This window comes from Nocardia sp. NPDC050713, from assembly GCF_040654315.1.
GTDB lineage: Bacteria > Actinomycetota > Actinomycetes > Mycobacteriales > Mycobacteriaceae > Nocardia.
Window position 1 is genome coordinate 210,662 of sequence record NZ_JBFAHS010000012.1, and the last position, 56,167, is coordinate 266,828.

Annotated in this window: 50 protein-coding genes and 2 pseudogenes (1 of these 52 only partly in view); 21 read left to right on the forward strand and 31 right to left on the reverse strand. The window is 65.0% G+C overall.

Features of this window, described 5'->3' with window-relative positions; all coding sequences use genetic code 11:
• The 3 genes from AB0H49_RS22675 to AB0H49_RS22685 form a co-directional block, all read right to left on the reverse strand.
• Positions 1–73: the 5' portion of a hypothetical protein gene (locus AB0H49_RS22675; protein ID WP_357254116.1), read on the reverse strand. Its footprint begins 110 nt before the window's first position; only the first 73 of its 183 coding nucleotides appear in the window; its start codon is at positions 71–73; its stop codon lies off the left edge, out of view.
• A gap of 434 nt (positions 74–507) precedes the next feature.
• Positions 508–1,104, reverse strand: coding sequence for a TetR/AcrR family transcriptional regulator (locus AB0H49_RS22680; RefSeq protein WP_357254118.1), 597 nt, complete (start codon positions 1,102–1,104; stop codon positions 508–510).
• Between the two features lie 201 nt (positions 1,105–1,305).
• On the reverse strand, positions 1,306–2,565 hold the full coding sequence (locus tag AB0H49_RS22685) for a helix-turn-helix domain-containing protein (RefSeq protein ID WP_357254120.1): 1,260 nt from the start codon (positions 2,563–2,565) through the stop codon (positions 1,306–1,308).
• Positions 2,566–2,681: 116 nt separating this feature from the next.
• On the opposite strand from AB0H49_RS22685, the gene AB0H49_RS22690 reads away from it, so the two are divergent.
• A complete protein-coding gene (locus tag AB0H49_RS22690; protein WP_357254122.1) occupies positions 2,682–3,644 on the forward strand; it encodes an AraC family transcriptional regulator in 963 nt (320 codons plus the stop codon).
• On the opposite strand, the gene AB0H49_RS22695 is transcribed toward AB0H49_RS22690, so the two are convergent.
• The 4 genes from AB0H49_RS22695 to AB0H49_RS22710 form a co-directional block, all read right to left on the reverse strand.
• Complete coding sequence (locus tag AB0H49_RS22695; protein WP_357254124.1) at positions 3,625–5,349, reverse strand: AMP-binding protein; 1,725 nt, start codon at positions 5,347–5,349, stop codon at positions 3,625–3,627. The two genes, AB0H49_RS22690 and AB0H49_RS22695, sit on opposite strands and share 20 nt — an antisense overlap.
• Before the next feature lie 86 nt (positions 5,350–5,435).
• Positions 5,436–6,935 carry an aldehyde dehydrogenase family protein gene (locus AB0H49_RS22700; RefSeq protein ID WP_357254126.1) on the reverse strand — a complete coding sequence of 500 codons (1,500 nt, stop codon included), beginning with the start codon at positions 6,933–6,935 and terminating at the stop codon, positions 5,436–5,438.
• Positions 6,936–7,007: 72 nt separating this feature from the next.
• Positions 7,008–8,717, reverse strand: a complete 1,710-nt coding sequence (locus AB0H49_RS22705; RefSeq protein ID WP_357254128.1) for an NAD(P)/FAD-dependent oxidoreductase — start codon at positions 8,715–8,717, stop codon at positions 7,008–7,010.
• A gap of 83 nt (positions 8,718–8,800) precedes the next feature.
• Entirely contained in the window at positions 8,801–9,148 is a 348-nt protein-coding gene (locus tag AB0H49_RS22710) for a hypothetical protein (protein ID WP_357254130.1), read from the reverse strand.
• A gap of 222 nt (positions 9,149–9,370) precedes the next feature.
• Here AB0H49_RS22710 and AB0H49_RS22715 point away from each other — a divergent pair, with 222 nt between their 5' ends.
• Together AB0H49_RS22715 and AB0H49_RS22720 are read left to right on the forward strand one after the other, a co-directional pair.
• Positions 9,371–10,312, forward strand: a complete 942-nt coding sequence (locus tag AB0H49_RS22715) for an alpha/beta hydrolase (RefSeq protein WP_357254132.1) — start codon at positions 9,371–9,373, stop codon at positions 10,310–10,312.
• 96 nt (positions 10,313–10,408) lie between these two features.
• Positions 10,409–10,897: pseudogene (locus AB0H49_RS22720) on the forward strand (acetyl-coenzyme A synthetase N-terminal domain-containing protein); the annotation flags it as partial.
• Between the two features lie 133 nt (positions 10,898–11,030).
• On the opposite strand, the gene AB0H49_RS22725 reads toward AB0H49_RS22720, so the two are convergent.
• The 6 genes from AB0H49_RS22725 to AB0H49_RS22750 all read right to left on the reverse strand — a co-directional run bounded on the left by AB0H49_RS22725 (position 11,031) and on the right by AB0H49_RS22750 (position 17,977).
• Complete coding sequence (locus AB0H49_RS22725; RefSeq protein ID WP_357254134.1) at positions 11,031–12,614, reverse strand: long-chain fatty acid--CoA ligase; 1,584 nt, start codon at positions 12,612–12,614, stop codon at positions 11,031–11,033.
• A 278-nt stretch (positions 12,615–12,892) separates the two neighbouring features.
• A complete protein-coding gene (gene dmpG / locus AB0H49_RS22730; protein WP_357254136.1) occupies positions 12,893–13,921 on the reverse strand; it encodes a 4-hydroxy-2-oxovalerate aldolase in 1,029 nt (342 codons plus the stop codon).
• Positions 13,918–14,907 carry an acetaldehyde dehydrogenase (acetylating) gene (locus AB0H49_RS22735; protein ID WP_357254138.1) on the reverse strand — a complete coding sequence of 330 codons (990 nt, stop codon included), beginning with the start codon at positions 14,905–14,907 and terminating at the stop codon, positions 13,918–13,920. The genes dmpG and AB0H49_RS22735 overlap by 4 nt, the downstream gene beginning before the upstream one ends.
• Entirely contained in the window at positions 14,904–15,716 is an 813-nt protein-coding gene (locus tag AB0H49_RS22740) for a fumarylacetoacetate hydrolase family protein (RefSeq protein WP_357254140.1), read from the reverse strand. Before AB0H49_RS22740 ends, AB0H49_RS22735 begins: the two co-directional genes overlap by 4 nt.
• A 303-nt stretch (positions 15,717–16,019) precedes the next feature.
• Positions 16,020–16,958 carry a 3-carboxyethylcatechol 2,3-dioxygenase gene (locus tag AB0H49_RS22745; protein ID WP_357254142.1) on the reverse strand — a complete coding sequence of 313 codons (939 nt, stop codon included), beginning with the start codon at positions 16,956–16,958 and terminating at the stop codon, positions 16,020–16,022.
• A complete protein-coding gene (locus AB0H49_RS22750) occupies positions 16,955–17,977 on the reverse strand; it encodes a zinc-binding dehydrogenase (RefSeq protein ID WP_357254144.1) in 1,023 nt (340 codons plus the stop codon). Before AB0H49_RS22750 ends, AB0H49_RS22745 begins: the two co-directional genes overlap by 4 nt.
• A 358-nt stretch (positions 17,978–18,335) precedes the next feature.
• Here AB0H49_RS22750 and AB0H49_RS22755 point away from each other — a divergent pair, with 358 nt between their 5' ends.
• From AB0H49_RS22755 to AB0H49_RS22790, 8 genes and pseudogenes are all read left to right on the forward strand, one after another.
• On the forward strand, positions 18,336–19,508 hold the full coding sequence (locus AB0H49_RS22755; protein ID WP_357254217.1) for an SRPBCC family protein: 1,173 nt from the start codon (positions 18,336–18,338) through the stop codon (positions 19,506–19,508).
• A complete protein-coding gene (locus AB0H49_RS22760; RefSeq protein WP_357254146.1) occupies positions 19,505–19,843 on the forward strand; it encodes a non-heme iron oxygenase ferredoxin subunit in 339 nt (112 codons plus the stop codon). Before AB0H49_RS22755 ends, AB0H49_RS22760 begins: the two co-directional genes overlap by 4 nt.
• A pseudogene (locus AB0H49_RS22765) lies at positions 19,840–20,676 on the forward strand (NAD(P)/FAD-dependent oxidoreductase); the annotation flags it as partial. The gene AB0H49_RS22760 and the pseudogene AB0H49_RS22765, both read left to right, overlap by 4 nt.
• On the forward strand, positions 20,594–21,055 hold the full coding sequence (locus AB0H49_RS22770) for an oxidoreductase C-terminal domain-containing protein (RefSeq protein WP_357254219.1): 462 nt from the start codon (positions 20,594–20,596) through the stop codon (positions 21,053–21,055). The pseudogene AB0H49_RS22765 and the gene AB0H49_RS22770, both read left to right, overlap by 83 nt.
• Before the next feature lie 60 nt (positions 21,056–21,115).
• Positions 21,116–21,694 (forward strand): 3-phenylpropionate/cinnamic acid dioxygenase subunit beta, encoded by a 579-nt coding sequence (locus tag AB0H49_RS22775; RefSeq protein ID WP_357254148.1) that lies wholly within the window; start codon positions 21,116–21,118, stop codon positions 21,692–21,694.
• 79 nt (positions 21,695–21,773) lie between these two features.
• Complete coding sequence (locus tag AB0H49_RS22780) at positions 21,774–22,601, forward strand: alpha/beta fold hydrolase (RefSeq protein WP_357254221.1); 828 nt, start codon at positions 21,774–21,776, stop codon at positions 22,599–22,601.
• Positions 22,598–23,431, forward strand: coding sequence for an SDR family NAD(P)-dependent oxidoreductase (locus AB0H49_RS22785; RefSeq protein ID WP_357254150.1), 834 nt, complete (start codon positions 22,598–22,600; stop codon positions 23,429–23,431). Before AB0H49_RS22780 ends, AB0H49_RS22785 begins: the two co-directional genes overlap by 4 nt.
• A 211-nt stretch (positions 23,432–23,642) precedes the next feature.
• On the forward strand, positions 23,643–24,101 hold the full coding sequence (locus AB0H49_RS22790) for a hypothetical protein (RefSeq protein ID WP_357254152.1): 459 nt from the start codon (positions 23,643–23,645) through the stop codon (positions 24,099–24,101).
• A gap of 4 nt (positions 24,102–24,105) precedes the next feature.
• On the opposite strand, the gene AB0H49_RS22795 is transcribed toward AB0H49_RS22790, so the two are convergent.
• Positions 24,106–24,735: an XRE family transcriptional regulator gene (locus tag AB0H49_RS22795; RefSeq protein WP_357254154.1), complete on the reverse strand. Its 630-nt coding sequence runs from the start codon at positions 24,733–24,735 to the stop codon at positions 24,106–24,108.
• Positions 24,736–24,894: 159 nt separating this feature from the next.
• On the opposite strand from AB0H49_RS22795, the gene AB0H49_RS22800 reads away from it, so the two are divergent.
• Entirely contained in the window at positions 24,895–25,674 is a 780-nt protein-coding gene (locus AB0H49_RS22800) for an IclR family transcriptional regulator (protein ID WP_357254156.1), read from the forward strand.
• A gap of 164 nt (positions 25,675–25,838) precedes the next feature.
• Here AB0H49_RS22800 and AB0H49_RS22805 read toward each other — a convergent pair whose 3' ends face one another.
• The 4 genes from AB0H49_RS22805 to AB0H49_RS22820 form a co-directional block, all read right to left on the reverse strand.
• On the reverse strand, positions 25,839–27,083 hold the full coding sequence (locus AB0H49_RS22805) for an FAD-dependent oxidoreductase (RefSeq protein ID WP_357254158.1): 1,245 nt from the start codon (positions 27,081–27,083) through the stop codon (positions 25,839–25,841).
• A gap of 54 nt (positions 27,084–27,137) precedes the next feature.
• A complete protein-coding gene (locus tag AB0H49_RS22810; RefSeq protein WP_068062048.1) occupies positions 27,138–27,458 on the reverse strand; it encodes a 2Fe-2S iron-sulfur cluster-binding protein in 321 nt (106 codons plus the stop codon).
• Positions 27,459–27,500: 42 nt separating this feature from the next.
• Complete coding sequence (locus tag AB0H49_RS22815; protein ID WP_357254223.1) at positions 27,501–28,400, reverse strand: SDR family oxidoreductase; 900 nt, start codon at positions 28,398–28,400, stop codon at positions 27,501–27,503.
• Positions 28,401–28,541: 141 nt separating this feature from the next.
• Complete coding sequence (locus AB0H49_RS22820; RefSeq protein WP_357254225.1) at positions 28,542–29,996, reverse strand: aldehyde dehydrogenase; 1,455 nt, start codon at positions 29,994–29,996, stop codon at positions 28,542–28,544.
• A 604-nt stretch (positions 29,997–30,600) separates the two neighbouring features.
• Between AB0H49_RS22820 and AB0H49_RS22825 the strand changes: the two genes are divergently transcribed.
• From AB0H49_RS22825 to AB0H49_RS22835, 3 genes are all read left to right on the forward strand, one after another.
• Entirely contained in the window at positions 30,601–31,887 is a 1,287-nt protein-coding gene (locus tag AB0H49_RS22825; RefSeq protein ID WP_357254160.1) for an alpha/beta hydrolase, read from the forward strand.
• 43 nt (positions 31,888–31,930) lie between these two features.
• Positions 31,931–33,367 carry an aldehyde dehydrogenase family protein gene (locus AB0H49_RS22830; protein ID WP_357254162.1) on the forward strand — a complete coding sequence of 479 codons (1,437 nt, stop codon included), beginning with the start codon at positions 31,931–31,933 and terminating at the stop codon, positions 33,365–33,367.
• Positions 33,368–33,466: 99 nt separating this feature from the next.
• Positions 33,467–33,976 (forward strand): nuclear transport factor 2 family protein, encoded by a 510-nt coding sequence (locus AB0H49_RS22835; RefSeq protein ID WP_357254164.1) that lies wholly within the window; start codon positions 33,467–33,469, stop codon positions 33,974–33,976.
• Between the two features lie 104 nt (positions 33,977–34,080).
• On the opposite strand, the gene AB0H49_RS22840 is transcribed toward AB0H49_RS22835, so the two are convergent.
• A complete protein-coding gene (locus AB0H49_RS22840) occupies positions 34,081–35,454 on the reverse strand; it encodes an MFS transporter (RefSeq protein ID WP_357254166.1) in 1,374 nt (457 codons plus the stop codon).
• Between the two features lie 385 nt (positions 35,455–35,839).
• Here AB0H49_RS22840 and AB0H49_RS22845 point away from each other — a divergent pair, with 385 nt between their 5' ends.
• Positions 35,840–36,634 (forward strand): enoyl-CoA hydratase-related protein, encoded by a 795-nt coding sequence (locus AB0H49_RS22845; protein WP_357254168.1) that lies wholly within the window; start codon positions 35,840–35,842, stop codon positions 36,632–36,634.
• 598 nt (positions 36,635–37,232) lie between these two features.
• Here the strand turns inward: AB0H49_RS22845 and AB0H49_RS22850 are convergent.
• Complete coding sequence (locus AB0H49_RS22850; RefSeq protein ID WP_357254170.1) at positions 37,233–38,489, reverse strand: acyl-CoA dehydrogenase family protein; 1,257 nt, start codon at positions 38,487–38,489, stop codon at positions 37,233–37,235.
• Positions 38,490–38,623: 134 nt separating this feature from the next.
• On the reverse strand, positions 38,624–39,871 hold the full coding sequence (locus AB0H49_RS22855) for a cytochrome P450 (RefSeq protein WP_357254172.1): 1,248 nt from the start codon (positions 39,869–39,871) through the stop codon (positions 38,624–38,626).
• A gap of 185 nt (positions 39,872–40,056) precedes the next feature.
• On the opposite strand from AB0H49_RS22855, the gene AB0H49_RS22860 reads away from it, so the two are divergent.
• On the forward strand, positions 40,057–40,980 hold the full coding sequence (locus AB0H49_RS22860; RefSeq protein WP_357254174.1) for an enoyl-CoA hydratase-related protein: 924 nt from the start codon (positions 40,057–40,059) through the stop codon (positions 40,978–40,980).
• Positions 40,981–41,471: 491 nt separating this feature from the next.
• On the opposite strand, the gene AB0H49_RS22865 is transcribed toward AB0H49_RS22860, so the two are convergent.
• From AB0H49_RS22865 to AB0H49_RS22900, 8 genes are all read right to left on the reverse strand, one after another.
• Complete coding sequence (locus tag AB0H49_RS22865; protein WP_357254176.1) at positions 41,472–42,665, reverse strand: acyl-CoA dehydrogenase family protein; 1,194 nt, start codon at positions 42,663–42,665, stop codon at positions 41,472–41,474.
• 196 nt (positions 42,666–42,861) lie between these two features.
• Positions 42,862–43,680, reverse strand: a complete 819-nt coding sequence (locus tag AB0H49_RS22870) for an SDR family oxidoreductase (RefSeq protein ID WP_357254178.1) — start codon at positions 43,678–43,680, stop codon at positions 42,862–42,864.
• A gap of 55 nt (positions 43,681–43,735) precedes the next feature.
• Positions 43,736–44,953: an iron-containing alcohol dehydrogenase gene (locus tag AB0H49_RS22875; protein ID WP_357254180.1), complete on the reverse strand. Its 1,218-nt coding sequence runs from the start codon at positions 44,951–44,953 to the stop codon at positions 43,736–43,738.
• Positions 44,954–45,167: 214 nt separating this feature from the next.
• Positions 45,168–45,965 carry an enoyl-CoA hydratase/isomerase family protein gene (locus tag AB0H49_RS22880; RefSeq protein ID WP_357254182.1) on the reverse strand — a complete coding sequence of 266 codons (798 nt, stop codon included), beginning with the start codon at positions 45,963–45,965 and terminating at the stop codon, positions 45,168–45,170.
• An 8-nt stretch (positions 45,966–45,973) separates the two neighbouring features.
• Positions 45,974–46,777, reverse strand: coding sequence for an SDR family NAD(P)-dependent oxidoreductase (locus AB0H49_RS22885; RefSeq protein ID WP_357254184.1), 804 nt, complete (start codon positions 46,775–46,777; stop codon positions 45,974–45,976).
• A gap of 41 nt (positions 46,778–46,818) precedes the next feature.
• Positions 46,819–47,430 carry an SDR family oxidoreductase gene (locus tag AB0H49_RS22890; RefSeq protein ID WP_357254186.1) on the reverse strand — a complete coding sequence of 204 codons (612 nt, stop codon included), beginning with the start codon at positions 47,428–47,430 and terminating at the stop codon, positions 46,819–46,821.
• Between the two features lie 381 nt (positions 47,431–47,811).
• Entirely contained in the window at positions 47,812–48,948 is a 1,137-nt protein-coding gene (locus AB0H49_RS22895; protein ID WP_357254188.1) for a thiolase family protein, read from the reverse strand.
• 37 nt (positions 48,949–48,985) lie between these two features.
• Entirely contained in the window at positions 48,986–49,282 is a 297-nt protein-coding gene (locus AB0H49_RS22900; RefSeq protein ID WP_068062102.1) for an OB-fold domain-containing protein, read from the reverse strand.
• A 544-nt stretch (positions 49,283–49,826) separates the two neighbouring features.
• Between AB0H49_RS22900 and AB0H49_RS22905 the strand changes: the two genes are divergently transcribed.
• Entirely contained in the window at positions 49,827–50,924 is a 1,098-nt protein-coding gene (locus AB0H49_RS22905) for a CaiB/BaiF CoA-transferase family protein (RefSeq protein WP_357254191.1), read from the forward strand.
• A 92-nt stretch (positions 50,925–51,016) separates the two neighbouring features.
• Entirely contained in the window at positions 51,017–52,852 is a 1,836-nt protein-coding gene (locus AB0H49_RS22910) for an acyl-CoA dehydrogenase (protein WP_357254193.1), read from the forward strand.
• A 140-nt stretch (positions 52,853–52,992) separates the two neighbouring features.
• Here the strand turns inward: AB0H49_RS22910 and AB0H49_RS22915 are convergent, their stop codons facing one another.
• Together AB0H49_RS22915 and AB0H49_RS22920 are read right to left on the reverse strand one after the other, a co-directional pair.
• The gene (locus AB0H49_RS22915) at positions 52,993–53,808 is read right to left on the reverse strand and encodes an SDR family oxidoreductase (RefSeq protein ID WP_357254195.1); all 816 of its coding nucleotides are present in this window, start codon (positions 53,806–53,808) and stop codon (positions 52,993–52,995) included.
• A gap of 47 nt (positions 53,809–53,855) precedes the next feature.
• On the reverse strand, positions 53,856–54,533 hold the full coding sequence (locus AB0H49_RS22920; protein ID WP_357254227.1) for a TetR/AcrR family transcriptional regulator: 678 nt from the start codon (positions 54,531–54,533) through the stop codon (positions 53,856–53,858).
• Between the two features lie 252 nt (positions 54,534–54,785).
• On the opposite strand from AB0H49_RS22920, the gene AB0H49_RS22925 reads away from it, so the two are divergent.
• Both AB0H49_RS22925 and AB0H49_RS22930 read left to right on the forward strand, forming a co-directional pair.
• Positions 54,786–55,916, forward strand: coding sequence for a Re/Si-specific NAD(P)(+) transhydrogenase subunit alpha (locus AB0H49_RS22925; protein WP_357254197.1), 1,131 nt, complete (start codon positions 54,786–54,788; stop codon positions 55,914–55,916).
• On the forward strand, positions 55,916–56,167 hold a 252-nt coding region (locus AB0H49_RS22930), incomplete at its 3' end, for an NAD(P) transhydrogenase subunit alpha (protein WP_357251034.1). The genes AB0H49_RS22925 and AB0H49_RS22930, both read left to right, overlap by 1 nt.

The window sequence follows — 56,167 nt, forward strand, 5'->3', positions numbered from 1 at the left end:
GTGCACTGATGCTTACCGTTTCTGCGAATTGGTTCAGGCGCTTGTCGGTCAACGGCGTCGTCATCGCCGTCACGATTCCGAAGAGTATCAGACAGCATGCGCTTCCGGAAGCGCTTGATTTCCGAATTGCGCCCCTATGTGACTCCCGACACGGCATGTTCGAGTGACGCCATCTCGTCGATGCACCGCACGACCGCCGCGATAGCGTCGATCCCCTCGAAGACGCGCGGCCGTCGGCGCCGCGAGCCTGTGGGTACCGTCACAATCGGCCAGCGGCGACATCGCCACGATTGCGCCGGGCGGTAGCAGGCAATGCGCTCGTTTGCGCATGACCGCGGCGCCACGAACGTTCACACCTCCGGCGGAAGAACGTCTTCTCGACGCCGCGCTGGAACAGTTCGTGCAGGTCGGCGTGAAGAAGACGACCACCGAAGCAACTGCGCGACTATGCGAACCGCTATCTGGTTCCGATAGTCGGCCGCTGATCAGAACCCGCCACCGCCGACTTCAGCGGCCGGCGCCGATTCCGATGCCGACCAACTGCTTGGCGACCTCGGTGGCGTGGTCGACGAACGCGTCGCGGTCGGCGCCGAGGTTTCCCTCGGTCCATTCGACGAACAGTGAGATCTGCGCGCCGAGAAGCGCGGAATACCGCATACGGACCAGCGGGTCGTCCTCCGTACCGCCGACGAAGTCGCCCAGTGCGCCTCTAACGATTCCCGGCGCGGATTCCCTGACGTAGCGCCGCAGATCCGCATCAGCGAAGGGCTCGATCAGCAGAATGCGGCACAGCCGCGGGTCCGACTGCATCAAGCGCGCGGCGGCGTCGAAGCCGCCACGCACGTCGCCGGCCGAAATCGATGGTGCGACCGCGTCTTCCATTTTCGACAAGGCGGCCTGATACACCGCGTGCACGAGAGCCTCGAGATTCGGAAAGCTCTCGTAGAAGAACTTCTGGCTCAGCCCGGCCTCACGGCACACCAAGCGCATCCCCAACGCGGCGACCCCGCCGCGCCCGACCACGTCTATACCCACGTCGATGAGGCGCTGTCGCCGTTCGGCGGCGCGATCCTCGGCCGGCCGTCCACCGTAGGTCCTTGACATACGGCCACATTAGCAGCGCCGATCGAAGTTGGGAATCGCATGCTTCCCGATTAGTGGAGATGTCGAATACCAACCGAACAGGTGCCTGTGCCGCCACTCCACGCCATCATCACCTCGCCTCCATCCCGCCACGACCCCGCCCCCTGCGGCCGGCCAATCGCCGAGAACATCAAGAGAAAGGCTTTGACGCGATGTTCGACTTCACCGGGCCACTCCGTTGGGCGATCCACCGTGCGGGTTCTCGAGATACGTCGGTCTCTTCGTGCCAGAGACCGACGCTGACACGGTTCCCGCTTCGATCGCCCACCAAAGTTCCGCGACGGTCCGAGGATCGGTCAGGTCCTGACCTATCAATTGCTCGATCTTCGACAGGCGATGTTTGAGCGTGTTCAGGTGGACGCCGAGAATTCGGGCCGTTCTCTTGAGCTCGCCATGCGAGCGGAGAAATTCGCAGAGGGTAATCTCCAGCACCTCACCGAACCTGCCATTGATCCGCAGAGGCGTAAGATATCGGCGGATCAGGAGCTCGCTCACGTCAGGATTCGACGCGATCGCCAAGCGCAGACCGAGATCGCCGCAATTCACGAACCCGGTCAGTCCGAACTGAGTCGCGGTCATCAAAGCGCGGCTTGCGTTCCGGTAGCTCGACGCGGCGTCCGAGACAGGCCCACCGTCTCCGACACCGACGACCCCGTCCATGCCGCGGTCCATTCCGGCTACCGAACCGAGAGGGACGAGGCCGATGACTTCGTCGTCGATCACGGCCAGAACACCGGTTCGGCCGTCTCTATCCCATGTGCGGCTTTGGATCTCTGAACGCAGGCGGTCCGAGTCCCCGGTTGTCGTGCGTGCCCGGATGGCGTACCACGTGGCTTCGGGGCGCAGGCCGTAGGCGGCGGCTTCCCGCGGGATCATCGAGCCGTCGAGTCGGCCGTGCAGGAGATCGCATATGAACTGCTCACGGAGAGAATCGCGCCCCTTGCGTTGGAGTTCGATCTCGCGGCGCGTGTGCAGCAGCCTCGACGCCCCCTCGTCAGCAGAGTCCGAGAGCAGAGTCAGAGCCCTGACGACGGCGTCCGAAGGCGTTCTTAGGGAGGTCGCGATGTCGAGGAAACGATCTCGAATGGTGCGGTGTTTGCGCCGATAGCCGTCGAGCATGTCCTCGGTCGGGACTCCCTGTTCGATGCGCTCCCGGGCGATCCATGTCTCGTCGGCCAGGTCCGAAACCGGGACGGCGGAGGTCCACAAGGTGTGCACCGCCCGATGGAGGTTGCGTCTCGCCGCGCCCTCGATCGACTGCATCGGCACCGCGAGTGTGTTGTAAACGCGCAGCTCATCCCATACGGTCGTGACCTGGCGATCGACGAGATAGTCTTCCTGCGCGGAAAGGACGCTCGCGAGTTCCCGGAACGTCCGATCGACATCCCCGTCACTGCGTGGGCGGGCAACTTCGGAATGCATATGATCCTCACTAACGCCAATATGTGATTGCCATCACTATGACGCCAGTGGCGGCACTCGGTCTTGAACGTTGTGCGGACAGCCCTTGGACGATATTGCTGAGATCTGGTGAACCGATGTCATACGACAACCGACGCGCGACCCTCGACGATGTGATGTCGAGTTCACCCCCGCACAGCCCAGCGTCGCGCGCATCGCAGCTGATAACGCCGGATGACTACCCCGACTGGGTGCCGGGCGTCTTGTTTCTCGGCGACAACGTCCACTCCGGAGACGGCGTGACTGTGCGGGGGTTCAGATACGGTGAGCATGACGTCGTGCTGCCGCCGGTGCGCGACTATTTGGTGGTCGCATACCAGCAGGGCACTGCGAACATGCGCCGCCGATTCGACGGTCGGTGGTCTCACGAGACGCTAGGTCGCGGAGACGTCACCTTGCTGACCCGCGCGGCCGAGTCCCGCTGGACCTGGCGCGAGGAGATCGACGTCGTCCATGTGCACCTCACGCAGGATCTCATGCGTTCGGTGTGTCGTCAGATGTACGAACGGGAGATCGAGGAGGTCAGCCTCCGGGACGAGTTGAGGGCCGACGACCCGGTGGTGTTCCGAGCCGCGATGATGCTGGCGGCGGAGACCGCTCACGCCGAGGCGGGCAGTGAGCTGGTGGTCGAATCGCTGGGGTGTCAACTCGCGGTTCACCTTCTGCGTCGGCACACCGAATTGAAGTTCCGGGAGGTCTATCCTCAGCACGGCATGCAGGACAGGCTGCTGTGGCTGGTCTCGGAATACGTCGACGCACACCTGCGGGAGTCGATCTCGTTGCAGGACTTGGCTGGTGTTGTGAACCTGAGCCGGTATCACTTCGCGCGGCGGTTCCGGGAAGCCACCGGACAAACTCCGCACGAGTTCGTGACCCGACGCCGGGTGGAGCGCGCCCAGCGGCTCCTGGCGCGCAGTCGATGGATGACGCTGTCGGAGATCGCGGGGGCCTGCGGTTTCAGCGACCAGAGTCATATGACACGCGTGTTCAGGAAGCGCTTGGCGGTCACCCCCGGGCAGTTCAGGGCCGAGAACCGCTGACATCGGGTCGGAGGTGTCCGGTGCGTTTCGGAGCCTTGGCATTTCGGAGCACGGGGAACTGGTCGTCACGATACTCGTTGCCGCGAGCGGCGCCGGCCTGCTCTCGCTCCCGGAGCTCGACCCGTCGTATCTTGCCGCTGATGGTCTTCGGAAGGTCAAGGAATTCGAGCCGACGCACGCGCTGATAGGGCGCCAGCCGTTCGCGCGCGAACCGGAGAATCTCGAACGCCGTCTCCTCGCTTGCGGTGTAGCCGGGCGCGAGTGCGACGTACGCCTTCGGGATGGCCAGCCGAATCGGATCAGGGACGGGGACGACGGCCGCCTCGAGGACGGCGGGATGTTCGATCAGCGCCGATTCCAGTTCGAAGGGGCTGATTTTGTAGTCGCTGGACTTGAACACATCATCGGAGCGGCCGATGTAGGTGAGGTAACCGTCCGCGTCGACGGAGGCGATATCACCGGTATGGTAGTAGGCACCGGACATGGCCTCGGCGTTGCGCTCTTCGTCGCCGCGGTAGCCCGTCATCAGCGACAGAGGACGCCGCGTGAGGTCCAGGCATATCTCGCCCTCGCGATCGGAAGGACTGCCGGTGATGGGATCGACCAGGAGGACCGGCATGCCCGGGAGCGGACGACCCATCGATCCGGGTTTCAGTCTGGCGTTTCGGGTGTTGCCGACCTGGGCACTGGTTTCCGTTTGGCCGAATCCGTCGCGAATCGTCAGCCCCCACTCGCGCCGGATGTGTTCGATGACTTCCGGATTGAGCGGTTCGCCGGCTCCGATGAGTTCGCGCAGCGTGCCGGAGCCGCGGGACAGGTCGGCGTTGATGATCATGCGCCAGACGGTCGGAGGGGCGCACATGGTCGTGACGCGGTGGTCTGCCAGAACCCGGAGGAACTCGGCCGCGTCGAAGCGTTCGTAGTTGTAGACGACGATCGCGGCCTCTGCGAGCCAGGGCGCGAAGAATGAGGACCAGGCGTGCTTCGCCCACCCCGGTGAGGAGATGTTGAGGTGAAGGTCGCCGGGCTGCAGGCCGAGCCAGTACATGGTCGACAGATGTCCGACGGGATACGAAACCTGGTTGTGCTCGACGAGTTTGGGCTTGCTGGTCGTTCCGGAAGTGAAGTACAGAAGCAAAGGGTCGCGGGGACCGGTCAGCGGATGGTCGAGCGGGTTCGGGGCGTACCGATCGGCGTCGGCGAAATCGTCCGTGGAGATGATCACGCAGTCCCCGGGAACCTCGGCCAGCTTGTGGCGATCGGCGGCATCACAGACGACGAACCGTGCCGCCCCTCGCTCGATTCGGTCCGCGAGCTCTATCGATCCCACGGCCCGGGTCGTCGGCATGATGACGGCGCCGAGCTTCATGACCGCGAGCATGGTCTGCCACAACTCGACTCGATTGCCCAGCATGACGATCACCGCATCGCCCTTGGCGACCCCCTGATCGGCCAGCCAGCGGGCGACCTGATCGGACGTCCGGGCGAGCTGATCGAAGGTATAGGTCGCCGAACTGCCGTCGGACTCGACGATCACCAAGCCGGCGGACTCGTTGCCTCTGGCGAAGGCTTCGAACCAGTCGTGGGCCCAGTTGAACGTCTCGCCCACGTCGGGCCATCTGAACTCGGCTGCCGCTCGCTCATAGTCGTCTCGGAGGGCAATGAGGTGATCGCGTGCTGTGCGTAGCGCGACGGTGGCGTTCATAGTGTTCTTTCGGTCGGCGGGGAGAATCCCCGGAGAAGGTTCCGCGTGCCCGGCGCCTCGACGAGGCGCCGGGCACGCGCGGACATCTACAGGCAGACGTTGATGGACTTGGTCTGGGTGTAGAGGTCGATGGCCCCCGCACCCAGTTCGCGGCCCCAACCGGACTGCTTGTAGCCGCCGAACGGCAGGGCGGCATCGAATGCGTTGTGGCAGTTCACCCATACCGTTCCCGCCTTGATCTGGCGGGCGGTCCGGTGCGCCTTGCCGATATCGCGGGTCCACACGCTGGCGGCCAGGCCGTAGGGGGTGTCGTTCGCGGCCGCTCCGACTCCTCGGTCGGCGTTGAACGGCGTCGCGACGGCCACCGGGCCGAAGATCTCCTCCCGATAGACGCTGAAGGAGGAGTGGACGTCGACGAGCAGGGTCGGCTCGACATAGAAGCCGCGGTCACCGTGACGTCTCCCGCCCGCGAGCGCCGTCGCGCCGTCGGCCAGTCCCTGCTCGATATAGCCGGTCACCGTTTTCAGTTGCTCATCGGACACCAACGGCCCGATTTCGGTGGCCGGATCAAGCCCCGGACCGATCTTGCTGTTGCGAGCGATCTCCGCCACGCCCTGGGTGAATTCGTCGAAGATGCGATCCTCGATCAGCAGTCGCGTTCCAGCCGTGCAGGTTTGGCCGTGGTTGAACAGGAAGCCGCTGGCAGTGCCCGAGATCGCGGATTCCAGATCGGCGTCCGCGTACACCACCTGCGGGCTCTTCCCGCCGAGTTCGAGCGAGACCTTCTTCAGATTGCCCTTGGCGGAATCGACGATCAGCTTGCCGACCTCGGTCGAACCGGTGAACGCGATCTTGTCGACATCGTCGTGTGCGGCGAGCGCCGCACCGGTATCGCCGTAGCCGGTCAGCACGTTGAACACGCCAGCCGGCAGCCCCGCTTCGGCCATCAACTCCGCCAAGCGCAGGGCGGTCAGCGGCGTCTGCTCGGCCGGTTTGAGAATGACGGTGTTGCCGCACGCCAGCGCGGCCGGGACCTTGAACGCCGCCATGAGCAGCGGGAAATTCCACGGGATGATGGCGCCGCACACGCCTACGGGTTCACGAAGCGTATACGCATGCCACTGTGCGCCGGGAGCCCACGGAACCGACACCGGGATCGTGCGGCCTTCGATCTTGGTGGCCCACCCCGCGTAATACTCGAAAAGCTCTGCGGTCCAGACCATGTCGACCGCTCGGGCCACCGTGGCCGGCTTTCCGTTGTCGAGCGCTTCCAGCTGTGCGAGCTCGTCGGCGTGGTCGTAGATCATCTCTCCGATGCGGAACAGCAGGCGCTGCCGCTGGGCGGCCGTCCACAGCGACCACTCGCCCTCGAATGCCTTGCGGGCGGCCCGAACCGCGCGGTCGACGTCGGCGGCGCGCGCCCGCGCAACCGTGGTCAGGACTTGACCGGTCGCGGGGTCCATCGTCTCGAAGCGTTCTCCCCCGGCGGCGTCGACCCAGTCTCCGCCGATGAATAATTGTTTGGGTCGCTCGAGGAAGCTTCGAACCGATGGGAGCAGTGCGGTGCCGGTTGTTTCGATGGTCATCTCTTTTGCCTGATTCTCTGAGACGTGGTTACGTGTTATCGGCCTGGGAAGTGTGCCGCGCGCGCTGTGGGTTCACAGTGCCGCCGCCGCAGGGGTTTCGGTCGCGACGGTGGTCAGAACGAAGCCCTCGAAGTTGTTGTCGCGGGACGCTTCCCATGCCTGGCGGTAGGCCGCGCCGCCGCCGAAGTAGAACAGGATCTTGCGGGGCTTGCCCGGGATGTTGGCCCCGAGGTACCAACTGCCGACCTTCGCACCGTCGGTGAGCAGGGTGGCGCGGAAGACGTCGTCGAGGTGTGCCGACCACGCGTCGCTGGCCTCCTTGGTGACCTCCACCCGGTTCAGACCGCGTTCACGCATGCCCCGGAGCAGTTCGCCGAACCATTCGACGTTCATCTCCGACACCATCGGAAAGTTCGCGTACAGGGTCTGCGGTCCCGAGACCATCAGCAGGTTCGGAAAGCCCGGAGTACCCACTCCCAGATAGGTGTTCGCTCCTTCGGACCACGCGTCGACGAGTGGGAGACCCTCGCCATTGCGAATGTCTATGCGCTCGAAAGGCCCTGTGACAGCATCGAACCCGGTGGCGAACACGACGACGTCCGCATCGAATTCCTGTCCGTCGGCGAGCCGCAACCCCTTCTCGGTTATCTCGGTCAGCCGGTTCTGGCTGACATCGACGAGGCGGACATTCTCGCGGTTGAACGCCTCGTAGTACCCGTGTTCGAGCGGCGGGCGTTTGCCGACGTAGGGATAACCCTTCGGGCACAAGAGTTCCGCTGTGTCCGGGTCGTTCACGATCGAGCGGATCTTGTTCCGGATGAACTCCGCGGCAGCATCATTGGAACGCTGGTCGAGGACGATGTCATCGAAGGTTTCGAACAGAAACTCCCAGCCGCCCCGCTGCCAGTTTTCCTCGAAGATGCGTTCACGTTCTTCATCGGTGACGTCGTCGTAGACTCGTCCGGCGGGGTCGAGTGGGAAGCCGAAGACGTGGTCGCGGGCCTTGCTCCAGATGCTGTCGTAGTTTCGCCGGATCTCGGCTCGCTTCGCGTCGTCGAGCGGATAGTTCTGGGCGGGCACCGCGAAGTTCGGGGTGCGCTGGAACACGGTGACCCGATCACACTGCTCGGCGACCACCGGGACGAGCTGGATTCCGGTGGCCCCGGTGCCGATGACCGCCACCCGCTTCCCGCGGAGGTCGACGCCCGCTTCGGGCCAATCGGCCGTCAGCAGGATGTCGCCTTCGAACCGGTCGCGGCCCGCGATCTCAGGGACCACGGGCAGGGACAGGATTCCCAGCCCGGTGATGAGGTACGTGCAGGTGAATTGCTCACCCGCGCTTGTGGTCACGGTCCAGGAGTTGGTCTCGTCGTCGAACCGAGCGGACACGACGCGGGTGTCGAACTGGATATCGCGTCGCAGGTCGAATCGATCGGCGACATGGCGAAGGTAGGCGTTGACCTCCTCCCACTGCGGATACCGCTCCTTCCAGTCCCAGTCGCCCATCAGCTCTTTGGAGAACGACAGGCAGTAGACCCAGCTCTCGCTGTCGGTGCGCGCACCCGGATACCGATTCCAATGCCAGGTGCCGCCGACATCGCTGCCGGCGTCGAGGACACGGCCCGACAGGCCGAGTTTGCGGAGTTCAAGAAGCATCCGCACGCCCGAGAAACCGGCGCCGATAACGACCGCGTCGAAAGTGCGCTCGTCTGCTGTCTTGATCGGTGTGGCGACAATATTGCCGCCGGGATCGACGGCAGACATTTTCAGCGAGTCCGACATGAGATTCGACTCCTTGGATATATCGAGCCTTCAAGAATGGCCCTGGGTGAAGAAGAGCGGGATGAATCGAGGGTTTGCGCTTTTCAGAAAGCGGATTCGTAGTAGTGCAGCAATGGGCCGCCGGACTCGCTCATGTCGACCGCGGCGGACATGTCGAGAGTGCCGTCGGCGAGTGCTTCGCCCAAACGGTCGGCAGAGCCCTGCAGATCGTCGGTTTCGATGTCGTAGACAGTCATGTACCGCCGCACTGGAAGGGCCTCCGCCGGGAGCAACTGCTCCTTGGACAAGCGGTAGCGACGTGCTCGCACCACCCCGGGGACGTGCTCGATGACCTGGGGGATGTGGATCTCGTCGTACCAGCGGTTGAACTCGCCTTCCACGTCGGCGGAGGCCGGGTTGATGAGCACTACGAGGGTCGTCGATCGCGACATCGGGATCACTCCTATCCTGATTGACAGCCCCGTTCCTACACGGGGCGTCTCAACCGAGTTGTTCGATGGATTCAGACTGCCCCACGAACATGTCGTCGGAGTTGGCGAAATCGCCAATGTCGTAGCGCGGACGATGTCGAAAGAGCCAACGGGCAAAGTGCCGAATTGTCCTACCGTCGAAAAGGAAACGAGGCCATCTCAAACTCGCGGAGGACGATCGATATGTCTCTTCATCCTGAAGCCGTAGCATTGCTGGACGTCTTGGCAGCCGCCGGGCTGCCGCCGTTCGAGCACATGACAGTTCCGCAAGCACGCTCTGCGGCACAGGGTTTCATCCCGCTGCAGGGCTCACCAGAAAAGGTCGAGAGCATCCGCGAACAGTCGGTACCCGGACCTGGCGGCGATATTCCGATTCGTATCTACACCCCCGCGGGAGCCGGACCACACCCCGTCATCACGTATTTCCATGGCGGCGGCTGGGTAATCGGCGACCTCGACATCGTCGACACGCCTTTGCGCGCCTTGGCCAACAGGACCGGTGCTGTGGTCGTCTCGGTTTCCTACCGCCGAGCCCCCGAGCATCATTGCCCTGCCGCGCTCGATGACGCGATCGCGGCGACCGAGTGGGTCAGCCGAAACGTCGAACAGTTGAATGCGGACCCGGCCCGCCTGACAGTGGCCGGGGACAGCGCCGGGGCGACCCTCGCCGCAGGTGTGACGCTGGCGGCTCGCGAGTTCGGCGGTCCGGCCATCGCCGCTCAAATACTTATCTACCCCGTCACGGATTTCGACTTCACCCGCCTTTCGTACCAGGAGAACGCCGAGGGGAAGCTCCTCACCCCGGCGTCGATGCAATGGTTCTGGGCTCACTATCTCGGTGCATCGGACCTGCCGGACTTTCCGTACGCCCTGCCGAACCGGGTAGCGGACCTGTCTGACCTCCCCCCGGCGTTCGTCGCCACCGCTGAGTGCGATGTGCTTCGGGATGAGGGCGAGGCGTACGCCGCCAACCTCGCCAGTGCCGGCGTGCGCACGGACGCCGAGCGTTACGACGGGCTCATCCACGGGTTCTTCTGGGCGCTCGGTGCCCTCCCGAGCGGCACACGAATCCTCGACGACATCGCGAGCTTCCTCGCCACCATCAGCGCGGAACAGCCTGCCTGACTCGGCGAGGAGGAGGCCGGGCCGTGGGTTCAGCGAGGCCCGGCCCCATTACTCGACTACGACACTGCCGAATCACATCTGAGCGAAGCGATAGAGATGACCACGGATACATCTGCCGACCACGGAGGCGTTCCCGCCCAGCGCTGAGTTCGCGGCTGCCGCCAATGGCGATGCCTCTCTCTACGATCGGGCCGCGGCCGTCCGGGAGGGGTTCTGGGCAGAACAGGCGAAGCGCCTGCACTGGCAGCAGCCCTTCACCCAAGTATTGGACTTGGACGATGCACCCTTCGCCAAGTGGTTCGCCGACGGCAAACTGAACGTCGCCTACAACTGCGTCGACCGGCACGTGCTCGCTGGGCGCGGCGACCAGGTCGCCATCCACTGGGAGGGCGAGCCCGGCAATTCGCGCGCCCTCACCTACAGCGATCTGCTGGCCGAGGGTGATTCGACCATCGAGCACGTCCTCCTGGTGCGCCGCACCGGTATGGACACCCTGATGGTCGAGGGCCGCGACATCTAATGGGACGAGACCGTCGCGCTGGCCTCCCCGAGCACGAAGCGCAGGCATTCGACGCCGAGCACCCGTTTGGGTCGCTGTCCGTAGAACTTCCGGCACCTCAATGTACGTGATCCCGCCGTCGTACCCGACTCGTGGCGGCGGGTCAGCTCGGCGACCGGAGGTAGAGGGGTGAGGACGGCGATCGGCCGGCGTCACATTTCAGCACCCTTCGTCGAGCAAGCGCCGGATGGCCGCCTTGTCGAGTTTCCCGGAGGCGTTTCGCGGCACCACATCGACCACTCGCAAACGTGTGGGGAGCTTGTAACGGGCAATCCTCGACGCCGCGTGGTCCCGGATATCGTCGAGGGTGGCAGAGGCATTGGCGACGAAACTGACTACGGCAACGACTGTTTCGCCCCATCGGTCATCCGGGCGACCGACGACGGCGATATCGGCGAGGCCGGGGAAGTCGGCGAGTGCGCGTTCGACCTCGGCCGGATAGACATTCTCGCCGCCGCTGATGATCATGTCTTTGAGTCGGTCTATAACGTAGAGATAGCCGTCGGCGTCGAAGTAACCGATATCGCCGGTGTGGAACCAACCATCGGCGTTGAACGCAGACTCTGTGATCTTGGGGTCGTTCCAGTACCCGGGGGTGACATTCGGCCCTCGGACGACGATTTCGCCGCTCACGCCCGCCGTCGCCGGACAGTCGGATGCCGGGTCGACGACGCGGACCTCGGTGTGCGGCATCGGAATTCCCGCCGAGCCGAGTTTGGTGAGGGTGAGCTCAGCGGGCAGATGTGTTGCGAACGGCGCGGTTTCGGTCAAGCCCCAGGCCTGCTGAAGCATGATTCCGTGGGACGCATATCGTTCGATGAGGGTGGGCGGGACGGGTGCGCCGGCTACAACGACCGTGCGGAGGTGTGGGAGTGCGTTATCGAACAGATCTGGTACCCGCGCCAGCGCGGTGAGCATCGCGGGAACCGCGAAGAAGGAGTTCACCTGGTACTCGACGAGGTCGCGAAGAAATGCCTCGGGTTCGAAGCCACGCCGCACAACCGCGGTCCCTCCGCGCACCAAGGTGCGTAGCGCGAGCGCGTTGAGCCCGCCGATGTGGAACATGGGTGCGGCAGCGTGTGTGACGTCCCCGCGGCGCGTGTCCAGGCGGGCGTCGACATTGACGCCGTTCCACCAGAGGTTGCCGTGCGTCAGGATCACACCCTTCGGCCGGCCAGTCGTTCCGGAGGTGAACATCAGTACCGCCGGTTCGTCGAACTGGCGCGGCGAGGGAGCAACGGTCCAGTCGGCATCGAGCTGACTCCATGGCTCCCATCGTCCCGAAACCGGATGTCTTACGGCGGCTTCGGGATCGTCATCGACAAGCAGGAAGTGGCGCAGCTCCGAATCGTCGGCGAGGTCGTCGATGAGTAGGCGATGACCGTCCTCACAAACGATGGCGGTCGCGCCACTACTTTGTAGAATGGCGCCGAGCTCCGGCCCGGCGAGCCGGAAGTTGATCGGAACGAAGATCGCGCCCAGTCGGAACGCGGCGAACATCGTGATCAGAAAAGAAGGGCTGTTCAGCCCGAGATACGCCACTCTGTCCGATTCTCCGATACCTCGGTCGCTGAGGACTGACGCCAATCGACTCGCTCGACTGTCCATTTCGGCCCAGGTGAGATCTCCGCCAGCGTAGCGGATCGCAATCCGGCCAGGCTGGAACTCAGCATTCGCGTGGATCGCGGACGCTGGGTTGACGGACACTGTGGCACCGGAATTCGCGGGGTGCGCCGTGGTCATCGAGATCTCCTTCATGTTCGTCGCCGCTGACATACAGATGGGGTCGTCGTCGAGCAGTCCGCTTCGAGGAGGTCGAACTGCTCACTCTCGAAATGAGTGACGTGGTCGGCCCGTTGTCCGGTGACCGACCGTGCTGTCGCGGTGCTCACGGTGCTATTCCATCCCTTCTGCGGGAGATCGCCGAAGCGGCTGTGCCGCAGGGCGGCACACTAGGCGCGCAACGGCGTTCGAAGGTCGGTTGCCGGGAGGCAGGCCGATCGGCGATCGCCGGTTCGGGGTCAGACCGCGGGCACGGTAGTCTTCCCACCGACGATGTCCAGGGCGATGTCGACGATCATGTCCTCCTGGCCGCCGACCAAGCGGCGGCGGCCGACCTCCAACAGGAGCGTGCGGGCGTCGACGCCGTACCGCTCGGCGGCGATTTCGGCGTGCCGAAGGAATGAGGAGTAGACACCGCCGTAACCGAGGGTCAGGGTTTCCCGATCGACCTGCACCGGCCGGTCACGCAGCGGGCGCACCAGGTCCTCGGCAGCGTCCTCCAGGGCGTACAGGTCGCAATTGTGTTTCCAGCCGAGCAGATTGGCGACCGCGATGAATGGCTCGATCGGGCAGTTGCCTGCGCCGGCACCCTGCCCGGCCAGCGAAGCGTCGACGCGGGTGACGCCCTCCTCGACTGCGACCACGCTGTTGGCAACCGACAGGGAAAGATTCTCATGGGCATGGACGCCGACCTGCGTCGCCGGATCAAGCACGTCCCGGTAGGCGCGGACGCGATCGCGCACGCCGTTCATGGTCAGCCTGCCACCGGAGTCGGTGATGTACACGCAGTGCGCGCCATACGATTCCATCAGTTTGGCCTGCGCGGCGAGTTGTCCGGGTTCGGCCATGTGGCTCATCATCAGGAATCCGGACACGTCCATGCCGAGTTCGCGGGCGGTGGCGATGTGCTGAGCGGAGATGTCGGCCTCGGTGCAGTGCGTTGCGATCCGCACCGACCGGACGCCCAGGTCGTACGCCCGTTTCAGTTCCACGATCGTGCCGATCCCTGGCAGCAGCAGCGTGGTCAGCACCGCGGAGCTGATGTTGGCGGCGGCGGCTTCGATCCATTCCCAGTCGGTGTGGCTGCCAGGACCGTAGTTCACCGAACTGCCTGCCAGACCATCACCGTGGGCGACTTCGATGGCATCGACACCTGCCGCGTCGAGGGCAGCGGCAATGCGGCCGACGTCGACCGGATCGATGCGATGGCGGATGGCGTGCATGCCGTCACGCAGGGTGACGTCCTGGATGTAGAGCTGGGAGTTCATCGGGCAGCCTTCGCGATGGTCCGCGAATCCGCGGCAGAAGTTTTCCGGTGCGCGATCGACTCGGCAACACGCAATGCCGCCGAGGTCATGATGTCGAGGTTGCCGGCATAAGCGGGCAGGTAGTGGGCAGCGCCCTCCACCTCGAGGAACACTGACACTCGAGTGGTCACCGGCCCCGCACGCTCGGACACCAGCGTGTGGACCGGCTCTCCAGCTGCGATCGGTGTGAACTGGACATCCTGCTTGAGCCGGTAGCCTGGGACGTACTGGGCGACGCGCTCGGCCATTTGCGCGATCGAAGCGCGAATGGCCTCGTGGTCGGCCTCGCCGATCAGGCAGAACACGGTGTCACGCATGATCAGCGGCGGCTCGGCCGGGTTCAGGATGATGATCGCCTTACCCCGCGCTGCTCCACCGACGGATTCGATGGCGTGCGAAGTGGTTTCGGTGAACTCGTCGATATTCGCCCGGGTTCCCGGACCTGCGGACTTGGACGCGATCGATGCGATGATCTCCGCGTAATGCACCGGTGTCACCGCCGACACCGCGGCGACCATCGGGATGGTCGCCTGCCCACCACAGGTCACCATGTTGACATTGTCTATACCGGCATCCAGATGCTCATCGAGATTGACCGGTGGCACCACGAACGGTCCGATCGCGGCCGGGGTCAAATCGATCAACGTCTTGCCGTGCGGTGCGAGTTTTTTCGCGTTCGCGATGTGCGCCTTGGCGGATGTGGCATCGAAGACGATGTCGATCTCATCGAAGTTCGGCAACCCGATCAGCCCGTCGGCACCTTCGTGGGTGGCCGGAATCTCCAACCGTCTGGCACGCGCCAGCCCGTCGGAGGCCGGATCGATGCCGACCATCGCCCCCACTTCCAGATTCTCGGACAGGCGCAGCACCTTGAACATCAGGTCGGTGCCGATATTGCCGGACCCGATGATGGCGACTTTCGTCTTCCTTGCGGCCGGTGTGCTCATTTCCCCTCCTTCGGGGAGAAGTTGGCGAGAACCGATCCCAGCGGACCGATCTCGGCGCGAATGCGGGTACCGGGCGGCGTGGGCGCCATCGGGCCCAGTGCCCCGGACAAAACGATCTGACCGGCCCGCAGCGGATTTCCGAATTCTCTGGCCGTGCGCGCTAGCCAGGCCAGCGCGTTGAGCGGGTCGCCGAGGCAGGCCGCGCCTTTTCCGTCGGAAACCAGCACGTCGTCGGCATACATCCGCATGGTCACGTCGGCGGGTTCGAACTCCGCCACGGTCAGCTGCCGTTCTGCCAGGACGAACAGCCCGCTGGAGGCGTTGTCGGCCACGGTGTCGGTGATGGTGATATCCCAGTCGGCGATGCGGGAGTCGACGATCTCCAGAGCGGCCACGGCGTAGTCGACCGCGGCACGGATCTGTCCGTCATCGAGGTCCCCTTCGGCCAGATCGTGCTTCAGGACAAACGCGATTTCGGCCTCAGCTTTGGGTTGCAACAACCGCCGCGATGGCACCTCGGCCACACCGGAGACGTCCATGTCGGCGAACAGGACGCCGAAGTCGGGCTGGTCGACACCGAGTTGCCGCTGTACCGCGGGCGAGGTGAGGCCGATCTTGCGGCCGACCACCACCGCGCCGGCAGCGAGGCGGCGGCGGGTCAGTTCCTCCTGTACGGCGTAGGCGAGTGCGATACCACCGCCGCCGAGCAGGGTGCGAACCGGCTCGACCGGTTCCCCGGTGCGCAGCGCGTCGGTGATTCGATCGGCGGCTATCGCCACAATCGTCGCGTCGATGTCGGCTGTGCTCACTGCATTCCCATCCTCTCCTCGACTGCCGTCAGAATCATGACCCGGTACCCGCGGAGGGCCCAGATGGTCGTGCCGCTGGACGGAACGGCGCCGGTCGTTCTCGGCGGCGATCCTCGAGATGGGTCGCGATCAATGTGTTGATCGCAGTGCCACCGCGGCCGGGCAGGTCGACGGCGATGGCTCGGCAGCCAGTCCGAGTCGCACGGAGCTGGGGATCCCACATCGCCAAGGTCGTACCCAGCGATCCGATGAACACCACCGTCGCGGTGCCCGGCTGCCCATGGTCGGTGTAGTTCGGAAACCTCATCGACGACGCGCCGTCGTCACGGCGAACCCCGCGATCCAAGCCGGAATCGCCTCGTAGAACCGGTAATCCATGCGGTAGTCGCCGCCCGCCGCCAATGCCGCGTAGGCGGCGATCCAGGTCCGAACCTCGTGGGCGGAGCCACCGCCGTCCCGCGCCATCGCCTCGACTGTCCAGTTGTCGAATTCGGCCAGGTCGCCTTTGCCCAACAGGTCCAGCAGCTGGTTGTCCCAATCCGGGTTGATGGGAGTCATCGCGGACGTGCCGGCGACATAGTCGCGGCCCGCTTGCACGACACGCTCCTCACCCTTGGCCCGCTGTTCCGGCGTCGGCGGGCGTCCCTCGATCAATGCGTCCGCGACCCGGGGCGGGGCCCCCTGCAGCACCGGCACTGGAGGGTCGTGCGACAGTCCACCGGAGGCCAGGTACAGCACACGCAGATCCAGTTCGCCTGCGGCTTGGCCGATGGCGGCGCCCAGTGCCCTGATTCGGCTCACCGGGCCCAGTGGCGTCGCGACGCCGTTGACGAAGACCGGCACCACCGGCACCTTGTCGATACCGCCGAACAGCATCTCCAGCGGCTGGGCGAAACCGTGATCGACGGTCATACGTGAGGAGATGGTGAGATCGATGTTCCGGTCGAGTACGCCCTGGGCGATCAGCTTCGCGGTGCCGGTGTCGACCGAGAGCGGACCGGCCGTGGTCTCGAAGTCACCGATCGCGTTCGCTTCGGTGGCCAGGCAGAATGGCGGCATCTCCTTGTAGAAGAAGCCGTTGTAGTGATCGGGTGCGAACAGCACGACCAATTCCGGGTCGAAATCGCGAATGAAATCCCGTGCGGTCGCGATGGCACGGTCGACGCGAGCCAGGACGGCGGGTTCGGGATCGTTCTTGCCGATCAGAGGCGAGTGGGACATGCCAACAACCGCTGCTGTCATGAGCGTTTCCTAGAACGGTGGGAGATGGGTGGATTGCAGTGCGCCGCGCCGGGCGGGTGGATGACGACCTTGCCGGTCAGGGCACCGTCGATCATGAGCTGAAAGCCCTTGTGAATTTCGCTGAGCGGCAGCGTCCGATCGATGACGGGCCGCGCGCCAGTGGATTCCATCATGCGCAGCATCGCGACCAGTTCACTGCGGGTGCAGCCGGTGGAGCCGAGAATGCGCTGCTGCAGGTAGAAGATGCGGTTCAGCTCCGCGCCCGGCTGCCCTCCGCTGGTGGCGCCGGCGACGACGATGACGCCTCCGGGTCGCAGCGACTTCAGAGAATGCTCCCAAGTCGCGGCGCCGACGGTCTCGATCACGACGTCGACTTTCTCCGGCAGCCGTCCTCCGGTTGGCGCGGCGGCACGGGCACCCCAGGCAAGGGCTTCGGCGCGCTTGGTCTCGCTGCGGCTTGTGGCGTAGACGACCGCGCCCGCAGCCGCGGCCAGTTTGATCGCCGCCGACGCGACACCGCCGCCCGCCCCTTGGACGAGAACCCGGTCGCCAGCCCGAATCCCCGCCTTGGTGAACAGCATTCGATACGCGGTGGTCCAAGCGACGGGCAGGCAGGCGGCCTCGTCGAACGACAGCCAAGCGGGTTTGGGCACCAGGTTGCGGGCGGGCACGGCCAGATACTCCGCGAAGGCGCCGTCGTACTGCTCCGACATCAGCGCCCGGCGCGGGTCCAGGGTCTCATCACCACCGCCCGCGTCCGGGTCGGCGATCACCGGGTGCACGATCACCTCGTTGCCATCGAGGTCGTACCCCGCGGCATCACAACCGAGAACGATGGGTAGGCGCTCGGGCGGATGCCCGACACCCCGCAGCGTCCACAGGTCGTGCATGTTCAGCGAGGTCGCGACCACACGTACCAGCGTCCAGCCCGGCTCGGGCTGGGGGACGGGAACATCACGGACAACCAGACCCGACAGCGGATCGGTAGCGCTCTGGGAGATTGCCTGGGCTGCGAGCATGTCGCCACCGTCACCCGAGGACGAGCCGGCGCCCTAGTCCGCGTGCCACCCAGCGGAACACCCGACCGCTATTTCCGGCCGCGCACACCTGCGACGACATCACCAGCGGCCGCGTGCCGTCCTGCGGAACAGCGAGTGGAGTACGGCTGGGCTCGGCGGTTTCCCTGGTGGCATGACCTCCACCGTCGAACCCGGCACCGGCCGCGAAGCCACTTGCGCCACCCTGTGTGGTTCACTGCGGCGACCGGCCGAGCTGGCCCGCAATGTCGATGTCTCGGGGCTGGTCGACACCGGCAGCGGCCTGCTGGACCGCGCGATATTCACCGACGAACAGCTCTATCGGCAGGAGCTGCGGCGCGTGTTCGCGCCATGTTGGCTGTTCCTGGCGCACACCGACCAGTTCCACAAGCCCGGCGACTTCTTCACCACCTACATGGGCGAAGACCCGATCATCGTCACGATGGACAAGCAGCGTCGCATCCGTGCCTACCTGAACTCGTGCCGGCACCGTGGCGCGCGGGTGTGTCGTGCCGACTTCGGCGCCACCCGCAACTTCACCTGCACCTACCACGGCTGGTCCTACGACCTCGACGGCAAGCTCGTCTCCATCCCCAACAAGGATGGCTACCCCGACTCGTTCGACACCGACGACTGGGGACTCGTCGAGGTCCCGCACGTGCAGACTTATCACGGCCTGATCTTCGGCACCTGGAACCCACAGCCGGTGTCGTTGCGGGACTACCTGGGTGACATGGCCTGGTACATGGACGCCATGCTCGACCACGACGAGCAGGGCACGGTGGTTGTCGGCGGCGTGCACAAATGGGTGCTGGAGGGCAACTGGAAGCTGGCGGCCGAGCAGTTCGCCACCGACTGGTACCACGTCAACATGAGCCACGCGTCGGCGCAGATGCTGCTGGCGCCGAGCAGGAACCCCAAGACCGAGATCGTGCACCGCACCGGCCGCCAATACCTCGACCCCAACGGGCACGGGCACGGCTTCCCGGTACATCCGAAGAACCGGTTCAACGCCCAGACGGTGCACGAATGGACGGACTACGCGGCCCTGCGCGAGCGGCTCGGCGACGCCAGGGTCGAGGGCCCGCTCACCGACGGGCACGCCACCGTCTTCCCGAACTTCTCCTATTTGCCGGTGATCGGCACCATCCGGGTCTGGCACCCCAAGGGCCCGGACCGCATGGAGGTGTGGTCGTGGACCGTGGTCGACAAGTCGATGCCGCCGGAAGTGCGTGAGGCACAACGGCTGTACAACCTGCGCACCTTCGGTCCCAGCGGCATCTTCGAGCAGGACGACGGCGAGAACTGGAGCGAAGTGCAGGCCATCTCGCACGGCTTCATCACCAACTCGGTGCCCTTGAACTATCAGATGGGCATGGGCTCCGAACGCCACGACGGCCGCCACCCGGGCACGACCAGCGAACTGTACAGCGACGCTGCCGGGCGCGCCTACTACAACCGGTGGCGCGAGCTGATGAACACCCCGGCCTGGCACGAGGAAGAAAGCCGATGAGCAGCAACGGAATTCGTGTCGCCACCCTCGACGACATCCCCGTCGGCGAAGGTATCGCGATCGACAAGTCCACAACCGGCACCGAGGACGACATCGCGCTGCTGCGCGACGACGACGGCAGCGTCTACGCTCTCGACGACACCTGCCCGCACGAGATCGCCTCGCTCGCCGAGGGCTGGGTGGAAGACGGGTATGTCGAGTGCCCGATGCACTCCAGCAAGTTCTGCCTGAAAAGCGGTGAGGTACAGTGCCTCCCCGCGACCCAGAACACTCGCACTCACCGCGTCGAAGTGCGCGACGGTCAGGTGTTCGTTTTCCCGAACGAGGCGCCATGATCGGCAGCGTCGTCATCATCGGCGGTGGCATCGCCGGGGTCAGCACCGCGAGCGCCCTGCGCGCCGGCGGGTTCGTCGGCGATGTCACCCTGGTCGACGCCGGCGAGTTTCCGTACGATCGGCCCCCGCTGTCCAAGGACTTCCTGGCAGGCACCAAACAGTTGGCCGACATCGCGTTGCAACCTCCACAGTGGTACGACGACAACAAGGTTCGTCTCGCCGTGGGTACCAAAGCCGTTGCGCTTCGACCCGGCACCGGCGAGGTCGAATTGTTCGACGGCACGACCCTTTCCGCGGATCGCGTCGTGCTCGCTACCGGCGGTCGAGCGGCCCGGCCTCCCATCCCGGGCAGCGAAAGTTCTCGCGTACATGTATTACGCAGTGCGGCCCAGGCCGAGCGGCTGCGTGCCGCGCTACAGTCGGGCGCGCGGGTGCTTGTGGTCGGCGCGGGACTGATCGGCGCCGAAGTCGCCTCCACCGCAGTCGATCTCGACTGCGAAGTAGTCCTCGTCGACCCCGTTCGGCCACCCTTGGCCGGTGCACTCGGTAGGGCGATCGCGGGCTGGCTGCACAATGTGCACGCCAAGCGCGGCATTGTCACCATCCGGGCGGGTGTGGAATCGCTGCACGACACCGCGTCTGGTATCACGGCTGAGCTGTCGAACGTCGACGAGAGCCGGGAATTCGATGCCGTCGTGCTCGGTGTCGGTATGGTCCCCGAGACCGCGCTCGCCGAAACGGCCGGACTGGATGTCGACCGGGGAATCGTCATCGACCGCGGCCACACCACCTCCAATCCGGCGGTGCTCGCGGTGGGCGACCCCGTCCGCGTCTGCCGCGACAACGTGCTGCTCCCGCGAGCCGAGCATTGGGAAGCCGCCCAGCACGACGGACAGCGCGCTGCCGCGACCATTCTGGGCATCGCTCCGCCCGCCGACACCGCACCCTGGTTCTGGACCGACCGCCACCACCTGCACGTGGAAGCCGTCGGCGCCATGGCCGCCGCTGGACACACCGTCGTCCGCGGAACTCTCGGCACGCCGCCGGTTCTCCGCGTTCGGTCTCGTGCGAGATCGCGTGGTCGGCGCGGTCGCCGTCGGCGACTCGGGCGCCGTACGCGCGGCCCGCCGAATGATCGATCGGGGGATCTCGGTCGAACGAGACCGGCTCGCCGACCCGACCACCGACCTCCGAAAGCTGTTGCGCGGCTGATCCGCCGCCCCGCAGCGCAACCACTTCGGCGCACTCGCGCAGAAGGGATGGAATGACACCGTGAGCACAACGACAGCGCAGGTACCGTCCGGCCCGACGGCCGGCGCCAAGGCAGACCGCGAGACCCACTTCGAGGTCGAACAGTTCTACTACCTCGAGGCAGAACTTCTCGATGACGGCCGGTTCACCGACTGGCTGGACCTGCTCGCCGACGACCTCGACTACTGGATGCCCACCCGCACCAACAGGCTGCGACGCCAGCAGGCGCTGTCGATCTCCGCCCGCGGCGAGGCCGGCTACTACGACGAGACCAAAGCCAGCCTCGCCTGGCGCATCCGCCGCTTCGATTCCGGCATGGCCTGGGCCGAAGACCCGCCCTCGCGCACGCGCCACTTGGTCACCAACGTTGTTGTCCACCAGGTGGATCCGGAAAACAATGCCGGATTCACCACCCGCGATCTGCTGGTCCGCTCGGCGTTCCTGGTCTACCGCAACCGCCTCGAACGCGAGGAGAACGTCTTCGCCGGCCAACGCACCGACATCCTCCGCCGCGCCGACGCCGGTCTGCGGGTCGCCCGCCGCACGATCCTGCTGGACCAGAACATCCTGCGGGCCAAGAACATCTCCACCTTCTTCTGACCGAGGAGAACCGACCGTGTCCACCACCGAACTCGATCTCACCCTGCAACAACACGACACTCAGCTCACCCGCCATCGCGTGCGGAGCACGCTCGGTGAGATCGCCGTCGCCGAGGCCGGCTCCGGTCCGGCACTGGTGATGCTGCACGGCGGCGGCCCCGGCGCCTCCGGCGTCAGCAACTACCACCAGAACCTGCCCGCCCTCGCGCAGCGATTTCGGGTGATCCTTCCCGACCAGCCCGGATTCGGCGGCAGCTACCGCCCAAGCGAAGCCGACCTCGACGCCCGCTCGATCACCGAGATCACCGTCGACGCCCTCTTCCAGGCGCTGGACGCACTGGGCATCGACCGCTTCCATCTCCTCGGCAACAGCCTCGGCGGCGCCGCCGCCATCGCCATGGCACAAACCCAACCCGACCGGATCTCCGGGCTCGTGCTCATGGCGCCCGGCGGCGGCTGGCTGCCCTTCGGGCCGACCCCGACCGAGGGCCAGAAGGAGATGTTCCGTTACTACAACGGCGGCGGACCCACCGAGAAGAAGATGGCGAACTTCATTCGCACGATGGTCTTCGACCACAAGCAGTTCGGCGAGGACGTGGTCAAGGCCCGCTACCAGGCCTCGCTCGATGCCAGCCACATCGAGTTCTACCACCGCTACAACGCCGCCTTCGCCAAACGCCATGGCATGGACCCGCTCTGGCGCGACCTGCACAAGATCACAGCACCCACCCTGCTGCTCTGGGGCCGCGACGACCGCACCATCACCCTCGACGGCGCCCAGATCATGCTCAAGAACATCCGCGACGTACAGATGCACGTCTTCGGCAACTGCGGTCACTGGGTTCAGCTCGAACGCGCCCGCGAATTCGAACGCCTCGTCGGCGACTTCCTCGCGGAGCTGGCGTGACTGGCTGGCTCGACGGCTACACCGCCCTCATCACCGGCGGCGGCACCGGCATCGGCCGTGCCGTCGCCCACCGGTTCGTCGCCGAAGGCGCCTGCGTCACCGTCCTCGGCCGCCAACTCGATCCGCTGACCGAGTCCGTCGGGAACTCCCCCGACCCGTCGCGCATGCACGCGATCCAGGCCGATGTCCTCGACTCCGATCAGCTGCATGCCGCGGTCGCCGAAACTGTCGACCGGTTCGGCAAGCTCGATACCCTCGTCGCCAACGCCGGCATCTGGGACTATCAGCGTCAGCTCACCCGCCTGACCGCCAAGGAACTGTCCGACACCTTCGACGAACTGTTCTCCGTCAATGTGAAGGGGTATTTCCTTGCCGCGGAAGCGGCTTGGCGGGAGTTGGTCAAGACTCGCGGCAGCATCGTCATGACCTTGTCCAACGCCTCCTTCTACGTCAACGGCGGCGGACCGGTCTACACCGCCAGCAAACACGCCTGTCTGGGGCTGATGCGCGAACTCGCCTACGAACTCGCACCCAAGGTCCGTGTCAACGGCGTCGCCTGCGGCGGCATGAACACCGATCTGCGCGGACCGGAATCTCTTGCCCTGCAGGGTCGTTCGCTGGCGACATCCTTCGCCAAGAAGGGCGCCGACGCTGCACCGCCACCGATCCCGCTGCACGACTCCAGCACCGACCCGCACGATTTCACCGGCTCGTACGTGCTCCTCGCCTCCCGCGAACAGAGCGGACCCATCACCGGCCAGGCGATATCCGTCGACGGCGGCATCGGCGTACGCGGCTTCGCCACCGCGGCCGGTGGCGACCACCTGTGACACGCTCACCCGACAAGCCCCAGGAGATCTGGTGATCACGGCGCATCTGGCAAGTTCCACAGTGGATGTCAACCCGGCGGCGGCCATCCATGCCAGCGTCCCGAGCTGGCGCGCTACAAGCTGCCGAGACGGCTGAAACTGGTGAACACGGTGCCACGCAACGTCATCGACAAAATCGCCCTGAGCCGCTTGATCGCCGAAGAGAACTGACATGTCCATTCCAGCGATTCCCATCCCAGCACTCCCCGCGCCCTGGGTTGTGGCGGCCCGCTCCCACTTGCGAACAACGGCTCTGCTCGATGTCTGTCGCCCCACCGGTATTTCCGCGACCGTCGAACTCGAACGGGCCGCCATCGGCCGACTGCGCCACACCTACCCCGTCAACGCGCACGACATCGAGGCCCGCGTCATCGGCGCCATGCCCGAGCCGGTGCTGTCCGATGTCCTGGCCGCGCTCAGCGCCGCCGTCACCGTCGCCGACCCCCTGTGCCGACGACTGGTGTACGCCGCTCCGGCCGGGGATGTCGGCGCCATCGCCGCGGCCGAGGCCGTCGGCTTCCGTCACGTCATCGATGTGGATCTACCGGACGCCGAACTGAGCCTGCTGGTATTCGAACCCAGCTGGGTCGGCGCCGACGACATCGATCTCGACCACGTCCCCGGTACCTGACCGGTCATCGTTCCCCGATCGGACTGCTCGGTACCGGGGAGACGGTCGGGCCGAACTGACGAACCTGCGGGAGGGTGGTGACCATGTGCGCCACCACACGCTCACTCAGGCAGACATGGCGATGCGGGACGTCCCCCGGAAACCGGACGAAATCCCCGGCCGCGAGATCAACAGTGTCGTTGAGCGGACCGGTACGCAGCTTCCCGGTGATGACGTAGATGTGATGCAGCGTTCCCGGCGCATGCGGTTCGATCGGCTCCGGCTCGCCACTCACGCGCTCGAGCCGCAGAATCAGCGTTCGGACGTACCCGGAACCGTAGGTCTCGTCGAGCATGCGTTCCGACCATTGATCACCCTCCACCCACTGACCATCACCGGCCCGCTGCAGATACACCGGCGTGCCCCACTCGGTCAGCAGTCGCCGCGCGGTGACATCCAGCGCCGCGCCCAATTGCGACAGCGTCTCCACCGTCGGGTTGCCAACTCCCTGCTCGATCTTCGACAGAGTCTGCTTCGACAGCCCTGACCGCCGGGCCAGCTCACCCAACGACATGGACCGTTCCACCCGGTAGCGCCGGACATTGCGCGCGACGAGCTCGTTCTCGTTCGTACGACCGTCACTTTTGATATGCATATCGTCATTGTTGACGAACGCGCCGACGCATGTCAGGTGTCACTTTAAATTTACGGTTCGTCATTCTTGACGGACAAGCGGGCGATTTGGATGATGGTCACATAGAAGTGCCACCGGTGTACCGAAATCGACACCGCCCACGAAAAAGAGGACGCCCGCATGACCACCTCGATCGCAGAACCGGTCCGTGACGACCGCGCCGCTGTGGAAAAGGCGATCAGCCTGCTCATCGCCTTCGGTGATCAGGCCAGCACCGGAGTGGGCGTCAGCGAGCTCGCCCGACGTGCCCAACTCAGCAAATCGACCGCGTTCCGCGTCCTGGGCATGCTCGAGCGCAACGGCGTCGTCGAGCGTGCGGGCACCCGCTATCGCCTCGGCGCTCGCCTGCACCAATTGGGCCAGGCGGTGTACGCACCCGAGCACGAACGAGTTCGCGATCTGCTGCTGCCGTTTCTCACCGACCTCTACGAATCGACCCACCACACCGTGCACCTGGCCGCGCTGCACCACACCGACGTCGTCTACCTCGCCAAGCTCTACGGTCACCGCACCGCCGCCGCACCCTCCCAGATCGGCGGCCGCCTGCCTGCGCACTGCACCGCGGTCGGGAAGGCGCTACTTGCCCACACCACCGCGGAAGCACTGGCGCGACCACTGTGTGGACTGACCCCCCACTCGATCACCGACCCGTCGCGGCTGGCCGACGAGCTGGCCGCGATCCGCCGCACCGGCATCGCGTACGACAACCAGGAAAGCCGCATCGGCCTGTCCTGTGTCGCCGCCCCGGTGTTCGACCATCGCGGCCGCGCCATTGCCGCGATGTCGGTGGCCGCCCCGCTCGGGCGCATCGACACCCACCGACTCGAGATCGGCCTCCGGCGGATCTGCGCTGCGGCGTCGCGGACCATCGGACGATCCCAGCTCCCGCGGACCGCCTGACAGCCGGCCCCAGGTCGGACATGGTCGCCGAGCTGACCCGTCGTCGCGGGTGGATGCGGTCGACGCGCTGTATGTGGTGCTGGCCGACGATGCCAACGCCGCGGCCGTTGGCCAGTTAGGGTTCGGCTCCGGCGGCAACGAGCCGTCGGCCCGCCCGGTCTTCCTCACTTCCTTTCGCTGGCCGACACCGCGAGCAGTTCCTTCAGCGGAACCGCCGGATCCGACAGTCGTGCCGGGTCGACCCGAACCTGCGTGGCGACCATCTTCTTCGCGAACATGAAATCCCGCGGGTTGCTGACGACATTGGCGGCACGGACGGTCCCGTCCTTCAGATAGAACAGGCTGAAGCTGCGGCCTTCATCGATACATCCGCGGACGACGATCTCGTCATGGCTCGGGCAGAGCCCCACCGCTTGCAGCTTCACGTCGTACTGATCGGACCAGAACCACGGCACCGCGTCGTGGGGCCGCGCGTCGCCGGTCAGGGTGGCAGCGGCGACCTTCGCCTGTTCCAGGGCATTGGGCACGGACTCCACCCGCCGCAAACCGCCGTTCTGCGCACAGGGATGCTTGGTGCAGTCGCCGATCGCGAGGATGCGAAGGTCGGTCGTGCGACAGAACTCGTCGACCACGACACCTCCGTCGACAGCGAGTCCGGCCTCATGGGCCAGCTCATCGTTCGCCTCCATGCCGATCCCGACGACGACCACATCAGCCGGCAGCGTCACACCATCGGTCAGCTTCACGGCCACGGCCCTGCCGTCCGCCCCGACCTCCACCGAATCCACCGAGGCACTGGTCCGGATGTCGACGCCATGCTGCTTGTGAACCCGTTCATAGAACTCGCTCACGACGGGTACGGTGACTCGCGCCAGCACTCGCGGCGCTGCCTCGATGATGGTCACATCGAGCCCGGACTTCCGGGCGACGGCAGCCACCTCGAGCCCGACGTAGCCCCCGCCGAGAACGACGAGCCGCGCTCCAGGGGTGAACTGCGAACGCATCTCATCGATGTCGGCCAGTCGGCGGAGCGTGTGGACGTTGGGGGCGGCGTGCACCGTCGCATCCGGCAGCAGTCGCGCTCGGCCACCTGTTGCCAGGACGAGCCAGTCGTACGACACGTCGTGGACACCGTCAGGGCCCTCGGTGCGGACGGTCTGCGTCGCTCGGTCGATTCCTGTCACCCGAGTCTCGAGCCTGACATCGACCCGCTGGTCGTCGTACGTCGCCGGCGGTCGGATGTGCAGGTCGGCCGAGGCGACGTCGCCCAACAGATAGCCCTTGGACAAGGGCGGTCTGCTGTAGGGGTGCGTCGACTCCTCGGCGAGAATCGTGATGGGTCCGGCGAAACCGAGCATTCGCAAGGTGACAGCGCACTCCGCGCCGGCCTGGCCGCCGCCGACGATCACCACTCGATCGTCGGCGCGTGCGGATTCGATGTTCGGGAGTTTCATGCTTATCTCCTATTGCACATCCGGCACGGTCACCACGATGCCGTCGATGTCGGACGAGAACTTCACCTGGCACGAGAGTCGGCTGCACTCGGTCGGTTCGGCCGCAGCGACCTCCAGCATGTCCTCCTCCTCCTCCGATCGCGGCGGCAGGAGCGAGACCCATCGCTCGTCCACGAACACATGGCAGGTGGCACAGGACAACTCGCCACCGCATTCGGCCTGGATTCCCGGCACCAGGTTGGCGCGCGCCACCTGCATCAATGACTGCCCATCTTCGGCGGTGGCGTCCGTCTTGGTGCCGTCGGCGCGGATGAAGACCACATGTCCCATAGCGTCACTTTCCCTTTACTGCGAAATCTGCGAGGGCGCCTGTCAGCGGGCGCCCATGAACGGGCACGCCCCGACGTCACCGGATCCGTCATGTGCGTGCTCGCCAGGCGCTTCGACGAGAGGCAACTCCTGCACGTCGATCATGAGCGCACGGGCGTGTTCCATTGCGAATGCCCGGCTGAAGGGGTTTGTCGCGATGACCCGAGTGCCCCCGAGGAGGCCGTCGTACGCCTTCGCCGCGACAATCGACGACTCCTGCGCGAAGGGCAGGATCGCTTGCGCTACCGCCGGATCGGCGTCCACAGCGGCTTGGACCTTCTCGGTCAGCGTCCATCCAGGCGCGAGCATCGAGACGCCGACACCCCAGTCGGCCAGATCGCGATGTGCTGTGAGGGTCAATCCCAGTGTCGCGAACTTGGTGGTGGTGTAAACGCTGAACGGCTCGACATGCGGGGGGACGCCGAGCGAATGCTCGGAGCCGGTGTTGAGCAGATACGACGGTCGACCGGCCGTCGCGGCGTCGCGCAGGAACGGCGCAAAGACGTGAACGATGTTGATGGCGCCCTCGACGTTGACCCGCACCATGCGGCCCGCGAGCTCGGGGGCTGTCTCCTGCAGCGTGCCCGGTACGGCGAAGACCGCGTTGTTGCACACCACGTTCACTTCACCGAATCGCTCGACGGTCGCGTTTGCCAGGCGTCGCACGTCCTCGATATTCGAGATATCGGCCACCACGGAAGCAGCGTCGCCGCCGACCTCACGGAGCTCGTCGACGGCGGCCGTCGCGTCGTCGATGTCCGCGATCATGACCTTCGCACCGCGGTTGACCGCTTCGCGCGCCAGCGCCAGACCGATACCCGTGGCACCACCGGTCACCACGACCACCGCGTTGCTCAGATCACTCATTCTGGCTGTCTTTCTATTTGGGGCCGTGACGGCCATCACTTTGTATGACGGTATCCCGTAGACTATTTTTCGTCAACCGCCTCGGATAACCGGAGCACGGCCGGAATCCTTCTGGCAGCGCGAACAGCGAACCCGGCACGAGGCCCTGGGTCCCCGTGCCGGTCCAATTGCAAGAGTTCAGTGGCGCCCGAACGTTTGCTGGTTACCCTCATCGATGTACACGGATTTGACCTCGGTGTAAGCGTCGAGCGCGTTCACCCCGAGCTCGCGCCCGAGTCCGCTCTGCTTGAAGCCGCCGAACGGGGTGGCGTAGTGGACGACCCGGTAGGTGTTGACCCACACGGTTCCGGCCCGCAGGCGCTTGACCATGCGATGGGCGCGGGCGACGTCGGAGGTCCACACAGCGGCCGCGAGGCCGAAGTCGACGTCGTTGGCCAGGCGCACAGCCTCGTCCTCGCCGCTGAACCGGACGAGACTCGCCACAGGACCGAAAATCTCCTCCTGGGCAAGGCGCGACCGGTTCTCGACACCAGAGAAGACAGTGGGGCGGACGAACAGCCCCCGCTCGGTCTCCGGGGTGTTCTCGCGTGCGCCGCCCGCGGCCACCACGGCGCCTTCGTCCTGACCGATCTGGATGTACTCGAGCACACGATCGAACTGGTTACGACTGGCCACAGGACCGACATCGACTGTTGGATCCAAGGGGTCGCCGAGCTTGAGGTTCGACGCCGCCTCGGACAGCCGCGCCACGACGTCGTCGTACACCTCGTCTTCGACCAGGACGCGAGATCCCGCCATGCAGGTCTGCCCGGTGGCCGCGAAGATCCCTGCCATCACGCCGTGGACCGCGTTGTCCAGATCGGCGTCACGGAAGATGATGTTGGGCGACTTGCCGCCGAGCTCGAGGGTGACGCGCCCGATGCGCGGCGCCGCCGCGGCCAGCATGGCCTTACCCGCGGCGGTCGACCCGGTGAAGCCGATCTTGTCGACGCCGGGGTGCGAGGCGAGCGCCGCACCAGTGGGCTGACCGAATCCGGTGACGACGTTGACGACACCGGCAGGGAAGCCCGCCTCCTCACAGAGCTCGGCAAGGCGAAGGGTGGAGGTAGGCGTCACCTCGGAGGGCTTGATGACGATGGTGCATCCGGCCGCGAGAGCCGGAAACAGCTTCCAGCACAGAAGCATGAGCGGAGAGTTCCACGGCGTGATCGCCGCGACGACTCCGACGGGTTCCCGGAGGTTGTAGACAGTGTGACCGGGAACCCCCTGGACAGTCGACCCACCCATTGTCTCCGCCAGCCCCGCGACGAACCGAGCCGTTGCGGCCATGCCGTGCGAGCCGCCGGTCATCTCGCCGATGAGCTTGCCGTTCTCGTGGATCTGGATGCGAGCCAACTCGTCGGCGTTCGCCTCGATCAAGTCGGCGAGCTTACGCAGCATGGTGGCGCGGGTGGCGGCTGACGTCTGCGGCCAACCGCCCTCGTCGAAGGCGTGCCGTGCGGCGGCGACGGCACGATCGACATCCTCGACGGTCCCCACGGGCACACGCCCCCAGGGTTGGTTGTCGAATGGATCGACACACGTGAATGTGTCACGCTCCCCGATCTCGATCCACTCGCCACCGATGTACATCGCGTAGTCGCGATCGGTTTCTGCCGGAAATCGGGTCGCCGTGGATTTCACTGGTGCGGTCACACTGAATCAGTCCCTTCGATTGCGGGTCGCCGGCCGCTGGTTCACACGCCGCAGGCATAACCCCCGGCGGCGAAAGGCGTTTGTACGACGGTATCCCGTCCGACATTACGTGTCAACGATCACAAGCCGTGGTCAGCCCCCGCTTCGATCCACACGTCGCGCCTGAATCCTCGACACCGCCACGTCGGCCGCCAGCGCGGATGAACTCACCCGGCTCGCGTGTACCACCGCGTATGCCACCCGCCCCAGCAATTCGTCACTGACGACACCGTCGCCAGCCGCCCGTTGACAAGTGTATGACATAGTCCCATACTACGAACGTGAGTGAGCGGGGTCACATGACTGCGACTCTGGCTGTGCCATACGGAGATACAACCCTCCGTGGACGGTGGGCCGTTCGCCCGTCGAATGCCGACGCGACAACTCATGGCGCGGGTGAATAGCAATCCCGGCTGTGCGCGCCGAAGAAGTCTCCAGCCCTGCGGATTCAGGCCACTGTGGCCACATTCGGCGGGCTATGTAATGAACAGGATCAATTGCGATGGTGACAAGCAAACAGAACGACCTCCTACAGAGGCTCGGCTCGGACGGGCGCCTGCACATGCTGCTCGCCGGCTTCGATGGAATCGCCGATTTCCGGTTGGGCGGAGATTCCCTCCGCCTGCGAATCCGCGATGGTGCCATCGAGGCGGACTCGAGCGTCGCCGATCCAGACGTGCTGGTTGAGTTCCCGCCGAAACTGTGGGCTGCTGCGACACAGTTGGAGGCGCCCCCGGGGACGGAGAGCCTGTCGAGTGCGCTGTCACACGGAGCGACCCTGACCGGTGACTGGCGGGCCGTCATCGCACCGTACCTGGCGGCGTGGAGCCGCATTGTGCGAATCGCGTCGGACGCAGCCGCCGGCCGCGAGGAGGTACATGTGGCGTGCGATCCTTTTGTCGACTCGGACGACGCGGTGGGTCGATACGTCCGCTACTCGGTCGGGTCGGAGAATTACCGCGTCTACTACGAACAGTCGGGCCATGGCGAGATTCCGGTGCTGCTCATGCACACGGCGGGCGGTGATGGCCGGCAGTACCGCAACGTTCTGGCCCATCCCCGGTTGCAGCAGAAGTACACACTTGTCGCGATAGACCTTCCCTACCATGGCAAATCACTGCCGCCGGTCGGCATCGCGTGGTGGGAACGGCCGCTGGAGATCACCAAAGACCTTCTGATGGATTGGATCACCGGGTTCATCAAGGCGACTGGGCTGGACCGGCCCATCTTCGTCGGATGCTCGGTCGGCGGACAACTTGCGTCGGATCTGTGCGCCCACCACCCGGAGTCGATTCGCGGCGCGATCGGCGTTAACGGGCTGTACGACATGCGAGGCCTGACCGAACTCGCAGCCATGAACGCGATGTACCACAATCCGGCGATATCGCCGAATGTGGTGCCGGCGATCATGTATGACGCGAGTGGCCCCGGCGCACCCGAGGAGTTTCGTCACGAGTTGGCCTGGATCTACGCGTCCAACCAACGCGACACGTACCCATCGGACTGCGACTACTACTATTTCGGCCACGACCTGAGTGAGAACGGACATCTGATCGACACCAGCCGAACGCCGTTGACGATGCTCACCGGCGAGTACGACCTCAGTGCCGCCATCCCCGAGCACGGTGGTGAGGCGATCGCTCAGAAGATCCCGGGAGCTACTCACCGGGTGATGAAGGGTCTGTCACACTTCGCGCCATCTGATGATCCGGTGCGATTCACCGCGGAACTCGAGCGCGCCCTGGACGAGACAGTCGCCCAATGTACTCCGACACGGGTGTCGGCATGACCTGTCCTGATGTCAGGTGATCAGGGGTGCGGAAAAGAGTGTGATGAGCAGACATTCTCAGACCTCGACTGTCCGGCATTACATCGAAGGACAGTGGTCGGATGCCGACGGATCCGATTTCGCCGAGTTGACGAATCCGGCGACCGGCGAAGTCAGCGGACTACTCCAACTCGGCACTCAGAGCGATGTCGATCGCGCGGTGGAGGCGGCGCAACGGGCCTTCATCTCGTACTCGTCGACGTCGCTCGATGAGCGAGTCGACTTGTTACGCGCGGTCATCGCAGAAATCGAGAAGCGTGGCGACGACCTCGCCGAGGCAGTCACCACCGATATGGGCATGCCTATCGAGCTCAGCAAGCTGGTGATCGGCTCGGCAGTCCAGTCGTTCCAGGTGCTCGTCGACGAATTACCGTCGTATCCTTTCGAGAAGCGGCACGGGGACTACCTGGTTGTTCGGGAACCGATCGGTGTTGCCGCGCTGATCCCCCCGTGGAACTACCCCTCCAGGCAGATTGCAGGCAAGGTGGCGCCCGCGATCGCGGTCGGATGCACCGCCGTCCTCAAACCGGCCGAACTCGCCGCGCACAGCGGGGCCGTCTTCGCCGAGATCTTCCACGGCGCCGGGGTGCCCGCCGGCGTGGTCAACGTGGTGAACGGGTTCGGGTCCGTCGTCGGTTCGGCCTTGAGCAGGCACAACCACATCGACGTGGTCTCGTTCACGGGATCTACGGCGGTGGGAGTGCAGGTGCAAAGAGACGCTGCCGACACCGTGAAGCGGGTGAGCCAGGAACTGGGAGGGAAGTCCGCGCACATCGTCTTGCCCGATGCGGACTTCGAGGCAGCGGTGAAGACGTCGGTGGACGGGGTCATGCGCAACTCCGGCCAGACGTGCTACGCGCCGACACGAACCATCATTCCGCGAGCCGAACGTGACCGGTTCGTCGAACTCGTGCGAAAAGCGGTCGACGCCATCACCGTTGGTGCCCCTTCCTCGCCCGTCGCGATGGGTCCGGTCGCATCCGAGAAGCAGTGGCAAACGGTGCAGCGGTACATCGAGACCGGCATCCGAGAAGGCGCGACTCTCGTCGTCGGCGGAACGGGCCGCCCCGAGGGCCTTCCGGACAGGGGCTGGTTCGTACGGCCGACCGTGTTTGCGGACGTCAGCAACGACATGACCATCGCCAGAGAAGAGATCTTCGGACCGGTGATGTCGATAATCGGTTACGACACAATCGAGGAGGCAATCGACATCGCCAATGACACCCCCTACGGTCTGGCCGCTTTCGTCGACGGCGCAGACGTGGAAAAGGCGAAGCAGGTGGCACGTCGGATACGAGCCGGGCAGGTATCGGTCAACACGTCGGCCCTGAACCCGAACGCTCCGTTCGGCGGCTACAAGCGGTCAGGTAACGGACGCGCTTGGGGGATATGGGCCATCGAGGAGTTCCTGGAAACGAAAGCGCTCGTCGGCGCGGTGTGAAAATGACCGAGCGCCCATAAGCGAGGAACGCAATACCACTGAGTTCGGCGTCTGCGCTCTCGGCGCAGACGCCGAAATCTTTGCGCGAGAAGGAGAATCATGACGGATACATCCAGCGGCGCCCAAGGCGACGCAGAAAAATCGCAATGGATGTGGGACATTCTAAGTATCCAACAGATCGTCGCGCGGTATGTGCCCGCGCTCGATGGTGAGGTAGGCGAGGTAGTCGCAGGCGACTTCATCGAACATGGTGTCTTCGATCTGGGAACCATCGGCCGATTCGAGGGCCGCGACGAGATCCGCGCGTTCGCCACGCGTGAAACCTGGCAACCCGAGCAACTGGCTACGATCGCTCGGGGCGGCGGACACTTCCTCAGCCCACCCATGATCGAGATCGACCAGGACGAGGCGGTCGCGACGTGCTCTTCCCTTTTCTTCCTCCGCGACAGTGACCACTACACGTTGACCAGACTGACCGCGGTGCGCCTCGAACTACGCAGGATCGCGGACGAATGGAAGATCGTGCGCCGATTCAATCGGCTGATCGACGAGACCGGCGAAGGGGTCGCGCTGTACCGGCAAGCGTTCGAGCATCCGTCGAATCGGTAACGCGCGCGCGATCGACCAGCAGACGCCACAAATCATGGTCGGCATCGGCGGCGAGCGCCTGTCGCCGAGTCTCCGGCAGGAGTCACTGGGGGCCTACGGACAGGTCATCGGGTAGCCGGAAGCCCCCGGTCTCCCACCACCATGACGACCACGACACCGGCGAGTATCACCATGGTGCATGCGATTCCGGTCAGCCCTGCGTCGTTGGCGCCGACTGGATACCAGAATGCGATCACGCCGCTCGAAACGATCGCCGCGACATTGGCGCCCGCTCTCATCGCTCCCGCCGCATTGCCCATACGCTCGCGTGGCGCCTGCTTCAACAGGGCCGACTGGTTGGCCACCGTGGTCAACCCGGTCATGAGCCCCACTCCGATCGCAGTAGGCAGCGCCCACCACAGCGACCCGGAAAGCCCTATTCCGGCCAGCGCCGCGGTTCCGGCCACACCGAGAACGGCGCCGACTACTAGAGGACGGCGGATGCGCGCACTGCGTGCGGCCAGTCCCGCGGTCGCAATCGAGATCAGTGTCGTCGGCGCGACGGCCGCGGCTGCCACAAGGCTGCTCGCAGTGCGCATATCCTGCAGCCATTGGACGAAACCGTAGAGGTAGCAGTACATCACTACAGAGGTCAACGCGTTGCGCATGAGTGTCATCGCCAGGGAGGGATGACGCCTGATCATCGTCACGTCCAGGAAAGGCGATCGGGCTCGACTTTCCCGAAATGCGAACAGGATCGCCGCTGCGCCCGCCACCGAGTACATTTCCCAACCTCCGCGAGGGTCGGGTATCAGTGCCACCGACAACGCCGTCACCACGCCCGCGAACAGGGTCACTCCCCCGATGTCGAGCTGACCGAACACCGATCGCGGTTCGAGATTTCGGCCGCGGCGATCGTCGCGCGGGAACCACGCCAGGCCCGCCAAGGCCAAGGCCAGGCCCAGTGGAGCGTTGACCCAGAAAACGGCGCGCCAGCCCCACAAGGCGGTGAGCACACCTCCCACCGGGAGCCCGAGTGCGCTCGTCACTTGGACCGCGATCGCGATCGCTCCGAGGATGCTCGACGGCACCCTGACACCCGTACTCGACTCACGTTGACGCAGCAGCACCATCGCGGTCGGATATCCAGCAGCGGTTCCGATACCGGCGAGAACACGCGCCGCCAGAAGCCCGGCAAGGGATCCGGCAGTACCTCCCACCAGCCCGGCAACTGCGACGACGCACATTCCGGCAACGAAAGTGCGCCGCGGACCGACCAGATCGGCCACAGCCCCCAACATCGGCTGCGCGATGGCACTGGCCACATACAGTGTCGACACGAGGGCTATCGCAGCACTGGGCGCGACGGCGAGGTCATCACCAAGAGGCACCAATGCCGTCGCGATCATCGAGGTGTTCAACGCATTCACCGATGCGCCACCGACCAGCGGCCAGACGATCGCACGCGGGTAGGCCCCCGTATGCCACCACGACTTCATGAGGCGCGCTCACTGCAGGGGTGAGCACTCCGAGAGGCGACCGCTCGTCTCCAAGGCAATGGTGAAGTCACCTCACTGTCTCCATTTCTCGACTGCATCGACGAGCAGGCGACCCCCTCGGCATGACGCAAGCCCAGAAACAACCTCACCCACAAGGCATTTCGGCCTGACCAGCATGTTTTGCCGCGAAGCCTCGCACGTGGGAGAGCGTTGTTCCCTTCACCCGCCCGGGCCGAAGCGGCACGGTTTAGTATTACATACTACAAATCGCATCACGCCCGCACCTCGAGAGGCCGCCGAGGGACACTCCGCGGCGACCCGCCTCTGAGCGCCCCGCCTGGATGCCGCGCCAGGCACTCCCATCCCCACACCAGAAAGAACCGGAATGACGCAGAATGAACACCTTCCGCCTCTCGTCGAAGACAAAGACGGGGTTCTCTCCATCACTGTCTCCACGTCGCGAGCAGGTAGTTCCCTCTCGCCCGAGGCAGTCCGCGACGGAACGGTCGCACTGCAGGAGCTGGCACGTGGTGAGCGAACGTCCGGCGCGATCCTGCTCCTCGGGTCCGGACCGAACTTCTGCGCCGGCGGCAACGTGAAAGTGTTTGCCGACGCCGGCGATCGTCCGCCCCGAACACGTAAGGCGGCCGACGACTTTCACGACTTCATCTCGGCCCTGGTCGAAGCCCGCCGGCCAATTGTCGCCGCGGTTCGCGGTTGGGCGGCGGGTGCGGGCATGAGCCTCGCGCTGCATGCCGACATCGCCATCGGGGGCACGTCCACTCGCTTTCGGCCCGCGTACCGCGGCATTGGACTCTCTCCCGACGGTGGGATGACGTGGACACTGCCGCGGGTGGTCGGTGACGCGCGTGCGCGGCGGATCATCCTCACCGACGAGATCATCGATTCCGACGAAGCCTTGGCTCTAGGACTTCTCGCACGAGTTGTCGAAGACGACGAGGTTCATGGGGTAGCGCGAGCGATCGCAGCCGATCTGGCCGCCGGGCCTCGGGATGCGCTGTCGGCGACCCGAAGCCTCCTCGCGGATTCCGCGACATCCAGCCTCGGTGACCACCTGGTCGCCGAAGCACGGTCGATCTCGCGGCTCGCCGGCCTACCGGACGGGATCGAAGGTGTGGATGCGTTCGTCGCGAAACGTGCCGCGAAATTTGGCCGGTAGAGCCCGTCGGCGCACGACCTCGCTGTGCGATCGACCGACCCGGCTCACCAGAGGACAGTGCGGCCGGGTCGGCTGAGCCGCTGTCACGACAAAACGCGACGAACCGGAAGTTCCGTCAACTGGTTGATGAAATTGGAGTAGCCGCGCCGCGGTTCTCCGTCCAGTTCCAGCTCGATTCCGCGCGATCGAGCGGCGGTGCACCTCGTCGGGCCGTCTCGATTCGCATCACACGCGCCGTCGCCCGATCGATTGCCAGCGGACTGCCCGCGCTCGCCCCATGCCGATCGATCAGCCACGCGATCTCAGAACGGGCGCCGGAGCCGTTCGAGTGATGCGTGCGCTGGCGATTCATTCACGGACCACGCCTCGCTTCGCAACGGGCGTCCGTTTGCCACCCGCTTGCCTGCTCACTCCGGGAGCCTCCCGATCAGCACCTTCGCGAATCCGAGGCTGTCTCCCATCCGGCGGGTGCCGCGGCATCGACCGCACCCACCGACCAGGGCTTGCCGAGCACACGCTCGAACTCGGCATCACCGCCCTGTCTCGCGCCCCACCGGGGCGGGGCCATCCGGGCGGTTCGACTGTGGCACAGCGTTTCTCAGGCGTCGGTCTTGCGGAGCTCTGCCTTGGCCAGAGCGCGCAGGTGCACCTCATCGGGTCCGTCGAAGATCCGCATCGCGCGGTGCCAGCCGTACATCGCCGCGAGCGGCACGTCATCACTGACTCCGGCGCCGCCGTAAACCTGGATCGCACGGTCGATGACGTCGAGTGCCACGCGGGGAACCGCGACCTTCGCGGCCGACACCAGTGTTGCCGCGGCCTTGTTGCCATGAACATCGATGGTCCGGGACGCAAGCTGGCAAAGTAGCCGCGCCTGATCGATGGCCACTCGGGACTCGGCGATCTGTTGCTGAACCACACCCTGATCCGCGAGCGGCTTGCCGAACGCCACGCGGGACTTCGCGCGTGCCGTGAGCAGGCTCAGAGCCCGCTCCGCCGCGCCAAGCGCGCGCATACAATGGTGAATCCGCCCCGGGCCCAACCGCGCTTGAGCCAGCGCGAAGCCCGCACCCTCCTCCCCCAATATGTTGCTCACTGGGACACGGACGTCCTCGTAGACCACCTCGCAGTGACCATGCTGGTCGTAGCGGCCGAAAACCGGCACATCCCGAACCACGGTCACGCCAGGCGTATCCATCGGCACGAGAACCATCGATTGCTGACGATGACGCTCCGCGTTGGGATCGGTCTTGCCCATGACGACAAGAAGGGCGCACCGCGGATCGGCGGCGCCGCTCGTCCACCACTTCCGGCCATTGATGACGTACGAGTCACCGTCGCGGACGATGCGAGTCTCGATGTTCGTGGCGTCCGAGCTCGCCACCCCGATCTCGGTCATCGAGAACGCCGAGCGGATTCTTCCGTCCAGCAGGGGCTCGAGCCACTGCTTCCGCTGCTCCTGAGTCGCGAACAGGTGCAGCAGCTCCATATTTCCCGTGTCCGGCGCTTGCCCGTTCGTCGCTTCGGGCGCCAGATGGAGACTCCAGCCGGTGATCTCGGCAAGTCCGGCGTAGTCCAGCTGGCTGATGCCGGACTCGGCGGGGAGGAACAGATTCCACAGTCCCCGTTTGCGCGCCTCTCGCTTGAGCTCTTCGACGACCGGGGGGACTGTGCTGTCGTGCGGCCCGGCCTTCGCGCGGTAGTCCTCGTACACCTGCTCAGCCGGGAAGACGTGCATGTGCATGAAATCGACCAGCGCGTCACGCAACTCCAGTGCTCGCGCAGTGGGCCGGAGATCGAGCGATTCGACGTCAGGGATTCCAGACAAGGTGGCAGTGCTCGCGATGTGGTTCATCGAGTCCTCAGATCGTTACGACACAGCAGTATTGACATGTCCCCGAACCGGTTTCGCGGGCCGGCCGGCAACAGACCAGCGCGGTCCGGTGGCCTGTTGATCGTGACCACCGAACCGGCCGCTTCGCCTGACGCTCAGGCCCTCCGCACCGGGAGCTCGGTCAGCAGATTGATGTAGTTGGACCAGCCCCGCTTCGGCTCTCCCGCGAGCTCGAGCTTCACTCCGCGCTTGTGCAACTCTTCCCACAAGATTTGCAGCTCCAGCTTGGCCAAGTGGTAGCCGATGCAGCGATGCACCCCCGACCCGAAGGCCAGCGAGTCTGTCTCCGAACGGGAGGGATTGAACCGATCGGGCTCCGAGAACACCGCCGGATCACGGTTGGCGGCAACGTAATACAGCACCATCACATCGTTCTTACGAATCTGCTCGCCAGCGAACGTCAGATCGCGCGTGGCAGTGCGAGCCATCTGATATACGGGAGTGATGTATCGGAGCAGTTCGGCCACCATCCGCTCCGTCTGCCCGGACTTGACGGCGCTGTCGATCGCTTCGGCAGCTTCGGGATCCTGCAAGTACATCCGCATCGACTGCGCGATCATGGTGTGTGTGGTCTCGTAACCCGCAGCCATCATGACCCACATCCACTGCAGGTACTCGTCCTGGTTGATCTCCCCTCGCTCGACACACCGCGCAAGCTCGGTGAACATGTCGTCCTCGGGTTCGGCCAGCTTCTGCTGCTGCATTTTGCGGGCATAGTCGGTGAGTTGCTCGATGATCGGCACGGCGCTGTCGAAGCCTGAGGCACCGTCATCGAGGCCATCGACGTCTTGTTCCGCCTCGAAGTGTTCGGTCACCACCCGGATCATCCACTCACGGTCTTCGCGAGGACTGCCGAGCACTCTCGCCACGACGTAGGCCGGGATCGTTCGAGCGAATTCATCGATGTAGTCGAACTCGGACTTGCCCTCGACTCCGTCGATCACCTCCGTGACGACCTCGCGGATCCAGGGCTCGAAGTTACTCACGATCCGTGGCGCGAAACCTTTCGCCGCCGCACGGCGCAGATAGTTGTGACGTGGGGGGTCCGTGCACATGATCATGTCCGCCGCCGGATTGTCAGGGCCCATGTTCGTCAACGGAAACGCGGGCCCCTTCGTCGACGTGAAAGCGTCCGGGTCCTTCTCGATCTCGACGATGTCCGAGAATCGGGTGACCGCCCAGATCCCGCCGTTCTCGTTCGCGAGCTTGGTAGGTATCCAATGCAGGCCGGGCCGCTCTCGAACAGCCGCGAAGGCCGAATGCGGCACCTCATCGGCATAGGTGGCGGCATCACTGAAGTCAGGAACGGGCAGTACCTCTGCTTTTTCGTCCAACAACGACACAATGGCTCCTTCTGGGAAATTCGCGAAATAGCGCGGATCGTTCCGGCGGACTGGGATCGAAGCAACAGCGCCGCTGCTGGCGCACGGTCGCGCACTCGAAGCGCGACGTACCGATGGTCAACACTTCGAATGGTGTGACCATAACACGTATGACGGTCGACTGTGAAGCGCACCACATTCAATGTATGCTGTATGACAGTAGTACCAACTTGGCGACCGCGTACTCACCAACCTTGAAGGAGAGGCATGATGCGCAGCACAGTCCGATCGAACTGCCATGGCCGCCGACTGGGCCAAGACTCATGAGCCGCCAGTCCTACCAGGGACTCACGCTGAGCCGTGAGCATGCCGGCGTTCTTCAGGTGACACTTGATCGGCCTGAGAAGTTCAACGCTCTGACGTTCGACATGTTCGACTCGATCCGCGATCTGTGCGCCGACCTCGAGGGCGACAACGAGACACGTGCCGTCGTGCTCACCGGTGCAGGCCGCGGATTCTGCGGCGGGCTGGACCTCGAGGCGGTGGCCCAGTTGCTGGAAATGTCGCCTTACGAGTTCCTCCGCGGCCAGGAAAAGTGGGCAGGGGCGGCATTGGCGCTGCGCCGACTCACTACCCCGGTCATCGCCGCGGTCAACGGAGCCGCCGCAGGCGCCGGTCTCTCACTCGCCCTCGCGTGTGACATCCGAATAGCCTCGACCCGAGCCAAGTTCAATGCGGCATTCATCCGAGTCGGCCTCACAGGTGGCGACATGGGCAGCTCTTGGCTCCTACCACGCATCGTCGGGGCCGGAATCGCCAATGAGCTATTACTCACTGGACGTTTCGTCGACTCCCAGGAGGCGCTGCGCATCGGTCTGGTCAACCGCGTCTGCGAACCCGATCAGCTGCTCGAGGCCGCATACGAGATCGCGGACGCGATCGCCGCGAACAGCCCGTTCGGCGTCCGGTTGACCAAACAGGTCATCCAAGCGAACCTCGGAGCAGGCAGCCTGGAACAGGGTATCGAGCTCGAAAACCGCAACCAGGCGCTCACTGCCGCGACCAACGACATGCGAGAGGCTCTCGAAGCCTTCACCAATCGCCGAACACCGAACTTCACCGGCACCTGAGCAGGGTTCGGGCGGACCAGAGAGTCCGGAACGTGCGACCATGGCGATCGTGCGGCTCACCGGCGGCCGAACCGCCCTGGAATGTCCGGGGCGGTTGTCCGTACTCGGCCGCGCGCTTCGACTGGCGCATGCAACGGCCGGACCATCCGGACGAACTCCGGATCGTGGATGCCCCACCGACTGCCGACCGACCACTGCCGATTCGACGGAGCTGGTTGTGCCGCAGAGTGTCGGGTTGCCTGGGTGATGGCGGAGACACCCCGAGCAAGGGTTCCGGCGACTTGCCACCAGCCGACACGCTCAGGGTCGGGCTGTTCGCCACCAGCCGAAGCGTGCGCGTCGACCAGGTCGGCGAATGAGCCGACGCCGACCACCGGATACCGCTGGCAAGGATCGACCCGGTGGGACGGCTTGCCGTGACGTGATCTCCCAGCTGGCATCTACGACCCCGGCTGTGAGGCACAGTCAGCTGACCACGTGCGCGCTAACTCTCAGGCCGAGGTGGGCGTCGAATGAAGGGTCCCGCGGGTGCCTTCGGTCATCGAGCGGGCGATGATCGACTTCATGATCTCGTTGGTACCGCCGTAGATGCGTTGCACTCGAGCATCCTCATACATCCGACCGATCAGATACTCGCGCATGTACCCGTATCCGCCGTGGAGCTGGACACACCGATCGACTACCTCACAATGGCGATCGGTGAGCCAGTACTTGGCCATCGCCGCGGTCGTAGCGTCGAGTTCACCACGCAGGTGCTGTTCAACGCAGTGGTCGAAGAAGACCCGGCCCGTGTGCGCCATGGTGTGGCATTCGGCCAGCTCGAATGCCGTGTTCTGGAACTCGAACACACTCTGCCCGAATGCTCGACGCTCGGTGGTGTATCGCACTGTTTCCTCGACCGCGCGGCGCATCGCTCCCACCGATTGCGCAGCGATGATCAACCGCTCCTGCCCGAGCTGAGCCATCATCTGCCCGAACCCGCGGCCCTCCTGACCGCCGAGCAGGTTGTCGACAGGCACACGCACATCGGTGAACGACAGCTCCGACGTGTCCGCACCGTGCTGTCCCACCTTGTCCAACACGCGGCCGACCGCGAAACCAGGACAATCCCGCACATCGACGAGAATCAGCGACACGCCTTTGGCTCCGGCCTTGGGGTCTGTCTTGACCGCCAGCACGATCAAGTCCGCACAGGAACCGTTCGTGATGAACGTCTTGGAGCCATTGATCACGTAGTGGTCACCGTCGCGCACCGCGCGGGTGGTGATGTTCTTGAGATCCGAACCCGTCCCCGGCTCGGTCATCCCCAAAGCGCCGACGACCTCACCGGCAGCCATCGCCGGCAACCAGGTTCTCTTCTGGTCCGTTGACCCGTACTCGTTGATGTAATGCGGAACAATCCCGCTGTGAATGCTCAGCCCAAGCGCGAAGTCACCTGAATAGCCTTGTGCTTCGAAGACCGCCAGGTCGTGCGCAATCGTGCCGCCGCCGCCGCCGAACTCCTCCGGAATCGAACACAGCAGAAGCCCGAGTTCTCCGGCCTTGCGCCATACCTCTCGCCCCACGTGCCGCTGCGCATCCCAACGCTCCGCATGCGCCACGACCTCGCGCCGAAAGAAGTCGGCAGCGAGTTCGGAAACGGCCGCGATCTCGTCATCGTGCCAGGATGGAGTGTGGGTGATCATCGAATACTCTCTACGGTCGATCAGGCTGGGCGCCATGTGTACGGACATCGGGCGCTGAGCACTCGGCGATATCGCGCCGAGCGCGATAGCATTGCGCTACAACTACTTTCACAATTCCTGGCATTGCCCAGCTGCCCGAAGCAGCCGGCAGTCGCCTCGACCGCTCCTCACGAAGCCGGCCTCGTTCCCCGCGGCGCTACAGATCTGCGGGTCGTCCCACGACGGGTAGCCGCTCGATGTCAGCGATGAGATCTCGCGCCTGCTCCAGCGCGAAGTCCCGGGAGTAGGGATTGGTGGCGATGACCCGTCTGCCTGCCAGCAGGCCGTCGAAGGCCATCGCGGCCACCTCGGCGGTCTCCTGCGCGTAGGGGGCGATTGTCGTCTGTGCCTTCGGATCGGCGGCGATCATCGCCCGGACCCCGTCGGTCAGGGTCCATCCAGGAGCGAGCAACGAAGCGCCGACACCGGAGGAGCTCAGATCTCGTGAAGCAGTCCTCGCCAGACCCAGCACCGCGTACTTCGTGGCCGTGTAGATGCTGAGCGGCTCGACGTGCGGCGGCACTCCGAGCGAGTGCTCGGACCCGGTCAGCATCAGATACGCCGGCCGGCCGGCCGCCGCCGACTTCCGCAATTGATCCGCGAAGACGTGGATCATATTGAACGTCCCCTCGACGTTCACCCGAATCACTCGTGCGGCGTCCTCTGGCTCGACACTGTCGAGTGGCCCGAAGGCCGCCGCGCCGGCGTTGCTGCAGACGACGTCGACGTTGCCGAAGCGCTGGATCGTCTCATCGAGCACTCGGCGCACATCGGCAACCTCGGAAACGTCGGCCTGCGTCGACTCGACCTCGGCGCCCGACTCCCGCAGGGCCTCAACGGCTTCAGCCGCGTCGTTGACGTCGACGATCATCAGCCGCGCCCCGCGTGACGCAGCTTCCCGCGCCAGCGCGAACCCGATATCCGATGCCCCGCCGGTGACCACCGTTACAGCGTCGCGTAGATCTACGTTGGCCACGCCTCTCCCCTCTTCTCCAGTTTCCTATGGCTCTCGTCGACCGTCTTGGACCGGACTAGCCCGACACAGTCGCCAAAGCCCGTCTGATGTCATCCGCTGTCGTGATCGGAACGACGTTGTGCAGGGTGACGTAAGGATGCGCAAGAGTATGCGGTATCACGTCCTCGACCTGCGCCGCATCGAGCCCGAGATCCGCGAGAGTGGTCGGCATCTCGCACTCGCGCAGCAGATCGAACAAGATCTCGTCAATGGGGTCGTCAGGGCGGCCCATCGCCGCTGCCACCTGCCCGAGCCGCGGATCGCTGTGACCGCGCCACCACCGCGCCTGGGCAAGCATCATGACGCACGCGGTCTCACTGTGTCCGATGTGCGCCCACGGAGCGATCACATGAACCATGAAGTGGCTGAACCCGTGCGGCACCGACATCTGGCACACCCCGCCCAGCCAGGAAGCCTTCTGTAGCGTCGGCATCGCGGTGTCGAGGTCGTCTCGCGCGAGAGCGCGAATGCCTTTGTGGAACTGCTGGACCGCCTGCAATGCCAGCACGGTGACGATGTCGTTCGGTGCGGTCGTCATCACATTGTTGATCGAGTGGTCCAATCCGCGGATCGCCGTTTTGAGGGCCAGCCCCTTCGGGGTGTGGCGCACGATCGCAGGGTCGAACACGATCGCACGACCGACTCCACGTGGTATCCGCAGGGTGATCTTCTTGTCGGTCTCGTCATCGACGGGCGTTCCTGCGGGCGTCCACTCCGACAGGGAGAACGTGGTCGGGATCGTGATCTGACGCAGCTGCGGATTGTCGTCGAGCACCGGCGACTGATCCACCCGTAGCGCACGGAAACCTTCGCGGGTCCGGACTCCTTGCGTGACGCCGAGCTGCACGAACTTTCCGAAGTCCATCACCGAACCGCCGCCGATACAGATCAGCACGTCCGCACCGGCGTCGCGGACCTCATCGATCGCCGCAAGTACATTCGTGATCGGCGCGTGCTCGCCGACCCGGTCACTGACGTTCACCACGCTGCCGCCGAGGCCCTCGACGATCTCGTCAACCACGTCGGTGGTGCGATTGAGCGTGCGCGAGGTGAACACGAAGGGCCGCTGGTATCCGAACTTCTCCACCAGCCGCGGCACGTCCCGAGCGGCTGTCGCGCGGAAGAGAACTTCGTCGCAACCGTTGGGAAAGAAGAATCGTTGCGCCGCGTCTTCGCCTTCGTATGGAAAATAGAAGCGCTCAGAGCGCGCTCTGTCATTAACGGGCACAGTCATTGTCCACCTCTTGCCTGGCCCCGTCTTCGACGAGACCTCGTCATCCCGAGCAACAGCAGCGCCGCCGATCCGTCCGGCACGGCCCAGACTCTGCCCGTCTGGCCGATGGCTACCTGTTGACTTCACTTGTCTCTCGCCGCTCCACTCGGCGCATGGCACCAAAGCATCAGCCACCTCATCTTCGGCCGGCGCATTTCACCCGCCGATCGTGCGGCTACCTTGCCTTGTAGACGGGGGGTCGCTTCTCGGCGAATGCACGCCGCCCTTCGATTCGATCCTCGCTGTCCCGGAGCGAGCCCCATAGCAACTGCTCGTAGGAACATCCGTCGTCCAAGTTCAGCGTGTCGGCAGCGTCGAGCGCCTTCTTCACGGCGCGCACGGCCAACGGCGCATTCGAGCAAATCTGTTCGGCGAGCGCGATCGCCCGCTCCCGCACCGTGCCGACCGGCACCAGCTCTGACACGAGGCCCAGCCGCAATGCCGTCTCGGCGTCGATCGGCTCCCCGGTGAGTGCCATACGACGAGCCACGCTTCGCGGGATCGCCCGACCGATCCGCTGGGTACCACCCGCACCCGGCACCGAACCGATCTTCACCTCCGGCAGCGCGAATCGCGCGGATGAACTCGCGATGTGGAGATCGGCCGACAACATGAGCTCCAGGCCGGCACCGTAAGCCAATCCGTTCACCGCGCAGATCACAGGTTTGAGATACCCACTGGGCACAGTGAACGGCTCCGCCCCACCGCCCAGAAAAGTACCGGCGAAACTACGTTCCGAGGGAGGCGTCTTGAGGTCGGCACCAGCGCTGAACGCACGGGTGCCGACTGCGGTGAGTACGATTACCCACACGTCATCATCTGCGGCGAGTCGCGCCCACGCGCTGCGCAACGCGTCACCGAGCGCGGGGTCGACCGCATTCAGCGACTTCGGCCGATTGATGGTCAAGACGGCTGTCTGGCCGACACGCTCCTCCAGCAGCACGTCACCAGTGTTCTCGTTTGCTTCTGACACGTCTGCTCCTACCGCTTCGCGGGCATGGCGAAAATACTCTTCCCGCCACACGAATAGATCACCTGACCGGTGATGGAATGGGCACGATCATCAATCAGGAACCGGACCAGATGCGCTATGTCGTCAGCACTTCCCAGAGTCCGTGTCGGCTGCGCGAGGATCAGGTTGTCGAGAATGCTCTGCGGTCCTTTTTCGACCGCGGGCGTGCGGATGAGTCCCGGTGCCACCGCGTTGACCGTGATACCGCTTCGCGCGAGTTCGAGGGCCAACGCCCTGGTCAAGCTCACCACACCACCCTTGGTCGCCGAGTAGTTCGCCTGACCCCACCATCCCAGCCATGCTCGCGATGCGATATTGACGATCCGGCCCGACCGCTGCTCACGCATGACATCCCCGGCGGCCTGGCAACCGTGGAAGACGCCCGACAGGTTGATACCGGTGACTCGGTCCCACGAGTCGGCCGTGATCTTCCGCAGTGCGGTGTCTTCTCCGATCCCGGCGTTGTTGACGAAGAAGTCCAGGCGGCCCCAGTTGTCGGTCGCTGCTTTGACGAGGGCTCGAACGGCGTCTGGATCCCGCACGTCGGCGTGCAGAGCCACCGATTCGGTTCCGTCGTTGGCGCGCAGCGAGTCGGCCACTGCTTCCGCACGCTCGGTGCTGACGTCACTGACGATGACGTGCGCCCCATCGGACGACAGGCGTCGCGCTATGCCCTCTCCGATGCCACTACCCGACCCCGTCACGATGGCGACACGACCCGCCAGCCCGCCTTTTCGCGGCGCTCTACGCTCGGAGTCTTGCTCGAGCTTCATGACAATCCTTTCCTGCCGAACGTTTCTTGCACTGCCTCGACTCAGGCACTGAGAGAGCTGAGGACACTGAGTCCGCCGGACACGTGGAGCACTTGGCCGGTGATGTAGCCGGATTCCGGATGCGAGAGAAACTCGACTGCGAATGCGACGTCCTCGGCATAGACCGGTCCCGTGATCGGTGGCGGAGGAGCTGCCCATGGATCATCGGTGGCCTCGACTGCCCCGAGTTCGTAGGGCGGGCACACGGTGTTCACCGTGAGTCCCCGCTGCCCCAGTTCGAGGGCAAGGCTGCGTCCCATGGCCACGATGCCGGCGAGGTCGATCGACGCCTCGGTTCGTCCGGGCCAGCCGAGATAGTCACGACCGGACACCAGGACCACTCGTCCCTCGTCGCGCACCAGGGAGGCTTCGCAGTCGCGCACGATGCGCAATGCGTGCGCTGCGAGGCTCCCCGCGTCTCCCTGTGGTTCGAACCCCAGAATCAGCGCGGTGATCGCGCACTTGCCATCGGTAGTGAGCTCCGCGACCGCTCGCAGTTGCTCGCCGCGGTCGGCCGACTCGATACGGACGACTGAGTCGCCACGATTGTCGAGCTCTACCTGTACGGCGTCCAGCGCTTGATGATCGCCGATGATGAGCGAGATCGACTCCACCGAACCTCCCAATCTCGTAGTTGCCCCGAGTCGATGTACGCAGCTCGCATTCCACCGCCCGTTGATATTCACGGCCTTCGCCGGGCGGTATGAGATCCGCCATATGTCTACCGTATTACATACTACGGCATACCGGCAAGGCCCTATCCGATTCGCCCGCGACAGGAGAAGCACCGCACAGTTCCAGCGGGCGCGACGTCACCGGAATGGCCGCACAGTCGATTGCCAGGGCCGGTTTTGCCGAGAGCAGCCGCATGGCAATGTGTTTCACCACAACGTCAGCCAATGACCGAATCTCTCCCGCGACGACGCATCAGTGGCGCCGTCCTGCGGCAGATCACATAGCGCTTCGCTTCCGCCCCGCAGCAACGCCGCGAGGTCTCACACCGTCAGAACGTGCACTCCGCAAGCACCGTTGTCGACGCCAGAGATGCCGCCCCCGGTCACATGGGTGACGGCTACGGAGGCATTGGGCACCTGCCGCTTCCCCGCCCGGCCGGTGAGCTGTTCGTACGCTTCGCCGAGTTGCGCGACTCCTGTGGCGCCGACCGGATGACCGCGGGCGATGAGGCCTCCGCTGGGGTTGACTGCGACATCTCCGCCGATGTGCGCCCTCCCCTCCGCAAGGAAGCGCGCTCCTTGGCCTCGCCCACAGAAGCCGAGCGTCTCGTAGTACAGCACTTCGGCGATGCTGAACGCGTCATGCACCTCGGCCAGATCCACATCACCTGGCCCGATATCGGCCTGGGCGTACGCTTCCTTGATCGCTCGAAGCGTGACATCCGGCAGCGTCAGATCGCGCGGTCCGTCGCTGAACAATCCCGACGTGATCACCGACGCTCTCACCTTGATGCTGTCAAGATTCAGTTCACGGGCGGCGTCTTCCGTGCAGACGAGCACCGCGCTGGAGCCGTCACTGTTCGGCGAACACTGCAAGAGAGTCAACGGATCAGCGATGGGCTTCGACTCCAGCACCTCGGCGAGCGTTACCTCGCTTTGGAACCGCGCGATCGGATTGAGCGCACCATTGGCGCGGTTTTTGACCGAAACGCCAGCGATGTCCCGGGGCTTCAGACCGTTCTCCCAGAGGTACCGCGTGGCGCGCATCGCGTACGAAGCCGGCATGATGTTGCCCTGCGCGGCTTCGATGTCGGTGGGATCGAGCCTGAGCGACCCGCCCCCGAACGCGGAAAGTCGCTCGGTGGCCACGACAACGACAACGCGCGCCTGTCCCGACCGCACCATGCCGATGGCGAGATGCGCGGCCGAAGCACCCGAGGCGCACGCGTTCTCCACGTTGAACACCGGAATGCCGGTCATCGACAGACGAGTCAGGATCCGCTGCCCCAGCAGCGTTCCTCCACCGCCACTGGCCGACACGACCGCGTCGACCGCGCCGCGGTCGACGCCGGTGGAGGCGAGTAGCCCGTGAACGGCGCCGGTGCCCAGCGCGACCATGTCGTCGGATTGCTTGACAAAAGGCACGGTGTGCGCCCCGGCGATGACGGGAATCGTCATGAAACTTCCTCTCGTGAGTACTCAGTCATCCGCAGGCCTAGAGCGCCGCAACGGTTTCGGTATCGCCGACGGCCGTACGCACCCGGCGAACGATCTTGATGAGCGGGAGGCCCGCATCGGATCTACCCACTTCGGCGACCACGACGGCCGACTCAGGCTGGATAGAACGGTCGTCCTCAACGTCGTACGCGGCCAGGACCCGCAGGCCGACCTCGAGATCGACGTGCGCGAGTCCGTAGGGGAGCTTGCGATCCTTCGGACCGGATCGGACCACCGTCGAGGAGTAGACGATGCCCACGCCGCTGACGGCGTCGTCCTCGATGTCCGCACTCATGCAGATCGGACATATCCGTGGTCGAGGAAGTGAGAAATGTGCACATTCACGACAGCGGCCACCAGAGACGGTAGTCGGACGATCCTCGGTTCCTGGATTGTGTTCGGTCACAGCCGAAAACCTCTCTCCATTTAGCGATGTGTGTTCGACGAGAGCGACACCGCAGTCCGCGGTTGCGACTCCAGCACTCCGTCTACGGTATTACATCCTACAACAGACCTAGATATTCGCCGAACGGCAGTAGCGGCACATCGGCATCACGGAACAGCAGTGGGCGATGCACGCGATCGCTCATGCCGCGACGACTTCCTCACCCTCGACGATGACGCCGCGTTCGAAACAGGCGCGTCGGCGCGCCCGGCACCGACCAGGTGCGGCGCGCTGACCGCGCGCCACCGGTTCAGAACGGCCTCGATCGGCTTGAATGCCATCCCAATGCCGACGGCGGGTGATCCGCCGAGACCTCGCCGACCGGACCGACCCTGAATATATATACTGAGCGATCGCTACATTGATTGGCTACGAACCAGAACCGAGGTAGGTCGTGAGAAGTCCATCCACTGCCAAGCAGGGCCCGCTCGCGGGTATCCGAATTGTCGAACTGGCGGGCATCGGGCCGGGTCCGCACGCCGCACTGCTCCTCGCCGACCTCGGCGCGGACGTGGTGCGGGTACAGCGCCCCGGCCAGTTCCCCGGACACACGGAACGCCCGCAGTGGCGCGGGCGGACCATCGTCGAGGCGAACCTGAAGGATCCGGCCGACATCGAGAAGGTGCTCGGACTGATCGAGAAGGCCGACGTGCTGATCGAAGGCTTCCGCCCTGGCGTCACCGAGCGCATGGGTCTCGGTCCCGACGAGGCGCTGGCGCGCAATCCGCGGCTGGTCTACGGCCGGATGACCGGCTGGGGTCAGGACGGCCCGCTGGCCGACCGCGCGGGTCACGACATCAACTACATCTCGCTGACCGGCGTGCTGAACGCGATCGGCCGCAAGGGCGAGCGCCCGGTGCCGCCGCTGAACATGGTCGGCGACTTCGGCGGCGGCTCGATGTTCCTGCTGTTCGGCATCCTCGCCGCGCTGGTGGAACGGCAGAACTCGGGCAAGGGCCAGGTGATCGACGCCGCGATGATCGATGGGACGCTTGCCCTTTCGCACATCTTCTGGAGTCTCAAGGGTGTCGGCCTGTGGTCCGACGAGCGCGGCGCCAACCTGCTCGACACCGGCATGGCCTTCTACGACACCTACGAGACCTCCGACGGCAAGTACATGGCCGTCGGCGCGATCGAACCGCAGTTCTACGCGCAACTGCTCGCGGGACTCGAATTCGATCCCGAGTACCTGCCGCCACAGCACGATCCCGACGGTCAGGAGCAGCTGCGCAAGCTGTTCGCGGACAAGTTCAAGACCAGGACCCGAGACGAGTGGACGGAAGTGTTCGACGGCACGGACGCCTGTTGCACTCCGGTGTTGACCTGGAGCGAAGCCGAGCAGAACGATCACATCTCCGCGCGCGACAGCCTGATCGAACTCGAGGGCGTCGTGCAACACGCGCCCGCGCCGCGGTTCTCACGAACCCCGGCCTGCGCTCCGGCACCACCGCCGCCGGCGGCCACGACCATCGACCGGATCTGGGTGGACTGAGCCGCCCGCCCGGATCGGAATGACCCACCGGCACTGTCGCCCATGTTGCCGCGTGCCGATCCGCACGCCTCGCGCCACGGAAAGAACCACTGATGAGCCATTACAAGAGCAACGTCCGAGACATCGAATTCGATCTTTTCGAAGTTCTCCGGATAGGCGAACTCCTCGACACCGGACACTACGGCGATCTGGACTCGGAGACCGCGCACGATATTCTCGCCGAGGTATCCCGGCTCGCCGAGGGACCGGTCGCGGAATCTTTCGCCCAGACCGATCGTGACCCCGTGGTCTTCGACGCCGCCGTGCACGAGATCCGAGTGCCTGATCCGCTGCGTAAGTCGGTGCTGGCACTTCACGAGGCGGGTTGGTGGCGGCTGGGCCTCCCGGAGGAGCTGGGCGGCGTCCCGGCTCCGATGCCCCTGGTATGGGCCGTGCGGGAGATGTTGTGCGCGGCGAATCCGTCGGCGAAATTCTTCCAGATGGGTCCGCAGATGGCGGAGGTGCTGTTCGAAGTCGGCACACCGCAGCAAAAGCACTGGGCCGCAGCGGGCTTGGAGCGCGGCTGGGCGGGCACCATGGTGCTCACCGAGCCCGACGCCGGGTCCGACGTCGGCGCGGGCCGGACCAAGGCGATCCCACAGCAGGACGGCACCTGGCATATCGAGGGCGTGAAGCGGTTCATCTCGGGGGCGGACGTGGGTGACACCGCGGAGAACGTCTTCCACCTGGTACTGGCCCGTCCGGTCGGCGCGGGACCTGGCACCAAGGGCCTGAGCCTGTTCTATGTTCCGAAGTTCCACTTCGACCCGCGGACACTGGAATTGGGTGAGCGCAACGGCGTTTTCGTCACCGGTGTCGAGCACAAGATGGGCATCAAGTCTTCACCGACCTGCGAGGTCACCTTCGGCAGCACCGACGTGCCCGCGGTCGGCTGGTTGGTCGGCGAAGTCCACAACGGCATCGCGCAGATGTTCAAGGTGATCGAAGGCGCCCGAATGATGGTGGGCAACAAGGCCGCGGGCACTCTTTCCACCGGATATCTGAATGCTCTCGAGTACGCCAAACAACGCGTCCAGGGCTCGGACCTCATCCAGTTCACCGACAAGACCGCGCCGTGGGTGACCATCACCCGTCATCCCGAGGTGCGCCGCTCCCTCCTGACGCAGAAGGCCTATGCCGAGGGGCTCCGGTCGCTGTATCTGTTCACCGCTGCCCACCAAGGCAACGTTCCGCGTCTGGCAGAGGTCGTTTCGGGTGCGGACGCGGAGCTGGCGGCCCGGGTCAACGACTTCCTCCTGCCGATCGTGAAAGGCGTGGGCTCCGAACGCGCCTACGACACACTCAAGCTGAGCCTCCAGACCCTCGGCGGCTCCGGATTTCTGCAGGATTACCCCCATGAGCAGTACATACGCGACACGATGATCGACACCCTCTACGAGGGCACCACCGCCATCCAGGCACAGGACTTCTTCTTCCGCAAGATCGTCCGAGACGGCGGGCGCGCACTCGGCCATGTCTCCGGCTTGATCACCACGTTCCTGGCCACCGGCGATCCGCAGGGGCGCCTCACTGCCGAAAGGCGACTGCTGGCAACGGCGCTCGATGATGTGCGGGCGATGGTGGAAACGCTCACCGAGTACCGGAGCGCCACCGACTCCGATCCGAAACAGATTTACAAGGTCGGCCTCGGCTCGGTGCCGCTGCTGTACGCGGCAGGGGATCTGTTGGTCGGCTGGCGACTGCTCGAACAAGCAGCGGTGGCGCTGGAGGCTCTCGCCAGCGGCGCCGAGAACGACGCTTTCTACCACGGCAAGATCGTCGTCGCGTCGTTCTTCGCCAAGAACTTTCTGCCGCAACTCACTTCGACTCGCGCGATCCTCGCGTCGCTGGACACCACCGTCATGGAAATGGACGAGGCGGCCTTCTGACGGGAACGTCGGACGGCGTAGGTATGGCAGGCGGTTACTGCCCGCCATCGAGCGTCCTGTCCCACGAAAGCCCCCGCCACAGGGGGCTTTCGTCGTCGAACACCATCGGGACAGACGATCAGAGCCGCTGGAGCCGTTGACTAGCCCTGAGCTTCGACAGACACCTCGGCCCAGTCCGCCCAAGTTTTCAGCCGATCGGCGTAGATGCCGGGGATGATCTCCAGCGGCATGGAGCCGAAGAACACCCGCAGCGGAGGTTCGGCGGCGTCGACGATCCTCAGCAGAGCCCGGCCTGCGGCGACCGGGTCACCCAGAACAGCCGATTCGAATTGCTTCGCGACGGCGGCGCGGACACCGTCGTAGACCGGCATCGGTTCGGCCAGCACCGCCGAAGATCCGGCCCAATCGGTCGCGAACCCGCCCGGCTCGACCAAAGTGACCTTGATGCCGAATCCCGCGACCTCCTTGGCCAGCGATTCGGTCAAACCTTCCAACGCCCACTTCGACGCATGGTATCCACCGAGAGTCGGGAACGTGGTGACACCGCCGATGGTGGAGATCTGAACGATATGGCCGCTGCCCTGCTCACGCAGCAGCGGCAGCACCGCTTGCGTCACCCACAGCGCACCAAACACGTTTGTTTCGAACTGGTCACGGATATCGGTCTCGCCGAGTTCTTCGACGACACCGAACAAACCGTAGCCCGCGTTGTTCACGATCACGTCCAGACCGCCGAAGTGCGCGTGGGCGCGCTTGACCGCCTCGTTGACGGCCGCCTTGTCGGTCACGTCCAACCGGAGCGGCAGAATCGCGTCCCCATGGTCCGCGACCAGGTCGGCGAGCGATTGGGTGTCGCGAGCGGTCGCGGCGACTTTGTCTCCGCGGCCGAGCGCCGCCTCGACGAACTGACGGCCGAGACCGCGGGACGAACCAGTGACGAACCAGATCTTGCTCATGTGCCTCCGATACTGATACTTGGATTTCCGGTAAAGAGTTGATTTCGTCAAGTGGCGGTGACGCGCGGGCTCCGATCGAGTGGAACGCGAGACAGACCGCCCCAGCAGAGCGTCACCACCGCTTCCACCGCGTCCGGCTTGGGGATGACTCGGCCGGTTTCGAGCCAGTACTGCGCCGCCAACCGGCTGGCGCCGACCAATCCCGCGGCCAGCACGCGAGCCCGCTGCGCACCGAGCGCGGATTCGTCCGCGACCAGTTGAGCAACAGCCTCCACGCAGGCATCGGTTCCACGCCCCACTCGCCATTGCACCGATGGCTCCGACGTGGCATCCGAGTCGAAGACCAACCGGAAGCGCTGAATGTCCTGGTCGACGAAATCGAAGTACGCCTTGCCCGCACCGTGGACGCGCTCTCGATTGCTCACGGGCGAGCTCAGCGCTCGCCTCACACTCTCGACCAGGATGTCTATGGGGCCGCACAACACCGCCAAGTACAGATCGAGCTTGGTCGAGAAGTGTTCGTAGAGCATCGGTTTGCTATAGCCGGCATGCTGGGCGATCTGGTCCATGGTGGCGGCGTGATAGCCGCGTGCGGCGAAGACTTCGGTTGCCGCGGCAAGGGCACGCCGCCGGCGGAAGTCGCGCCCGGCGCGGGCATCGTGTCCGCGCATCACGCCGCTGCCGACCCGTTGCCGATAGTCGAGTGGCGTTGCCGTCATCGTCATCAATCCTCTCGATCGGCGAAGCGTGGCGCCGGTGTCCGGACTGCTCCGTCACCGCTTCGACCTGTTCGCGCTGCCGATCGCTCCGCCGAGGCGTTGGACATCGCCTCGAGGTTCGTCTCAGTCGCCAGGTCTTCTCGATATTATTGTAGTGTACGCTCGATACAATTACTTTCCCCGGTAGACCCGGACGCGTCGCAGTACCGGTGGGTTGCCGGAGCTGCGGCCGCACGACGAGTAAGGAAACATCGACCAGTGGAGACAGCGCAGATCGACGACGCGGGGCGCCGTAACCGGCCCCGGGTCGGGGTCGTTCGTGAGACCGATGTCGGAGAGCGCCGGGTGGCCTTGGTGCCCAAGCTCGTGCCGAGCTTGACGCAGCAAGGTGTGGACGTGATCGTCGAGTCCGGTGCGGGTCTGGGAGCCTCGATACCGGACGCGGCGTACGTCGACGCGGGCGCGGCGATCGGTGATCCATGGGCCGCGGACGTGGTGGTGAAGGTGGCGCCACCCAATGACGCCGAGGTGCGGAGGATGCTGGTCGGGCAGACGTTGATCGGTTTTCTCGCGCCGCGCAGCGTGGACAACAAGATCAAGGCGTTGTACACGGCGGGCGTGCGGGCCTTCGCGGTGGAGGCGATTCCGCGTATCTCGCGCGCGCAGGTGATGGACGCGTTGTCCTCGCAGGCGAATGTGGCGGGCTACAAGGCGGTGCTGCTGGCGGCTTCGGAGTCGACCCGCTTCTTCCCGATGCTGACCACCGCGGCGGGCACGGTGAAGCCCGCGACCGTGCTGGTGCTCGGCGTGGGTGTCGCGGGTCTTCAGGCGCTGGCGACGGCGAAGCGTCTCGGTGGTCGCACCACCGGTTACGACGTGCGTCCCGAGGTCGCCGATCAGGTGCGTTCGGTCGGTGCGCAGTGGCTGGACCTTGGCATCGACGCCGCGGGCGAGGGCGGTTACGCGCGTGAGCTGACCGACGAGGAGAAGGCCACCCAGCAGCAGGCGCTCGAGGATGCGATCAAGGGCTTCGACGTGGTGATCACCACCGCGTTGGTGCCGGGTCGTCCCGCGCCGCGGCTGGTGACCGCCGCCGCGGTCGAGGGCATGAAGCCGGGCAGCGTGATCGTGGACCTGGCCGGTGAGACCGGCGGCAACTGCGAACTCACGGAACCCGGTAAAACCATTGTGCGCCACGGCGTCACGATTGCTTCGCCGTTGAATCTGCCGGCGACGATGCCCGAGCATGCCTCGGAGTTGTATTCGAAGAATGTGGTCGCGTTGCTGGAGTTGATGCTGAAAGACGGTGCGTTGCAACCGGACTTCAACGATCAAGTGTTGGCCGATGCGTGTGTGACCCGCAGCCCGATCGATGGCGGGTTGAGTTGATGTATACCGAACTGCTGGCGAACATCGCGATCCTGGTGCTGTCCGGGTTCGTCGGTTTCGCCGTCATCTCCAAGGTCCCCAACACCTTGCACACCCCGCTGATGTCGGGCACCAACGCCATTCACGGCATCGTGGTGCTGGGTGCGCTGGTGACGTTGGGCCGGGTGGAGAACCCCTCGATCGGCATCCAGATCATTCTGTTCGTCGCCGTGGTCTTCGGAACGCTGAACGTGATCGGTGGTTTCGTGGTC

Excerpts from the sequence above, each read along its gene's own strand:
- AB0H49_RS22760 (WP_357254146.1), top strand. The coding sequence starts at position 19,505 with ATGAGCAGCAACGGAATTCGTGTCGCCACCCTCGACGACATCCCCGTC.
- AB0H49_RS22690 (WP_357254122.1), top strand. The coding sequence starts at position 2,682 with ATGTCATACGACAACCGACGCGCGACCCTCGACGATGTGATGTCGAGT.
- AB0H49_RS22885 (WP_357254184.1), bottom strand. The coding sequence starts at position 46,777 with ATGAAGCTCGAGCAAGACTCCGAGCGTAGAGCGCCGCGAAAAGGCGGG.
- AB0H49_RS22680 (WP_357254118.1), bottom strand. The coding sequence starts at position 1,104 with ATGTCAAGGACCTACGGTGGACGGCCGGCCGAGGATCGCGCCGCCGAA.
- AB0H49_RS22695 (WP_357254124.1), bottom strand. The coding sequence starts at position 5,349 with ATGAACGCCACCGTCGCGCTACGCACAGCACGCGATCACCTCATTGCC.
- AB0H49_RS22725 (WP_357254134.1), bottom strand. The coding sequence starts at position 12,614 with ATGACCACGGCGCACCCCGCGAATTCCGGTGCCACAGTGTCCGTCAAC.
- AB0H49_RS22745 (WP_357254142.1), bottom strand. The coding sequence starts at position 16,958 with ATGACAGCAGCGGTTGTTGGCATGTCCCACTCGCCTCTGATCGGCAAG.
- AB0H49_RS22710 (WP_357254130.1), bottom strand. The coding sequence starts at position 9,148 with ATGTCGCGATCGACGACCCTCGTAGTGCTCATCAACCCGGCCTCCGCC.
- AB0H49_RS22840 (WP_357254166.1), bottom strand. The coding sequence starts at position 35,454 with ATGAAGTCGTGGTGGCATACGGGGGCCTACCCGCGTGCGATCGTCTGG.
- AB0H49_RS22915 (WP_357254195.1), bottom strand. The coding sequence starts at position 53,808 with ATGAGCAAGATCTGGTTCGTCACTGGTTCGTCCCGCGGTCTCGGCCGT.
- AB0H49_RS22900 (WP_068062102.1), bottom strand. The coding sequence starts at position 49,282 with ATGAGTGCGGACATCGAGGACGACGCCGTCAGCGGCGTGGGCATCGTC.
- AB0H49_RS22815 (WP_357254223.1), bottom strand. The coding sequence starts at position 28,400 with ATGGCCGTCACGGCCCCAAATAGAAAGACAGCCAGAATGAGTGATCTG.
- AB0H49_RS22790 (WP_357254152.1), top strand. The coding sequence starts at position 23,643 with ATGTCCATTCCAGCGATTCCCATCCCAGCACTCCCCGCGCCCTGGGTT.
- AB0H49_RS22770 (WP_357254219.1), top strand. The coding sequence starts at position 20,594 with ATGTCGACCGGGGAATCGTCATCGACCGCGGCCACACCACCTCCAATC.
- AB0H49_RS22700 (WP_357254126.1), bottom strand. The coding sequence starts at position 6,935 with ATGACCATCGAAACAACCGGCACCGCACTGCTCCCATCGGTTCGAAGC.
- dmpG (WP_357254136.1), bottom strand. The coding sequence starts at position 13,921 with ATGAACTCCCAGCTCTACATCCAGGACGTCACCCTGCGTGACGGCATG.
- AB0H49_RS22800 (WP_357254156.1), top strand. The coding sequence starts at position 24,895 with ATGACCACCTCGATCGCAGAACCGGTCCGTGACGACCGCGCCGCTGTG.
- AB0H49_RS22810 (WP_068062048.1), bottom strand. The coding sequence starts at position 27,458 with ATGGGACATGTGGTCTTCATCCGCGCCGACGGCACCAAGACGGACGCC.
- AB0H49_RS22860 (WP_357254174.1), top strand. The coding sequence starts at position 40,057 with ATGCTGTATGACAGTAGTACCAACTTGGCGACCGCGTACTCACCAACC.
- AB0H49_RS22895 (WP_357254188.1), bottom strand. The coding sequence starts at position 48,948 with ATGACGATTCCCGTCATCGCCGGGGCGCACACCGTGCCTTTTGTCAAG.
- AB0H49_RS22875 (WP_357254180.1), bottom strand. The coding sequence starts at position 44,953 with ATGACTGTGCCCGTTAATGACAGAGCGCGCTCTGAGCGCTTCTATTTT.
- AB0H49_RS22685 (WP_357254120.1), bottom strand. The coding sequence starts at position 2,565 with ATGCATTCCGAAGTTGCCCGCCCACGCAGTGACGGGGATGTCGATCGG.
- AB0H49_RS22835 (WP_357254164.1), top strand. The coding sequence starts at position 33,467 with ATGACGGATACATCCAGCGGCGCCCAAGGCGACGCAGAAAAATCGCAA.
- AB0H49_RS22850 (WP_357254170.1), bottom strand. The coding sequence starts at position 38,489 with ATGAACCACATCGCGAGCACTGCCACCTTGTCTGGAATCCCTGACGTC.
- AB0H49_RS22820 (WP_357254225.1), bottom strand. The coding sequence starts at position 29,996 with ATGTACATCGGTGGCGAGTGGATCGAGATCGGGGAGCGTGACACATTC.
- AB0H49_RS22845 (WP_357254168.1), top strand. The coding sequence starts at position 35,840 with ATGACGCAGAATGAACACCTTCCGCCTCTCGTCGAAGACAAAGACGGG.
- AB0H49_RS22830 (WP_357254162.1), top strand. The coding sequence starts at position 31,931 with ATGAGCAGACATTCTCAGACCTCGACTGTCCGGCATTACATCGAAGGA.
- AB0H49_RS22750 (WP_357254144.1), bottom strand. The coding sequence starts at position 17,977 with ATGCTCGCAGCCCAGGCAATCTCCCAGAGCGCTACCGATCCGCTGTCG.
- AB0H49_RS22735 (WP_357254138.1), bottom strand. The coding sequence starts at position 14,907 with ATGAGCACACCGGCCGCAAGGAAGACGAAAGTCGCCATCATCGGGTCC.
- AB0H49_RS22920 (WP_357254227.1), bottom strand. The coding sequence starts at position 54,533 with ATGACGATGACGGCAACGCCACTCGACTATCGGCAACGGGTCGGCAGC.
- AB0H49_RS22910 (WP_357254193.1), top strand. The coding sequence starts at position 51,017 with ATGAGCCATTACAAGAGCAACGTCCGAGACATCGAATTCGATCTTTTC.
- AB0H49_RS22825 (WP_357254160.1), top strand. The coding sequence starts at position 30,601 with ATGGTGACAAGCAAACAGAACGACCTCCTACAGAGGCTCGGCTCGGAC.
- AB0H49_RS22795 (WP_357254154.1), bottom strand. The coding sequence starts at position 24,735 with ATGCATATCAAAAGTGACGGTCGTACGAACGAGAACGAGCTCGTCGCG.
- AB0H49_RS22715 (WP_357254132.1), top strand. The coding sequence starts at position 9,371 with ATGTCTCTTCATCCTGAAGCCGTAGCATTGCTGGACGTCTTGGCAGCC.
- AB0H49_RS22705 (WP_357254128.1), bottom strand. The coding sequence starts at position 8,717 with ATGTCGGACTCGCTGAAAATGTCTGCCGTCGATCCCGGCGGCAATATT.
- AB0H49_RS22865 (WP_357254176.1), bottom strand. The coding sequence starts at position 42,665 with ATGATCACCCACACTCCATCCTGGCACGATGACGAGATCGCGGCCGTT.